Annotated in this window: 48 protein-coding genes (1 of these 48 running past the window's edge); 23 read left to right on the plus strand and 25 right to left on the minus strand. The window is 71.2% G+C overall.

Annotated features, from left to right (window positions below; all coding sequences use genetic code 11):
- Positions 1-61: 61 nt before the first annotated feature.
- The 5 genes from ACFWGZ_RS04625 to ACFWGZ_RS04645 are packed head-to-tail and all read right to left on the minus strand — an operon-like array spanning position 62 to position 4286.
- Positions 62-1012, minus strand: coding sequence for a TIGR03557 family F420-dependent LLM class oxidoreductase (locus tag ACFWGZ_RS04625; RefSeq protein ID WP_382450081.1), 951 nt, complete (start codon positions 1010-1012; stop codon positions 62-64).
- Positions 1009-2766 carry a thiamine pyrophosphate-requiring protein gene (locus ACFWGZ_RS04630; protein WP_382450082.1) on the minus strand — a complete coding sequence of 586 codons (1758 nt, stop codon included), beginning with the start codon at positions 2764-2766 and terminating at the stop codon, positions 1009-1011. Before ACFWGZ_RS04630 ends, ACFWGZ_RS04625 begins: the two co-directional genes overlap by 4 nt.
- A complete protein-coding gene (locus ACFWGZ_RS04635) occupies positions 2763-3485 on the minus strand; it encodes a metallophosphoesterase (protein WP_382450083.1) in 723 nt (240 codons plus the stop codon). Before ACFWGZ_RS04635 ends, ACFWGZ_RS04630 begins: the two co-directional genes overlap by 4 nt.
- Positions 3482-3730, minus strand: a complete 249-nt coding sequence (locus tag ACFWGZ_RS04640; RefSeq protein WP_382450084.1) for a BON domain-containing protein — start codon at positions 3728-3730, stop codon at positions 3482-3484. The genes ACFWGZ_RS04635 and ACFWGZ_RS04640 overlap by 4 nt, the downstream gene beginning before the upstream one ends.
- Positions 3693-4286: a nucleotidyltransferase family protein gene (locus ACFWGZ_RS04645; protein ID WP_382450085.1), complete on the minus strand. Its 594-nt coding sequence runs from the start codon at positions 4284-4286 to the stop codon at positions 3693-3695. Before ACFWGZ_RS04645 ends, ACFWGZ_RS04640 begins: the two co-directional genes overlap by 38 nt.
- Before the next feature lie 834 nt (positions 4287-5120).
- Here ACFWGZ_RS04645 and ACFWGZ_RS04650 point away from each other — a divergent pair.
- The 3 genes from ACFWGZ_RS04650 to ACFWGZ_RS04660 all read left to right on the plus strand — a co-directional run bounded on the left by ACFWGZ_RS04650 (position 5121) and on the right by ACFWGZ_RS04660 (position 7201).
- Positions 5121-5348, plus strand: a complete 228-nt coding sequence (locus ACFWGZ_RS04650) for a zinc-ribbon domain-containing protein (protein WP_382450086.1) — start codon at positions 5121-5123, stop codon at positions 5346-5348.
- A gap of 351 nt (positions 5349-5699) precedes the next feature.
- Positions 5700-6383: an SRPBCC domain-containing protein gene (locus tag ACFWGZ_RS04655; RefSeq protein WP_382450087.1), complete on the plus strand. Its 684-nt coding sequence runs from the start codon at positions 5700-5702 to the stop codon at positions 6381-6383.
- Positions 6380-7201, plus strand: coding sequence for an alpha/beta fold hydrolase (locus tag ACFWGZ_RS04660; protein ID WP_382450088.1), 822 nt, complete (start codon positions 6380-6382; stop codon positions 7199-7201). Before ACFWGZ_RS04655 ends, ACFWGZ_RS04660 begins: the two co-directional genes overlap by 4 nt.
- Here the strand turns inward: ACFWGZ_RS04660 and ACFWGZ_RS04665 are convergent.
- Positions 7111-8316: an MFS transporter gene (locus ACFWGZ_RS04665; protein ID WP_382450089.1), complete on the minus strand. Its 1206-nt coding sequence runs from the start codon at positions 8314-8316 to the stop codon at positions 7111-7113. The genes ACFWGZ_RS04660 and ACFWGZ_RS04665 overlap by 91 nt on opposite strands.
- 105 nt (positions 8317-8421) lie before the next feature.
- Entirely contained in the window at positions 8422-8820 is a 399-nt protein-coding gene (locus ACFWGZ_RS04670) for a DUF2000 family protein (protein ID WP_382450090.1), read from the minus strand.
- A gap of 49 nt (positions 8821-8869) precedes the next feature.
- On the opposite strand from ACFWGZ_RS04670, the gene ACFWGZ_RS04675 reads away from it, so the two are divergent.
- Both ACFWGZ_RS04675 and ACFWGZ_RS04680 read left to right on the plus strand, forming a co-directional pair.
- Entirely contained in the window at positions 8870-9631 is a 762-nt protein-coding gene (locus ACFWGZ_RS04675; RefSeq protein ID WP_382450091.1) for an AraC family transcriptional regulator, read from the plus strand.
- Between the two features lie 4 nt (positions 9632-9635).
- Positions 9636-12233 carry a BTAD domain-containing putative transcriptional regulator gene (locus ACFWGZ_RS04680; RefSeq protein WP_382450092.1) on the plus strand — a complete coding sequence of 866 codons (2598 nt, stop codon included), beginning with the start codon at positions 9636-9638 and terminating at the stop codon, positions 12231-12233.
- Here the strand turns inward: ACFWGZ_RS04680 and ACFWGZ_RS04685 are convergent.
- Genes ACFWGZ_RS04685 through ACFWGZ_RS04695 form a run of 3 tightly spaced genes read right to left on the minus strand, consistent with a single transcriptional unit; the run spans position 12202 to position 14625 of the window.
- A complete protein-coding gene (locus tag ACFWGZ_RS04685) occupies positions 12202-13224 on the minus strand; it encodes an FAD-dependent monooxygenase (RefSeq protein ID WP_382450093.1) in 1023 nt (340 codons plus the stop codon). The genes ACFWGZ_RS04680 and ACFWGZ_RS04685 overlap by 32 nt on opposite strands.
- A gap of 35 nt (positions 13225-13259) precedes the next feature.
- Positions 13260-13862, minus strand: coding sequence for a DUF305 domain-containing protein (locus ACFWGZ_RS04690; protein WP_382450094.1), 603 nt, complete (start codon positions 13860-13862; stop codon positions 13260-13262).
- A 4-nt stretch (positions 13863-13866) separates the two neighbouring features.
- On the minus strand, positions 13867-14625 hold the full coding sequence (locus ACFWGZ_RS04695; protein WP_382450095.1) for a lytic polysaccharide monooxygenase: 759 nt from the start codon (positions 14623-14625) through the stop codon (positions 13867-13869).
- A gap of 361 nt (positions 14626-14986) precedes the next feature.
- Here ACFWGZ_RS04695 and ACFWGZ_RS04700 point away from each other — a divergent pair, with 361 nt between their 5' ends.
- The 3 genes from ACFWGZ_RS04700 to pip all read left to right on the plus strand — a co-directional run bounded on the left by ACFWGZ_RS04700 (position 14987) and on the right by pip (position 17047).
- Positions 14987-15388 carry a hypothetical protein gene (locus tag ACFWGZ_RS04700; RefSeq protein WP_382450096.1) on the plus strand — a complete coding sequence of 134 codons (402 nt, stop codon included), beginning with the start codon at positions 14987-14989 and terminating at the stop codon, positions 15386-15388.
- A gap of 90 nt (positions 15389-15478) precedes the next feature.
- A complete protein-coding gene (locus ACFWGZ_RS04705; RefSeq protein WP_382450097.1) occupies positions 15479-16024 on the plus strand; it encodes a DUF305 domain-containing protein in 546 nt (181 codons plus the stop codon).
- A gap of 75 nt (positions 16025-16099) precedes the next feature.
- Positions 16100-17047 (plus strand): prolyl aminopeptidase, encoded by a 948-nt coding sequence (pip, locus tag ACFWGZ_RS04710; protein WP_382450098.1) that lies wholly within the window; start codon positions 16100-16102, stop codon positions 17045-17047.
- Here pip and ACFWGZ_RS04715 read toward each other — a convergent pair.
- The 3 genes from ACFWGZ_RS04715 to ACFWGZ_RS04725 all read right to left on the minus strand — a co-directional run bounded on the left by ACFWGZ_RS04715 (position 17044) and on the right by ACFWGZ_RS04725 (position 22776).
- Positions 17044-18573 (minus strand): tannase/feruloyl esterase family alpha/beta hydrolase, encoded by a 1530-nt coding sequence (locus tag ACFWGZ_RS04715; RefSeq protein ID WP_382450099.1) that lies wholly within the window; start codon positions 18571-18573, stop codon positions 17044-17046. The two genes, pip and ACFWGZ_RS04715, sit on opposite strands and share 4 nt — an antisense overlap.
- Positions 18574-18645: 72 nt before the next feature.
- Entirely contained in the window at positions 18646-20619 is a 1974-nt protein-coding gene (locus tag ACFWGZ_RS04720; protein ID WP_382450100.1) for an amino acid transporter, read from the minus strand.
- Between the two features lie 27 nt (positions 20620-20646).
- On the minus strand, positions 20647-22776 hold the full coding sequence (locus ACFWGZ_RS04725; protein WP_382450101.1) for a diguanylate cyclase: 2130 nt from the start codon (positions 22774-22776) through the stop codon (positions 20647-20649).
- Between the two features lie 366 nt (positions 22777-23142).
- On the opposite strand from ACFWGZ_RS04725, the gene ACFWGZ_RS04730 reads away from it, so the two are divergent.
- From ACFWGZ_RS04730 to cobF, 3 genes are read left to right on the plus strand one after another with little or no spacing between them, the layout of a single operon-like run.
- Positions 23143-23805 (plus strand): DUF2306 domain-containing protein, encoded by a 663-nt coding sequence (locus ACFWGZ_RS04730; protein ID WP_382450102.1) that lies wholly within the window; start codon positions 23143-23145, stop codon positions 23803-23805.
- 26 nt (positions 23806-23831) lie between these two features.
- Positions 23832-24470, plus strand: coding sequence for a peptidylprolyl isomerase (locus tag ACFWGZ_RS04735; RefSeq protein WP_382450103.1), 639 nt, complete (start codon positions 23832-23834; stop codon positions 24468-24470).
- Between the two features lie 8 nt (positions 24471-24478).
- The gene (gene cobF, locus ACFWGZ_RS04740; RefSeq protein ID WP_382450104.1) at positions 24479-25222 is read left to right on the plus strand and encodes a precorrin-6A synthase (deacetylating); all 744 of its coding nucleotides are present in this window, start codon (positions 24479-24481) and stop codon (positions 25220-25222) included.
- Positions 25223-25225: 3 nt separating this feature from the next.
- On the opposite strand, the gene ACFWGZ_RS04745 is transcribed toward cobF, so the two are convergent.
- Positions 25226-25750 carry a TetR family transcriptional regulator gene (locus ACFWGZ_RS04745; protein ID WP_382450105.1) on the minus strand — a complete coding sequence of 175 codons (525 nt, stop codon included), beginning with the start codon at positions 25748-25750 and terminating at the stop codon, positions 25226-25228.
- Positions 25751-25874: 124 nt separating this feature from the next.
- Between ACFWGZ_RS04745 and ACFWGZ_RS04750 the strand changes: the two genes are divergently transcribed.
- The 3 genes from ACFWGZ_RS04750 to ACFWGZ_RS04760 all read left to right on the plus strand — a co-directional run bounded on the left by ACFWGZ_RS04750 (position 25875) and on the right by ACFWGZ_RS04760 (position 29576).
- A complete protein-coding gene (locus tag ACFWGZ_RS04750) occupies positions 25875-26690 on the plus strand; it encodes an oxidoreductase (protein ID WP_382450106.1) in 816 nt (271 codons plus the stop codon).
- Positions 26691-26737: 47 nt separating this feature from the next.
- Complete coding sequence (locus ACFWGZ_RS04755; protein ID WP_382450107.1) at positions 26738-27628, plus strand: helix-turn-helix domain-containing protein; 891 nt, start codon at positions 26738-26740, stop codon at positions 27626-27628.
- A 175-nt stretch (positions 27629-27803) separates the two neighbouring features.
- On the plus strand, positions 27804-29576 hold the full coding sequence (locus tag ACFWGZ_RS04760) for an alpha/beta hydrolase (protein WP_382450108.1): 1773 nt from the start codon (positions 27804-27806) through the stop codon (positions 29574-29576).
- A 67-nt stretch (positions 29577-29643) separates the two neighbouring features.
- Here ACFWGZ_RS04760 and ACFWGZ_RS04765 read toward each other — a convergent pair whose 3' ends face one another.
- Positions 29644-30339, minus strand: coding sequence for a PP2C family protein-serine/threonine phosphatase (locus tag ACFWGZ_RS04765; protein ID WP_382450109.1), 696 nt, complete (start codon positions 30337-30339; stop codon positions 29644-29646).
- 52 nt (positions 30340-30391) lie between these two features.
- On the opposite strand from ACFWGZ_RS04765, the gene ACFWGZ_RS04770 reads away from it, so the two are divergent.
- Together ACFWGZ_RS04770 and ACFWGZ_RS04775 are read left to right on the plus strand one after the other, a co-directional pair.
- Entirely contained in the window at positions 30392-31774 is a 1383-nt protein-coding gene (locus ACFWGZ_RS04770) for an N-6 DNA methylase (protein ID WP_382450110.1), read from the plus strand.
- Positions 31775-31818: 44 nt separating this feature from the next.
- Positions 31819-32769 carry a serine/threonine-protein kinase gene (locus ACFWGZ_RS04775; protein WP_382450111.1) on the plus strand — a complete coding sequence of 317 codons (951 nt, stop codon included), beginning with the start codon at positions 31819-31821 and terminating at the stop codon, positions 32767-32769.
- Here ACFWGZ_RS04775 and ACFWGZ_RS04780 read toward each other — a convergent pair.
- Positions 32675-33490: a DNA-3-methyladenine glycosylase family protein gene (locus ACFWGZ_RS04780; RefSeq protein ID WP_382450112.1), complete on the minus strand. Its 816-nt coding sequence runs from the start codon at positions 33488-33490 to the stop codon at positions 32675-32677. The two genes, ACFWGZ_RS04775 and ACFWGZ_RS04780, sit on opposite strands and share 95 nt — an antisense overlap.
- Positions 33491-33678: 188 nt before the next feature.
- Positions 33679-34392 (minus strand): response regulator, encoded by a 714-nt coding sequence (locus ACFWGZ_RS04785; RefSeq protein ID WP_382450113.1) that lies wholly within the window; start codon positions 34390-34392, stop codon positions 33679-33681.
- 204 nt (positions 34393-34596) lie between these two features.
- Here ACFWGZ_RS04785 and ACFWGZ_RS04790 point away from each other — a divergent pair, with 204 nt between their 5' ends.
- Entirely contained in the window at positions 34597-36987 is a 2391-nt protein-coding gene (locus tag ACFWGZ_RS04790) for an ATP-binding protein (protein ID WP_382450114.1), read from the plus strand.
- Positions 36988-37144: 157 nt separating this feature from the next.
- Positions 37145-38767 carry a glycosyl hydrolase family 18 protein gene (locus tag ACFWGZ_RS04795; protein ID WP_382450115.1) on the plus strand — a complete coding sequence of 541 codons (1623 nt, stop codon included), beginning with the start codon at positions 37145-37147 and terminating at the stop codon, positions 38765-38767.
- Between the two features lie 60 nt (positions 38768-38827).
- On the opposite strand, the gene ACFWGZ_RS04800 is transcribed toward ACFWGZ_RS04795, so the two are convergent.
- The 4 genes from ACFWGZ_RS04800 to ACFWGZ_RS04815 all read right to left on the minus strand — a co-directional run bounded on the left by ACFWGZ_RS04800 (position 38828) and on the right by ACFWGZ_RS04815 (position 44936).
- The gene (locus tag ACFWGZ_RS04800; RefSeq protein ID WP_382450116.1) at positions 38828-39919 is read right to left on the minus strand and encodes a serine hydrolase domain-containing protein; all 1092 of its coding nucleotides are present in this window, start codon (positions 39917-39919) and stop codon (positions 38828-38830) included.
- 125 nt (positions 39920-40044) lie between these two features.
- Positions 40045-41124 (minus strand): serine hydrolase domain-containing protein, encoded by a 1080-nt coding sequence (locus tag ACFWGZ_RS04805; protein ID WP_382450117.1) that lies wholly within the window; start codon positions 41122-41124, stop codon positions 40045-40047.
- A gap of 14 nt (positions 41125-41138) precedes the next feature.
- Positions 41139-42416 (minus strand): M14 family zinc carboxypeptidase, encoded by a 1278-nt coding sequence (locus ACFWGZ_RS04810; protein WP_382450118.1) that lies wholly within the window; start codon positions 42414-42416, stop codon positions 41139-41141.
- Positions 42417-42764: 348 nt separating this feature from the next.
- Positions 42765-44936 carry an ATP-dependent RecD-like DNA helicase gene (locus tag ACFWGZ_RS04815; RefSeq protein WP_382450119.1) on the minus strand — a complete coding sequence of 724 codons (2172 nt, stop codon included), beginning with the start codon at positions 44934-44936 and terminating at the stop codon, positions 42765-42767.
- An 84-nt stretch (positions 44937-45020) separates the two neighbouring features.
- Here ACFWGZ_RS04815 and ACFWGZ_RS04820 point away from each other — a divergent pair, with 84 nt between their 5' ends.
- From ACFWGZ_RS04820 to ACFWGZ_RS04840, 5 genes are all read left to right on the plus strand, one after another.
- Positions 45021-45695 (plus strand): response regulator transcription factor, encoded by a 675-nt coding sequence (locus tag ACFWGZ_RS04820; protein ID WP_382450120.1) that lies wholly within the window; start codon positions 45021-45023, stop codon positions 45693-45695.
- Positions 45692-46714: an ATP-binding protein gene (locus ACFWGZ_RS04825; protein WP_382450121.1), complete on the plus strand. Its 1023-nt coding sequence runs from the start codon at positions 45692-45694 to the stop codon at positions 46712-46714. The genes ACFWGZ_RS04820 and ACFWGZ_RS04825 overlap by 4 nt, the downstream gene beginning before the upstream one ends.
- A gap of 396 nt (positions 46715-47110) precedes the next feature.
- On the plus strand, positions 47111-48865 hold the full coding sequence (locus ACFWGZ_RS04830; protein WP_382450122.1) for a DUF4153 domain-containing protein: 1755 nt from the start codon (positions 47111-47113) through the stop codon (positions 48863-48865).
- Between the two features lie 101 nt (positions 48866-48966).
- A complete protein-coding gene (locus ACFWGZ_RS04835) occupies positions 48967-52704 on the plus strand; it encodes a Pls/PosA family non-ribosomal peptide synthetase (RefSeq protein WP_382450123.1) in 3738 nt (1245 codons plus the stop codon).
- The gene (locus ACFWGZ_RS04840; protein WP_382450124.1) at positions 52701-53900 is read left to right on the plus strand and encodes a M1 family metallopeptidase; all 1200 of its coding nucleotides are present in this window, start codon (positions 52701-52703) and stop codon (positions 53898-53900) included. Before ACFWGZ_RS04835 ends, ACFWGZ_RS04840 begins: the two co-directional genes overlap by 4 nt.
- Here ACFWGZ_RS04840 and ACFWGZ_RS04845 read toward each other — a convergent pair.
- The 4 genes in view from ACFWGZ_RS04845 to ACFWGZ_RS04860 are tightly spaced (at most 1 nt apart) and all read right to left on the minus strand, a layout consistent with a single transcriptional unit that may run on beyond the window.
- Complete coding sequence (locus ACFWGZ_RS04845) at positions 53878-54522, minus strand: NUDIX hydrolase (protein WP_382450125.1); 645 nt, start codon at positions 54520-54522, stop codon at positions 53878-53880. The genes ACFWGZ_RS04840 and ACFWGZ_RS04845 overlap by 23 nt on opposite strands.
- Positions 54467-55696 carry an adenylosuccinate synthetase gene (locus ACFWGZ_RS04850; protein WP_382450126.1) on the minus strand — a complete coding sequence of 410 codons (1230 nt, stop codon included), beginning with the start codon at positions 55694-55696 and terminating at the stop codon, positions 54467-54469. Before ACFWGZ_RS04850 ends, ACFWGZ_RS04845 begins: the two co-directional genes overlap by 56 nt.
- Before the next feature lies 1 nt (position 55697).
- Complete coding sequence (locus ACFWGZ_RS04855; RefSeq protein ID WP_382450127.1) at positions 55698-56684, minus strand: hypothetical protein; 987 nt, start codon at positions 56682-56684, stop codon at positions 55698-55700.
- Positions 56681-56774, minus strand: partial view of an adenylate cyclase gene (locus ACFWGZ_RS04860; RefSeq protein WP_382450128.1) — the end only. The gene runs 914 nt beyond the window's last position; 94 of the gene's 1008 nt are visible here — the last part of the coding sequence; the start codon falls outside the window, past its right edge; the stop codon is at positions 56681-56683. Before ACFWGZ_RS04860 ends, ACFWGZ_RS04855 begins: the two co-directional genes overlap by 4 nt.

A 56774-nucleotide genomic window follows, 5' to 3' on the forward strand; every position in this document is an offset into this window, starting at 1 on the left:
CTCCGGTTCCGCCGCGCCTTCCCGATCGGCCCTCAGCCGATCGGCCGCCCCGCGCACAGTGCTAGACGTCCAGCAGCGGCGCCACTTCCTTGGCCCAGAACTCGAAGAACTCCCGCTGGTTCTTGCCGATCTGCTGCACGTGGACCTCGTCGAAGCCGGCGTCCGCGAACTCCCTGATCTTCTTCGCGTACTGCTCGGGATCCGGGCCGCACGGCATCGCGTCGCGGATCATCTCCGGCGTGACGAGCTCGGAGGCCTGCTCGAAGTGCCTGGGCGTCGGCAGCACCTGGGCGAGCTCGCCGGGCAGGGCGTCGTTGGGCCACAACCGGTGCGCGGTCTTCACCGCGGCCTCCTCGGTCCGGTCGTAGCAGACCTTGAGGCCGCTCTGCGCCGGTCCGCGGCCGCCCTCCGCGCGGTACTTCTCCACCAGCTCGCCGGCCGGGCCGACGCTCACGTAGCCGTCGCCGCAGCGGGCCGCGAGCTTGACCGCCTTCGGGCCGAACGCGGAGACGTAGATCGGCACCGGGCGTTCCGGCACGGTGTAGATGCGGGCGTTCTCCACGGTGTAGTGCTTGCCGTGGTGGGTGACCTCGTCGCCCTGGTGCAGCGTGCGGATGAGACCGATCGCCTCCTCCAGCATCTCCAGCCGCACGTCCGCGGACGGCCAGTGGTCGCCGAAGACGTGCTCGTTCAACGCCTCCCCGCTGCCGACGCCGAGCACGAACCGGCCCTCGGTCTGCACGGCCGCGGTCGCCGCCGCCTGCGCGATGACCGCCGGGTGGATGCGCACCGTCGGGCAGGTGACCGCCGTGGTGATCGGCAGCGTCACGGCCTCGGACAGTGCGCCGATCGTGCCCCACACGAACGGCGACTGGCCCTGCTCGTCGTTCCACGGGTGGTAGTGGTCGGAGATCCACAGCGACTCGAACCCGGTGTCCTGCGCCATCTTGGCGTGCCGGACGAGCTCGCGCGGACCGTGTTCTTCCGACGAGAGGAAGTAGCCGATTTTCACGGGAGGAACTCCTGGATCTTGGTCTTCACACCGCGGCGCAGCAGGTCCCACGCGTCGGGATCACCCCGCAGCACCGCTTCGGTCATGTCCTTGATCTGGTCGAACGTCGCGTGCGGCGGGATCGGCGGCACGTTCGGGTCGCACCGCACGTCGAGCACCGTCGAGCCGTCGAACGCGAGCGCGGTCTCCCACGCCGTGCCGAGCTGGTTCGGGTCGTTGACCTCGATGCCCTGCATGCCGATCGAGCGCGCCCAGGACGCGTACGACACGTCCGGGAGCGTCTGCGACTCCTCGAACTTGGGCGCGCCGCCCATCGCGCGCAGCTCCCACGTGACCTGGTTCAGGTCGTTGTTGTGGAAGACGCACACCACGCAGCGGATGCCGTAACGCCGCAGCGTCAGCAGTTCCGCCATGCCGTTCATCTGCATCGCGCCGTCGCCGACCAGCGCGATCAGCGGCCGGTCCGGCTGGGCGAACGCGGCGCCCAGCGCGTACGGGACGGCGCAGCCCATCGTCGCCAGCGTGCCGGACAACGACGACCGCACACCGCCGCGGATCTTGAGCAGCCGCGCGTACCAGTTCGTCGCCGAACCGGAGTCGGCGGTGACGATCGCGTTGGCGGGCAGCCGTTTCGACAGCTCGGCGACGATCCGCATCGGGTTGACGGGGTCGGCGGGCACCTGCGCCTGCCGTTCCATCACCTCCCACCAGCGCTCGACGTTCGACTCGATCGTCTCCCGCCACGAGCGGTCGTCCTTGCGCCGCAGCAACGGGATCAGCGACCGCAACGTCCCGGCCGCGTCGCCGACGAGGTTGACCTCCGTCGGGTAGCGCATGCCGATCGCACGGCCGTCGACGTCGATCTGCACGCCGCGCGCGGCGCCGAACTTGGGCAGGAACTGCGAGTACGGGAAGTTGGAGCCGACGATCAGCAGCCGGTCGCAGTCGCGCATCATCTCGTACGACGGCCGGGTGCCGAGGATGCCGATCGACCCCGTCACGTACGGCAGGTCGTCGGGCAGCACGTCCTTGCCCAGCAACGCCTTCGCGACACCCGCGCCGAGCAGGTCCGCGACCTCCCGCACCTCGGCCGCGGCCTCCCGGGCGCCCTGCCCGATGAGGATCGCGACCTTCTCGCCGGAGTTCAAGACCTCGGCCGCCCGCTCGATCTCGTCGGCGGACGGCACGACCGTCGAGGACGGGCGGGACGGCGGGCTGGACGGGATGTACTTGAACTCGTGCTTGGGCGGCTCGTACTCCTGCTCCTGCACGTCGTTCGGGATGATCAGCACGGCCGGCGCGCGGTCGGCCAGCGCCGTGCGCATCGCCCGGTCCAGCGCGTTCGGCAGCTGCTCCGGCACCGTCACGTCGACCAGGTAGGAGGCGACGTCGCGGAACAGCGAGTGCAGGTCGACCTCCTGCTGGTAGCTGCCGCCGAGCGCGGTGCGGGCGGTCTGGCCGACGATCGCGACGACCGGCACGTGGTCGAGCTTCGCGTCGTAGAGCCCGTTGAGCAGGTGGATCGCACCCGGACCGCTGGTGGCCAGGCACACGCCCACGTCACCGCTGAACTTCGCGAACCCGACGGCGGCGAACGCGGCCATCTCCTCGTGCCGCGTCTGGATGAACCTGGGGTCGTTGTCCGCCTTGCCGAACGCGGCCACGATCCCGTTGATGCCGTCGCCGGGGTAGGCGAAGACCTGTTCAACACCCCAGTCGCGCAGCCGGCCGACCAGGAAGTCGCCGACGGTCATGAGGCGTTCCCCTCCAGCACGTAGACCGTGTAGGCGGACCGGATGATGGGCTGCGCGACGTTGCGGACCCGCACGCCGCCGGGCGTCATGCCCTGCTCGGTGCCGAAGTGCGCGTGGCCGTGCACCGCGAGGTGCACACCGGTCTCGTCGATGGCCTCGCCGAGCAGGTAAGACCCGAGGAACGGGTAGATCTCCGGCGGCTCGCCGCGCAACGTGTCGGGCACCGGCGCGTAGTGCGTCAGCGCGACCTTGACGTCGGTGTCCAGTTCGGACAGCGCGCCCTTGAGGTTCTCGGCGATGTCGCAGGTGTGCTGGATGAACGCCTTCATCTCGCGCTCGCCGAACGCGCTGCCGCACTTGCCGGCGAACCCGCCGCCGAACCCCTTGACCCCGCCGATGCCGATGGAGCGACCGTTGACCCGGTGGGTGAACGTCGTGCCCTCCAGCACGTGGATGCCCTTGTCCTCCAAGGTCTTCGTGACCTCGGCAGGCTTGTCGTCCTGGTGGTCGTGGTTGCCCAGCACGGCGACGACGGGCACCGGCAGGTCGGCGAACTCGTCCGCGACGACCTCGGCCTCGACGACCGTGCCGTGCCGGGTCAGGTCGCCCGCCAGCAACAGGATGTCGGCGTGCTCGCCGACCTTCTCCAACGCCGGCCGCAGATGCCCGCGCATGTCCTCGCCGAGGTGGATGTCCCCGACCGCAGCGACTCGGATCATCGCAGGTCCTCCTCACCCTCCGGCTCGCCCGCAGGTGTCACGCGCACGTCGTTGAGGATCTTCAGCTCGGGGGCGGCCTCGTGCAGGACCTCCTCCAGAGCGGCCCGGCGGTCGGCGCACGCCACGTCGCCGGAGAGCATCACGTGGTCGCCGCGCACCGTGACCCGCACACCGAGCTCGGCGGTCCGCGGGTCCTCCGCCACCGCCCTACGCAGATTTGCCGCCAGGTACTGCTCGGATTCCATTGCTGCCCCTCCCGATGATGTCCAGGCGTTCGATGAGCAACAGGAACGCCTCGGCGTACGGGGAGTGCCGTGTCTCCTCGCGCACCTCGTCCCAGTCGATCTGCTCGCGCAGAGCACGGGCGAACGGCAACAGCTCGCTGAAGTCGCAGCGGTGCCCGTCCAGCACCAGCAGCTTGCTCGCCAGCACGAACGTCGCCGGCATGACCGGCAGCATCACCGAGCCGACGGGCATCTCCTCGGCCATCGCGAGGATCTCGTCGGTCACCGGGCGCTCGTTGGGCCGGAAGAGCAGGTCCACCAGCGAGTCGCCGTCGAAGACCTTCAGCAGCCAGTCCTCCGGCGGCTCGGCGGCGCGCAACCCGCGCTGCACGAGCACCCGCACGGCCTCCCTGGCGTCCTGCTCGCGCACGAGCAGGTCGACATCATGTTCACTCGTCGGGCCACCCCGTGCATAACCAGCACAGCCACCCGTCAGCGCGAAGGGGATCTCCGCGCTGCGCAAGGCGTTGGCGACTTTGGTCAACGTCCGCAGCAGCTCGTCCTGCACGTCGCTCATGCACTCGCGGTTACCCGGCGTGGGGCGGGGTGAACCTCACGCGGGTGGGGGATGCGGTGCGGCGTGTGGGTGACGGGGTGGGTGGGTCGGCGGGGTGAGGCGCGGCGAGGGGGCGCGGCGAGGGGGCGGGGTGGCGGGGTGGCGGGGTGGCGGAGGCGAGCTTGGCGGTTGGGCGGCAGGTCGGCGGTCGGGCAGCGGGTTGGCAGTCGGGCAGCGGGTTGGCGGGTCCGGTGTTGAGGTGGCCAACGTCGGGTGGGGACCGGCAGGAACGTGGCGGGGGTGGAGGCTGGGCAATTGAGGCCGAGGCTGAGCCGGGGGCGGTTGATGGGGTGGAGTAGCCGCTGCGGCGAGGCGCGAGACAGAGGCGGCGCCTCTCGCGCACAACGTGCCGTGCGCGAGAGGCCGAGCGTGCGCGCACGGGCGGGCGTACGCGCGAGGGCCAGCCGTGCGCGAGAGGCGCAGGCGTGCGCGAGAGGACGGGCCTGTGGGCACGGCCGGGCATTTGTGCGAGGTCCAGCCGTGCGCGAGGGGACGGGTCGTGGGCGCACAGGGTGGGCGTATGCGCGAGGGCCAGCTATGCGCGAGAGGCCGGGCGTGCGCGAGAGGCCGGGCGTGCGCGAGAGGCCGGGCGTGCGCGAGAGGCCGGGCGTGCGCGAGAGGCCGGGCGTGCGCGAGAGGCAAGGTAATGCACCGAGGCCACCCCCGCCGCTCCCCACTTCACCCTCGCCGCTCCCCTCCCGAGAGCAGCCGCGGAGCGACCCCCGTCACCCCGTTCGGCGCAACGAGACCCCCGACCCGTGCGTCAAAGAGACAAACCGACCCCTGGGAGCACACATGGTCATCTTCGGCTGGCGCACCACGATCCAGCAGCTGCGGATGGTGCAGCTGGTGTGCGGGCACTGCCACCACCAGTCGGCGCACAACCTCTTCCGGCGCTACACGAAGCCGACCATCTTCTTCATCCCGCTGTTCACCATCAGCAGCAAGTACGGGTTGCAGTGCACGTTCTGCGGCGCCTCCTACGACATCAGCAAGATGCACGCCCACCAGCTCGCCGGCTGACAGCGCCCCTCACCGGCAGGCGGCGCAGCCGGGCGCGTCCGCGTCGGTCGTCACGCGCCCGCACTCCGGGCAGACCAGCTCGAGCAAGCAGGCCGGTTCGGCCTCGGGGACGCGGCCGAGGTCCACCCGATCGTGGCCACCGCGCACAGCACCGCCACGCACAGCATCGCCGCACACAGCCTCACCGCACACAGCTTCACCATGCACAGCCTCACCATCAGCCATCCCCCGAGCCTACGACCCCACACCCAACCGACAAGTTTTTTTGTCAAGAATACGCGCACTGTCTTGACGAAGAGAATTGTCGGGAGCAGGATGAGACCATCCACCGCGGCACGAAGAGGAGAGCTGATGGGCCACGCGTTCGAGAGCACCGACGAGATCGAGGTCCCGGCCTCGGTCGAGGACGTCTGGACGGCCATCGCGACGGGGCCCGGCATCGACTCGTGGTTCATGGGCCGCAACGAGGTCGCGGACGGCCAGGTCAAGATGTCGTTCGGCGGGTACGGGCCGACGTGCGGGATCACGGCGTCGCAGGAGCCGACCCACTTCGCCTACGACACCGGCAAGGCGCCCGACGGGCGGTTCGTCGCCTACGAGTTCCTCGTCGAGGGGCGGGAGAACGCCTCCACCGTGCTGCGGATGGTCACCAGCGGCTTCCTGCCCGGTGACGACTGGGCCGACGAGTTCGAGGCCATGACGCTGGGCGGTGCGCTCTTCCACGGCACGCTGGCCGAGTACCTCACGCACTTCGCCGGGCGCACCGCGCGGCCGCTCACGGTTTTCGGGCCGGTGGTCGGCGACTGGGACGTGGCCTGGAAGAAGCTCGACGCGGCGATCGCCGCGAGGCTGCCCGACGCCGTCGAGTACCACCGCAACGCCCACACGCTCGGCCTGCGCACGCGCACTGGTCTCTACCGCTTCATGCGCGGGTTCACCGGGCCGATGATCGCCGCGCACCACGTCTTCGAGGGCGACGAGTCCGAGCAGGACTGGCAGAGCTTCCTCGACACCACCCTGGGAGAGCAGAAATGACCCGCTTCGCCACCTCCGCCGACGGCACGGAGATCGCGTACTCGACCACCGGTTCCGGGCCCGCGCTGGTGCTCGTGGACGGCGCGATGTGCCACCGGATGTTCGGGCCGTCCACCGAGCTCGCCTCGGTGCTGGACAAGGACTTCACCGTCCACACCTACGACCGGCGCGGGCGCGGGGAGACCGGGGACGGTGCGTCGCCGTGGTCGGTCGAGCGCGAGGTCGAGGACGTCGACGCGGTCATCAAGGCGGCCGGGGGCAGCGCGTTCGTCTTCGGCGTGTCGTCGGGCGCCGTGCTCGCGATGGAGGCGGCCTCGCGGCTGGCGGGCATCAGCGCGCTCGCGCTGTACGAGGCGCCGTTCGTCGTGGACGGCACCTACCGGCCGCGGCCGGCGGACATCGTGCAGCAGATGAACGCCATGCTCGCCCGCGGCGACCGGTCCGGGATGATCTCGACGTTCATGAAGATGGTCGGCGTGCCGGCCTTCGGCCTCGCGATCATGAAGCTGACGCCGGTGTGGAAGAAGCTGAAGCCGGTCGCGCACACGCTGCCGTGGGACCTCGCGATCCTCGGCGACGACGGCCGGGGCGAGAAGCTGCCGGCCGGCCGCTGGGCGGTGAAGGTGCCGACGCTCGCGATGGACGGCGGCAAGTCGCCGGAGTACCTCCGCAACGCCATGCGCAACGTCGCGGAGGTGCTGGGCGCGGACCACAAGACGCTGCCGGGTCAGACGCACATGTACAAGTCGTCGGTCGTGGCGCCGGAACTGGTGGAGTTCTTCTCGCGGGCCCAGCGCACCGCGGGTCCCATCGCGTAGCCGGCCACGACGAACAGTCCGCCGACCACGAGCCACCCGGCCGGGCCCCACCCCAGGACGACCGTGGTGAGCAGGGCGGGGCCGACCATCCGGGCGACGGCGGTTCCGGTCGCGAAGAAGCCCTGGTACTGGCCCTGCCGGTCGGCGGGCGCGAGGGAGAAGCTGATCTCCCACGCGCCGGAGGCGAGCATCATCTCGCCGAGCACCTGCAGCGCGGCGGCCGCGACCAGCAGCGCCGCCGCGGGCCAGGCGCCGAAGCGGAACGCCGTCACTGCGAACACCGCGCAGGACGCGAGCAGGACCAGTCCGGCGTGCCGCACGAGCCGGGAGGCGGACCCCAGACCGGTCGCGCGCCGGGCGATCCGCACCTGGAACAGCACGACGGCCGCGGTGTTGAGCACCAGCAACGCGGCCGCGAGCCACGTCGGCGCCTCGGTGCGCTGCACGATCCACAGCGGGATGATCAGGCTCAGCAGCGGCATGTAGAGCAGCATCACGGCGTTGATGAGCGTGATCAGCGCGTACGGCTTGTCCTTGAGCACGTCGAACTTGCCCTTGGCCCTGGTCATCACGGTCTCCGGCAACGTCATGAGGACGCCCGCCGCCGCGAGGAAGCAGAGCGCGTCGAGCACGAACACGGCCGTGTACGCGACCTCGGTGCCGAGGTGCAGCGCGAACCCGCCCGCAGCCGCGCCGATCGCGATGCCCGCGTTCGCCGTCGACTGGATGCGCGCACGGGCCTGCGTGCGTTCCTCCGGTGTGGTGAGGCCGGCGAGCAGGGCCTGCCGCGAGGCCTGCAGCCCGCTCTGGAAGCTCGCGTAGAGGCACATGACCACCACGAACGCCGCGAAGCTCCTGGTGCACAGCAGCACGCCGATGCTCGCGGCGGTCGCGGCCGCGAGCACGACGGCGGTGGTGCGCGGGCCCCAGCGGTCGGCGAGGTGCCCCAGCGCGACCCCGGCGACCGCGCCGACGCCCCACGCGAGGGTCAGCGCGAGACCGACCCGTGCGGCGCTCAGCCCGACGACCTGGGTGAAGTACAACGCCGAGACGACGAGGAAGCCGCCGTCGCCGATCGAGTTCGTGAGCTGCGCGTACGCGAGTCGCCTGGTCATGGCTACGACCGTAGGACGGCGATTGGCCCTGGTCGTGGGACAAGAACGCGCTCATTCTCTGGGCCAATTTCGTGCCGGCCCGATGAACACGTCGACAGGACTTCGTCACGGGTGCATGCGGGCGCCCTTGAGGATCTTGTCGACGGCGTTCTTCTGGCCGTGGACGGCGATGCCGACCAGGTCGAGGTCCCGGGTGTGCACCTTGCGGACGGCGGCGCGGTTGTCCTCGTCGTTGCCGGTGGCGAAGAGGTCGGCGGTGAAGACCGTCATCGGCTGGTCGCGGTTCAGCGCCCGCTCGTGGGCCTTCTTGAGCAGCTCCGCGTCGCCCTGCAGGACCACGACGGGCTGGCCGAACATGGCGAGGTACCGCACGTCGTCGGCGTCGATGTAGGGCTCGCCGCGCAGCGTCTCCGGGAGGCCGCTGACGAGGAAGGCGGTCACGTTCAGCGCCTGCCAGCCGGCCAGGTCGTCCCGCAGCAGCACAGCGATCTTGGTGTCGAACATGGACCCACGATCGCTGCGGGGCCGTGGTCGCGTCTTGTACGTTCCTGACATGTCCGTCGCGGCCTGGAAGCCGGCGGTGGAAGGCATCAAGGAGGTCTTCCACGCCTCCTTCACCACGCACGTCTACCCCGCGCACACGCACGACGCGTGGACGTTGATGCTGCTCGACACGGGTGCGGTGCGCTACGAGCTGGACCGGCACGAGCACGGCGCGCTGGTCGACGGCGTCACGCTGCTGCCGCCGCACGTCCCGCACGACGGCCGGTCCGCGCACCCCGCCGGGTTCCACAAGCGGGTGCTGTACCTGGACGACTCGGTGCTGCCGCCGGACCTGGTCGGCAGGGCCGTGGACACGCCGATGCTCGTCGACCCGCTGCTGCGCGGGCGGGTGCACCAGCTGCACCTGGCGCTGGACGAGCCGTTCGAGGCGGCGAGCCGGCTGGCGTTGATCACCGAGCGCCTCACGCACCACCTCGCGGGCACCGAGGCGGCCCGGCACGCCGACCCGACGCTCGCCGACCGGCTGCGCCAGCTCCTGGACGCGTCGCTGCCGGACGGGATCACGCTGTCCGCGGCCGCGCAGGAGCTCCAGACCAGCCCGACGCACCTGGTGCGGGCGTTCAGCCGCCGGTTCGGGCTGCCGCCGCACCGGTACCTGACCGGGCGCCGGGTCGACCTCGCGCGCGGGTTCCTCGTGCAGGGGCGGTCGGCGGCCGAGGCGGCGGTGCTGGCCGGGTTCCACGACCAGTCGCACCTCACGCGCCATTTTCGCCGTGTGCTGGGTACGAGTCCCGGCAGGTTCGTACGCTGACAGCGTGCACGTCGGCATCCTCGGGCCCGTTGAGGCGCATTCCCCGGACGGCAAGATCGCGATCGGCGGTCCGCGTCCGCGCACGCTGCTGGCGCTGCTCGCGCTGCGGGTCGGCGAGATCGTCCCGCTCGACCGGCTGGTCGACGAGCTCTACGGCGACGACCCGCCCGCCGACGCCGCGAACGCGTTGCAGGGCCAGGTGTCGCGGCTGCGCCGGGCGCTCGGCGGCGCCGGCCTGGTCGAGTTCCACCCCGCCGGGTACCGCCTGGCGCTGGCCCCGGAGCAGGTCGACGCGCACCGGTTCGCCGCGCTCGCGGCCGACGGGCAGCAGGCGCTGGAACGGGGTGACGCGCAGACCGCGGAATCCCTGCTGTCCGAAGCGCTCGGGCTCTGGCGGGGCCCGGCGCTCGCCGACGTTCCCGCGGCGGGCCACGCGACGCGGCTCGAACAGCAGCGGTCCGCCGCCACGAACTCGTTGGTGGCGGCCAGGACCCGGCTCGGCAAGGCCGACGTGCGGGAAGTCCAGGAGCTCGTACGGCAGCACCCGCTGGACGAACGGCTGCGTGGCTACCTCATGCAGGCGCTGCACCAGGACGGCCGCCAGGCCGAGGCGTTGCAGGCGTTCGAGGACGCCCGCGCGCTGCTCGCCGACGAGCTCGGCGTCGACCCGTCCCCCGAGCTGCGGGCGATCCACGTCCGCATCCTGCGCGGGCAGACCCACCGCGAACTGCCCGCCCAGCTCACGAGTTTCGTCGGCAGGCAGGAGGAGCTCGCGCGGATCAAGGCGCTCGAGTCGCGGCTCGTCACGCTCACCGGTCCCGGTGGCGCCGGGAAGACCCGGCTCGCGCTGCAGGCCGCTCCCCCGACCGCGGTCTTCGTGGACCTGGCGCCGGTCAGGGACGTCGCGGCCGCGACGCTGCAGGCGTTGGGGCTCAAGGAGACCGTGCTCGAACCGGAGGACCGGCTCACGCTCGCGCTGCGCGAACGGGACGCGACGCTGATCCTCGACAACTGCGAGCACGTGGTCGTCCAGGCCGCGCGGCTGGCCCAGCACCTGCTCAGCACGTGCCCGTCGCTGCGCATCCTCGCCACGAGCCGCGAACCGCTGGGCATCACCGGCGAGACGCTGTGCCCGGTGCCGCCGCTGGAGCCCGAGCAGAGCGCGGCGCTGTTCACCGACCGCGCGCGGCTGGTGAACCCGAACTTCGTGCGGGACGAGCAGACCGCCGACATCTGCCGCGAGCTCGACGGCCTGCCGCTCGCGATCGAGCTCGCCGCCGCCCGCACGCGGTCGTTGACGACGAAGGAGATCGCGGACCGGCTCAGCGACCGCTTCCGGTTGCTCACCAAGGGAAACCGCGCCGCGGCGCCGCGCCACCAGACGCTGCGCGCGGTCGTGGAGTGGAGCTGGGACCTGCTCTCCGACGAGGAGCGCGACCTCGCCGCCTGCCTCGCCACGTTCAGCGGCGGCGCGACGCTGGAGGCCGTGGAACAGGTCTGCGGCCACGACCTCGAGGTGCTGGACGCGCTGGTGGACAAGTCGCTGGTCGAGGCGGTCGACGGCCGCTACCGGATGCTGGAGACCATCCGCGAGTTCTGCTCGCGGCACAAGCGCGTCGACGCCGAGCACGCCGCATACTTCCACGAGCTGGCCCGGCTCGCGGACCCCGAGCTGCGCCGGCGCGACCAGGTCGAGTGGTTCGCGCGGATGACCGCCGAGCACGCGAACCTGCTGCAGGCCGTCGAGTGGACCACCGCTCACGAACCGGATCGCGCGCTGCGGCTGGTCCGCGACCTCGCGTGGTACTGGTACATCAAGGGCAGCCGCACGGAGGTCCGCGGGCTGGCGCGGACGCTGCTCGACCGGGTGCCGGAGGAGTCCACCGAGGAGTACACCGTCCTGGTGGCGCTGGCCGCCCCGGAACGCGTGCGGGAGCGGTTCGTCGAGCTGCGCGGCCCGATCACCCAGCCGTTCGTGCTCATCGCGTGGGCGATGATGTCCGGCCCGCCCGACCCGTCCGCACCGCGCACGCCGTTGCAGGAGGAGGTCGAGAGCAGCGACGACCCGTGGGTCCAGGGCTTGATCGCCTTCAGCAACTCCTACACCGGCTGGACCGTGCGCGGCGACCGCGAGCTCGCGATCGAGCAGTCGCGCGCGGCGCTGCGGCAGTTCCAGGACCTCGGCGAGCGGTGGGGCGCGGCCCAGGTCCTCGACGTGCTCGCCACGCTGACCGAGGACCCGCACGAGGCCCTGGCGCTCACCGACGAGGCCCTGCGGGTCGTGGCCGAGCTGGGGGCGCGGGAGGAGCTCGCCGAGCTGCGCGGCCGGCGCGCCGACCGGTTGCTCGACCTCGACCCCGTCCAGGCCGAACGCGAGTACCACCAGGCGCTGGACCTGGCGACGCACGCGGGTCTCGCCGCCACCAGGGCGCTCGCGAAGACCGGTCTGGCGAGGCTCGCCCAGCGCCGGGGCGATCCGGCGCGCGCCGAGCTCCTGCTGCGCGAGGCACAGCGGGAGCTCGGGCACGGGTGGATGCACGCGGCGGCGCTGCGGCAGGTGGACGAGGTGCTCAGCGAGCTGGGGCGTAGTCGGGGAGCTTGATCGCGGTCGCCGCCTTCAGGTCCATCCGCGCGGCCGGCGGCATCTTCGGCAGCAGCCCGAACAACCGGTCCCGCGCCCACATGCCGAGCCGGGTGCCGGGCGCGAGGAACCGCCCCGGGTTGCCCTGGCCGCCCCGCGCGTACGGGCCGATCAGGGCCTCGTAGCGGGCGAACGCGTCCCCGCCCGCCGCCATCTCGCCCGCGAGCACGTAGGCGGAGACGACCGCGAGGCCGGTGCCCATGCCGCCGAGGGTGGACCCGAACCCGGCGTCGCCGATCAGCGTGACGCGGCCGGAGCTGACCGTCGGCATGCGGACCTGGCTGATCGAGTCGAAGTAGACGCCCGGCGCGAAGAGCGACTCCGGCACGAGCTCCGGCGGCACCGCCGACCTGAACATCAGCCAGCCGGGAGCGGAGAGCACACCGGGCGAGCACGTCAGGTCGTGGTCGTCGCCCTCGGTGTCCCAGATCGCGAAGTAGTAGCCCTGGAACCGCGGCCGGTATCCGGGGAAGACCAGGCGCCGCACGCCGGACCGCATCCCGTCGGCGCCGACGACGAAGTCGAACCGCCGCGAGGGGCCGCGCGCGAACGTGACGTCCACGCCGTCGCCGTCGTCGTGCAGGGAGGTGATCCAGTCGCCGAACACGTACTCGGTCTCGCCGGCGGTCCGTTCGTACAGCAACCGCGAGAGGTCGCCGCGGCGGATCTCCACCTCGCCCGCGGTGAACGAGCCGGGCAGCCGCGCGCGTTCGCGGCCGTCGAGACCGCGGAACACCATGTCCCGCGGTGTCGTCCGCGCGGCTTTCACCGCGTCGAGGACACCCATCCGCCTCAGCACGGACAGGTGCGCCTCGCCGCGGAAGTCCACGGCCTGGCCGCCGGCGCGCAGCGACGGCGCCCGTTCCACCACGACGGGTGAGAAGCCGAAGTGCCGCAACCAGTGCGCGAGCGCGGGGCCGGCGATCCCCGCGCCCGAGATCAGAACGTCCATGCGGGACAGGGTCCGCGTGGCCGCTGACCACACGCCTACGACTGGCTGATGATCTTCAACATCTGCTGGATCTGGCCCTGGCGGGAGTTGGTCACGCGCTCGGCGTAGGCCGTCGCCTCCGGGTTCATGCCGTCCTTCTTCTCGGTCAGCGACATCTCCACGGCAGCGCCCTGGTGTCCCGTCATGAGGTTGAGGAAGGAGGCGTCGAACTCGGCGCCGCTCTTGTTCTTGGTCTCGTCGATGACCTTCGCGTCGAGCAACGGCTCACCGCCGTGGGCGGTGTGCAGGCTCGCGCCGTCACCCTCCGGCTTGTCCCAGAGCTTGAGCCACGACTTGAGCGTCGAGAGCTCCTCGCGCTGGGTCGCGTCGATCGCGCTCGCGAGGTCCTTGGCCTCCTGCCGCGTGGCCTTCGCCATCCCCAGCTGGGAGAGGCTGATGCCGAGCTGCAGGTGGTCCACCATCATCTGGACGTACATCACGTCCGCGTCGTTGAACCTCGCGCTGCCGGCGGGTGCAGGTGGTGCAGTGGGGGACGCACCGTGTCCGTGGGCCTCCTGGCCCGCCGGAACGACCGCCTCCCCACCGCACCCCGCCAGCGCCAGGACCGCGACTACGGCCACGACCACAAGGCGCTTCATCGGATCAGACCCGCTCCCAAAGAGCCGGCACGTTCGGCGGCTCCCACCCGGTCAGCGAGGTGTGGCCCTGGCGGCACCGGTAGTTGGCGCCGCCGTAGCTGACCTGCGCACCCGTCGCGTACGAGACGTTCGCGGACCACGAGCCGCCGGCCGGGGGCTGCGTCGGCTGGTTGGTCGTGGTGGTCGGCGGGTTGGTGGTGGTCGTCGTCGGGGGCTTCGGCGTCGTGGTGGTGGGAGGAGGCGTGGCACCGCCGCCGTTGATGTTGACGTCGATGCAGGAGTAGAACGCGTTGCCCGTGTCGGCGATGTTCCAGATCGCGAAGATCTTCTGCCGGCCGGAGAACCCGCTCAGGTTGATGGTGTGCCGCGTCCCGTCGACCGGGGCGGCGTTGCCGCCGTCGACGAAGCCGACGCGCGTGCCGTTGATGAAGTACTCGTAGTTGCTCGTCTTGTGGCGGGCCGTGAAGGTCCAGCCGATGCTCAGGCTGGTGCCGGTGTTGGTGGCCTGCCAGGCCTTGTTGTCGTCGTTCAGCTCGTCGAAGTCGCCGCGAGCGCCGTTGCAGTTCATCATGCCCTTGGGGCCTTCGGAGCTCTGCGGCTCCCAGGTGGGCGCACCGCAGGGAACGGTCTTGAGCGCGCACTGGGCCGACCGGCTCGGCGGCGAGGACACGTAGCCGTGCGCACTCGCGGACCCGACGGGCGTGATGAGGACGATGGCAGGGACAGCGGCCATGACCAGCGCCGCTTTACGGGTGAATTTCATTATTCCGAACTCCTCGGATCGTTCCCGGACAGGGGGGATCCCGTAGGCAGGGGGCGGGAACCGGGAGCGTGCTCTGCACCGCTCGCCGATCCAGTGTCGGTTTGGTCTAGACCATAAACCGGTGCCGGGAAAGTGGTCAAGTGACCACTTCCGCGGACAAAATCATTGTGCAACACCAAGTCCACTGCGAACACTGGTACTACCCGTGCCCCGTTCGGCCTACCGGTGCAGCCCGGTCGGCCCACCGGTAGGACCACCGCGAAGTGGGTAACCCAGGGCCATGCGCGATTTCGACGAGCCCAGCAGGGCAGCCGGTCCGGGCGTCGTGGCGGACGGACCCGCAGGTGCGCCAACGGTCCTCGTGATCGATCCAGCGGGAGGCGCCCCGCACGACGGGATCCCCGCGACCTGGCGCGACCTGACCGACCGGCTGCGCGTGGTGTGGCTGCGCGTTCCCGCGGCGCCGGGCTGGCAGTCCACAGTGGATGCCGTGCTGACCAAGCACAGCCACGAGGAACACCCGGTCCTCGACGTGGTCTCGAGCGGCCCGATCGCGGCGGACGTCCTGGAGCTGGTCCGCCGGCACGAGGACCTGGTCCGCTCGGTCCTGCTGGTCGACCCCGAGGTGCCGGTGGACGCCCCCTTCGCCCGCGCGGTGGTCCGCAGCGACGGCTCCGCGGACGACCGCGTCCCGCCACCACTCCCGCTGGGCCACCCGGACGTGGTGTTCCACGTGGTCGAGGCGCTGAACGCCTTCGAGTGAGCACCACTCCGCGCCGGTCCGGGAACTTTCGCTGAACCGGACACATCGGCCACCCGTATCCCTCGTCAGGGAACCGAGACGGGAGGCATCATGCGTGCGCGTCTGCTCATGATCGTGCTAGGCGGCCTGCTGGCACTGACGGGCTGCTCGACGACGAGCGGGGGCAACGGCGGCGAACCCGCGGCCAACGAGGCGGACGCGACGTTCTCGTTGCGGATGATCCCGCACCACCGCCAGACGATCGAGATCTCGAAGGTCGCGATGGAACGGTCGAAGGACGAGTTCGTCGTGAACGTGGCCGACAAGATCGCCACGGCCGAGGCGGGCGAGATCGAGCAGATGTCGACCTACCTGCGCAGCTGGGACATCCAGATCCCCGGCGACGACCCCGGCGCGACCCACAAGATGGCGGGCATGATGACCGCCAAGGACGTGGAGACCCTGAAGGCGTCGCAGGGCAAGCAGTTCGACGACCTCTTCCTGGCCACCCTCTCCCGCCACCTCCGCAGCGGCGTGGACATGGCCAAGGACGCGCAGGCGAAGGGCGAGCACATCGGCTCGAAGGCCCTGGCGGGCAAGATCGTCGTGAGCCAGAGCGAGGTCCTGGACCAGATCGCCGCCAAGCAGAAGTCCTGACGCACCAGCACACGCGCACCGGCGAGCCGTTAATCCGCGAGCCAAAGCCCACCACTCCCAATAACCTCACACACCATGTACGAACAGGTGGAGCCCTACGCCCAGGGCATGCTCGCGGTGGGCGACGACCAGGAGATCCACTGGGAAGCCAGCGGCAACCCGGACGGCAAGCCGGCGGTGGTCTTCCACGGCGGCCCGGGAGCGAGCCTGAGCCCCCGGTGGCGCGAGGACTTCGACCCGGAGCACTGGAACCTGGTCCTGTGGGACCAGCGGGGCTGCGGCAAGAGCACCCCGAGGGCGAGCGACCCCGCCACCAGCATGGAGCACAACACCACCCAGCACCTGATCGACGACGCGGAGAAGCTCCGGGAACACCTGAACATCGAGAAGTGGCTGCTGGCGGGCGGTTCCTGGGGTTCCACCCTGGTGCTCGCCTACGCCATCCAGCACCCGGACCGGGTCAGCGAGATCATCATCCCGGCGGTGACCACCTCCCGCCCGCAGGAGCACGCCTGGATCACCAGGGGCCTCGCGATGTTCTACCCGGACCACTTCGAGGCGTTCCAGAACGGCGTCCCGGAGCAGGACCGCGACGGCAACCTCGCCCAGGCCTACAACAGGCTTCTCAACTCCCCGGACCCCGAAACGCGCGAGAAGGCGGCTTGGGACTGGAACAAGTGGGACCTCGCCACCATGACCGGCGGCGACAACGACTTCACGGGCACCCGGTACGAGGACCCCGCCGAGCGCTACCAGCTGGCGCGGGTGGTCACCCACTACTGGGGCAACGAGGCCTTCCTGGAGCCGAACCACGTCATGGACAACCTGGGCGCGCTCGCCGGCATCCCCGGCGTCCTGATCCACGGCCGCAACGACTTCGGCGGCCCCCTGCACACCGCGTGGGAGGTCGCGAAGAGGTGGCCGGACGCCGAACTGGTCATCCTGAACGACGCCGGCCACCAGGCCAAGGACGGCAACAGCATGGACAGGGCCATCACCGCCGCAGTCGAGAAGTTCCGCTAGGGCGCCACAGGTCCGGGCCGGTGGTACAGGTCCTCGCCGGCCCAGCGGATCCGGTCGTCGAACCCGAAGCCCGCGGCCGCGACGAAGTTCGCCGCGTCGTCCACGGACCCCGACCCGGTGTAGCGGGCGCGCAGCGGGTACGGGAACACCGGCCGCGTGCGCACGACCGCGCCCTCCTGGTCACGCCCGGTGGCCACCACCCGGAACGGCGCGGTCCCGCCCTCGACCCACGACACCAGCTGCCCCAGCGGGTCGAACTCGGTGAGGGCGTCTCCCCCTTCGCAGTGCCACATCGACGGCACGACGAACAGCCGCGCCCAGTCCGGGGTGCGCCCGCCGGTCAGCCGCTGCCAGTAGTCCAGCGTGCCCTCGAACGGGATCCCCTGGTCACCGGCGCCGTGCCAGAGGACGAGCTTGCCGCCCGCCCGCCGGAACTCGCGGTAGTCGAGCGACAGCGCGTCGGCCTTGCCCGCCTCCACCGCGACCCGGTGCAGCTCCCGCGCCGTGAACTCGAACGACTCCAGCGACGAGCCGGGCTGCCCGATCGGGTAGACCAGGTTCTTCAACGCGTTGTCCGCGAGCCCCGCCGAGATCGCCTGCCCGATCTCGGGTGACGGGTTGAGCCAGAACGTCCACGCGAGCTCCGACCCGTGGGGCTGACGGCCGGGGTAGAGCCGCACGCCGCGGTCCGCCGGCCCGGCGTACAACCGGCGGACGCGGTCGATCTCGTCGGGCGTCAGCCGCGGGGCGAGCGTGCCGGGGTCGAACGAGCACAGCCGCGGGTCGTCGAGCTGCCCGTCCACCAGGCCGTCGAGCCCGTCGCAGGCGGCCATCACCGCGTCGTGCAGCACGAAGATCTTGTCGTTCGGGATGGTGTTGCGCGCGATCCACGCCTGGTAGCCGATCAGCGCGGAGTAGTGGTTCCCCGGTGCCGCGACGACGATCCCGTCGAAGTCGTGCGGATACCGTTGCGCCAGCAGCAGTCCCTCGCGACCGCCGTTGGAGCACCCGCTGAAGTACGAGCGGGCGGGCGCCTTGCCGTAGAACACCGAGATGATGTGCTTGGAGACCTTCGACAACGCGTGCGGTGCGCGGAAGAAGTAGTCGTCACGGGCCTTCTGGTCGCCGATGGCCCACGTGGTGTCGAAACCGTTGCCCGGCGGCGTGACCCCGTGCCCGTCGTCGGTCGCGGCCACCGCGGCGTCGCCGAACGCCGGCCCGCACCCGGACGGGAAGCCCGGGTCGTCGATGATCCCGCAGAACCCGCCGCACCCGTACTGGACGTACCGGCCCGCGTACGACCGGGTCGGCAGCTTGAGCTGGAACCCGATGCCCGGCTCGATCGTGCCGCGGACGTCGCAGAACTCGGGCGTGCCGGCCACGACCACGGCGGAGGCCACGCGGGTGCGGGCGTCCGGGACGTCGAACGACCGCACCAGATCGGCGCACGACCGCACCGGACGAGATCCGGGAGCGGCACCGGCGGGCGCGGTCCCCGCCACGACGATCCCCAGTGCTGCCAACAAGATGCACAGCCGACGAAACATGTGGAGCGTCCTTTCCCCCTGCGATCAGGACGTGCGGGGGAAGTCTCGCAGCTAGCCGACGTGCACGCGTGGGCGCCGAGTCGGATCCTCCTCAGCCGAGCGGATGATCTCGCGTACGACCGGAGGTGTATCCCCGCGCCCGAGGATGAGGTACCGGAAGAGGTGCCCGAGCGGGTTGCCCTCCGACCACTCGAAGTGCGCGTGCGGGATGACGCCGGTGGAGTCGCGCAACGCCAGCAGGATCGCCGCGATCGCGTTCGGCGAGGCCGGCGCGGACGCGCGCAGGACGCGGTGGCCCTCCACCTCGACGCCGCGCACGCACAGCACGTGGCTGAACGCCGACGGGTCGACGATGTCGATCTCCAGGAAGATCACGTCCGCCGTGCCGGGCACCGGGTTGATGCCGCGCTGCTCGACCTCCTTCTCGTCGTACTCCGCCTTGTCCCCGGCCTGGCGGCGGTTCGCGATCAGCGTGATGCGGCCGTCGTTGGAGATGGTGTCGGTGATGAACCGGCGCGCCTCGTCGTCGAACTTGATCTTGTCGACGCGCAGCTCCGTCGTGCGGGAGATGCGCGACACCAGCGAGATCACGACGATGCCGAGGATGAAGCCGAACGAGATCGTGATGCCGTCCGGCTTCTCGACGACGTTCTCCACCAGCGCGTAGACCAGCACCAGCGTCAGCACGGCGAAGCCGGCGGTCTGGCCGCGCTGCTTCTTGCGCAACGCCGAGACCGTGACCGCGAACGAGCCCGACACCATCATCGCGAGGATGCCCGTGGCGTAGGCACCGGCCTGCGCGTTCACGTCGGCGTCGAAGATCATCGTGATGATGATGCAGATGACCGTGTAGACGAGCACCACCGGCCGCACCGCGCGGCCCCACTCCGGCGCCATGCCGTAGGACGGCAGGTAGCGCGGCACGATGTTGATGAGGCCGGCCATCGCGGACGCGCCCGCGAACCACAGGATCAGGATGCTGCTGATGTCGTAGACCGTGCCGAACACCTCGCCGAGCAGTTCGTGCGCGAGGTAGGCGAGGGCGCGGCCGTTCGCCGGTCCGCCTGCCGCGAACTTCTCCTGCGGCACCAGGACGGTCGTGATGAACGACGTCGCGATCAGGTAGACGGACATGATCAGCGCGGCCGTGGTCAGGAGCTTGCGCGTGTTGCGCACGCGGCTCTCCATGCGCTCCTGCGCCGTCTTCCCGCCGGCGGCGACCAGCGGCATCATGCTCACGCCGGTCTCGAAGCCGGACAGGCCGAGCACCAGCAGCGGGAACGCGAGGACCGCCGGCCCGACCACCCCGAAGAAGCCGTCACCGTGCGCGCCGAGCGCCGCGATCCAGCGGTCGAGGGCGTCCGGCGTCGCGAAGACGTCCACGAGCCCCACCACGGCCACGACGGCGTTCAGCGCGAGGAACACCGCCACCAGCGGGATCGCGACGCCCACGGCCTCGCTGAAGCCCATCAGGAACACGCCGCCGAGGACCAGCAGCAGGACGATCGTCACCCAGAGCTCGCTGCCGTGCAGCGCCTCGGGCACGTACGGGTTCTCCAGCGCGTGCACCGACGCGTCGGCCGCGGACAGCGTGATCGTGATGATCCACGACGTCGCCACGAACCCGAGCAGCACCAGCACGAAGATCTTGCCGCGCCAGAACGGCAGCAGGTGCTCCAGCATGGCGACGGAGCCCTGGCCGTTCGGGCTCTCCCGCGCCACCCGCCGGTACATCGGCAGCATGCCGAGCAGCGTCAGCGCCACGATCAGCAGCGTCGCGAGCGGTGAGAGCGCGCCGGCGGCCAGCGCGGCGATGCCCGGGAGGTACGACAGGGTGGAGAAGTAGTCGACGCCCGTCAGCGTCATGACCTTCCACCACGGGTGCGGCTTCGCGTGTGACTCGTGGCTCTCCGGACCCGACGGTGCGACGCGATCGGCGAGCAGCCACCGCCCCAGCGGCCCGCCCGGCGGCGACGGCCGTTCCGGGCTCGGCACCTCGGCGGGAACGGCGTACTCCGTGGTCATGGCGCAGAGCATGCCACCACGAGGTGATCAAGGCCGGAAGTCGGCCGGAAAACCCGCTTCCTGCACGGACAAACCGGACGGACGCAACATTCCGATGCTGCCCTGCGTGTGCAGGTCGAGGAACATGTCCACGACGTCCGGATCGAACTGTTCGCCCCGTCCCGCCCAGAGTTCCCGCCTTGCCCGGTTCTCGTCGAGCGCGGTCTGGTGTGGACGGTTGGAGCGCATCGCGGCCCACGCCACGCAGACGGACAGGATGCGCGCCTCCGCGCGGATGTCCGCGCCCCGCAACCCGTCCGGGTAGCCGGTGCCGTCGTAGCGCTCGTGCTGCTGCCGGATCACGTACGCGACGCCCGCGAACCCCGGCACCATCCTGGCGAGCCGGAAGCCGAAGTCGGGGTGCTGGCGCAGCAGGCGCCACTCCTCTTCGGACAGTGCGCCGGGCTTGGTGAGCACCACCTCGGGAATGATGATCTTGCCGATGTCGTGCAGGCGCCCGGCCAGCTGCGCGATCCTGGTCGTCGGCGCGTCGAGGCCGAACTCGCCCGCCGCCACGCCCGCCCAGCGCGACACCGACCGGCTGTGGTCGTAGCGGTGCAGCCAGCCGTCCACCCGGTCCGCGACCTGGCAGAGGAACTCCGCCATCGCGCCGTCGGTGTCCGGGTCGACCGCGGGCAGCGGCTCGGGGCCGACCGCGATCCTGTTGCGCCCCGCGGCCTTGGCCGCGTACAGCGCGCGGTCCGCGATCACCACGATGTCGTCGGGACCGTCGCCGTGCGTCGGGAAGCTCGCCGACCCGACGGACACGGTGACGGACAACGGGATGTCGTCGTTGCCCGCGTTCACCGGAATGGGCTTCTCCGCCACCCGTTCGCGCAGCCGGTTGGCGATGACCGACAGCCTGCCGGGACCCGCCTCCGGGACGAGCAGCGCGAACTCCTCGCCGCCGTAGCGCGCGAGCACCTCGCCGGCGCGGGAGGCCGCGCGCAACCGGGCGGCCACCTCCATCAGCACGTCGTCGCCCGCGGGGTGGCCGTAGTTGTCGTTGATGGACTTGAAGCGGTCGACGTCGATGATGAACACCGCGACGAAGCTGTCGTTGCGGCGCGCGCGGGCTATCTCGAGCGGCAACTGCGCCTCGAAGAACCGCCGCGTGTGCAGGCCGGTGAGGCTGTCGGTGATCGCGAGCTTGCGCTGGTCGGCCACGAGGCCCGCGAGCCGCGCGATGATCAGCAGCGACAGCACGGCGCTGCCCACGGCGATCACCAGGACGTCCTGCGGCGACTCGCCGACGTCGTGCACCAGCATCAGGACCGGGGCGGCGAGCACCGCCGAGCACAGCGCCACGATCCGGCCGCGGCTCAGGCCGACGTCCTTGACGTGCGCCCGGTCGCCGAGCCGCGCCATCGTCGGGTGCAGCGCGGCCGCGCCCATGCACAGGTTGGCCGACAGCCAGATGGCGTCGAGGAAGTTGCCCGCGTGGTAGCTGCCGTCGAGGCGTTGCAGCACGTAGAGCGTGTCCGCCGTGAGGATGCCCAGCAGGTTGCACGTCAGCAGGATGAACGCGCGCGGGCGCGGCCCGGCGCCGAAGATCAGGCGCAGCGCGACGACGAAGAGCGCGAGGTCCATCATCGGGAACCCGAGCGAGGCGATCTTCACCAGGACCGGTGACGTGAGCCGCGCCTGCGGGCCGATCACGTAGAGCCACGACGCCATGCCCGCGACGACCGCGAGCACCGCGGCGTCGAGCAGGCTCGGCAGGTCGAGCCCCGGCGTGCGGCGGCGGATCAGCAGGATCACGCCCGCCACCATCAACGGGTAATGCCCCAGGTAGAAGATGTCCGCATAGGACGGGTAAACCGTGTGCTCGAAGATGTAGTGCGATGCGTAGAACGTCAGGTCGGCGATCGCGTAAACGACCTGGCTCAGTGCGAGGAACACCCAGGGCCGCCGCCATTGGGGGCGGTTGCGCTTCACACCCGCGAAAGTCGCGATCGCGGCGGAGGCGCTGATCGTGCAGTAGAGCACCACTCGTACCGTTTGACCCGTTGTCCCGGCAGGGCTCACCGGAATCAGGTAGTAGACGCCCAGCAGCAGGTGACCTGCCACCAGGTACATCCACCACGCTCCGGTGCGGCCGGCACGGAAGATGGTCACACGAGACCCCTCGTTCTACGACTTGGTCGAGCCAGGTGATGATGCCCGACTTGGGATGTTCGCGGCACCGCCGTTACTCCAATGAGGTGACCCCCTAATACGGACGCTACCGCAGACCGCTGTTCTGTTTTCCACGCGAAACAAATCCGAGTGCCGCAGTGGCAACCGGGTGCGCGTGACCCGCGGTGGTCCCCCGAACGATTTTGGCACGACTTTTCGCTGCTCGACGCGGATTCACACCACTCGGTGTGAAACCACGCGTTCACACCGCTCTCTGGTGAAGGTTTGCGCGCACGGGCGACGGCCGGTCGCGGGACGTCAGCGAGAGGTGCGCGAGCGGTCAGCGGACCTTGCGACCGTCACCGCATGACGTGGTTGCGCAAGCCTTGGGTGGGCCCGTTGGCCTTCGTGGTGGTGGCGTTCGTGGCGTTCTCGCTGCCGCCGTACCTGACCGGTGACCGGCTGCAGTCGCGCGTGCAGTCGGACTGGGGACCGCACTACCCCCTGCTCGTGGTGCACGTGGTGTGCGCTTCGGTCGCGATCCTGACGTGCGTGGTGCAGGTCTGGCCGTGGTTCCGCACGCGGTTCCCCGCGTGGCACCGCCGGATCGGCCGCGTGTACGTGTGGGCCGGTGTGCTGCCGTCGGGGCTGGCGGGTCTGGTGATCGGCTGGACGACGCCGTTCGGCCCGGTGGCCGCCGTCAGCAACGTGCTGCTCGCCGTGCTGTGGCTGGTGTTCACGTGGCTGGCCTGGCGCGCGGCCCGGCAGCGGCAGTTCCGCGACCACCGCAAGTGGATGGTCCGCAGCTTCGCGCTGACCGTCTCGATCATCACGAACCGGATCTGGGGCGTGGTCGCGTTCCTGCTGCTCGCGGGCAGCGTGCCCGAGGAGGACCTGCCGCGGACGATCGCGGGGATCTCCACGTGGACGGGGTGGACGGTGTCGCTGCTGATCGCGCAGTGGTGGCTGGAGCGCAGGCCGGCGCGGCGGCGTGCCACCGCCGAACGGCGCGAGGCCGTTCCCGTCTGACGGCCCGGCGACTACGGTCGGCTCGCATGAGGCTACTGCTCGCGGTTCTGATGATGGTCGTCCTCGCCCCGGTCGCGTCCGCGTCCCCGGTCACCCCGGTCGCGCGCTGCGAGTTCATCCCGACGCCGGAGAACCCGGCCGCCCGCCCGGTCCAGCCGCCCCGGTCCGTCGTGCCCGCCCGCGGCACCGTCAGGGTCACCATCGTGACGAACTACGGCGTGGTGGTCGCGGACCTCGACCGCGCCAACGCGCCGTGCGGGGTGGAGAACTTCGCGCACCTCGCGCGGAGCTGGTTCTACACGATGTCCCAGTGCTGGCGGCTGACGGACACCACGCGCCTGGGCGTGCTGCAGTGCGGTGACATCTACCGCGCCGAGGAGGGCGGCCCGGGTTACCGGTTCGCCGACGAGGTGACGGGCAAGGAGACCTACTCGCGCGGCACGATCGCGTACGGCAACCAGGGGCCCGGCACGAACGGCAGCGAATTCTTCATCGTGCACTCGTTCGCCAACATCAGCCCCGTCTACACCGTGATGGGTCATGTCACCCACGGCATGGACACGCTCGACAGGATCGTGAAGGCCGGCATCGTGCCGAACCCGGACGGCCTGCTCGACGGTGCGCCGAAGAAGCCCGTGAGGATCCTCCACGTGCTCGCTGGTTAGTGTGTGGCGTGCGAAAGATCCTGGTCATCGGTATCGGCGCGGGCAACCCCGACCACCTGACGGTGCAGGCCGTCAAGGCGTTGCAGACGGTCGACGTGTTCTTCGTGCTGGACAAGGGATCGGTGAAGCAGGAGCTCGTCGACCTGCGCGCGTCGATCCTGGCCGAGCACGTCACGCGGCCGCACCGCTGGGTCGAGGGCCGGGACCCGGAGCGCGACCGCGACCCCGCCGACTACGCGGCGACGATCGACGCCTGGCGCCGCGACCGCGCCGACGTCGTCCTGGGGCTGCTGGCGGAGCTGGGTGACGACGAGACCGGCGCGTTCCTGGTGTGGGGTGACCCGTCGCTGTACGACTCGACCCTCGCGATCCTCGACGACCTGCTGGAGCGCGGCGCGGAGTTCGCGGTCGAGGTGATCCCCGGCGTGACGTCGGTGGCGGCGCTGACGGCCGGCCACCGCGTCTCGCTGAACCGGGTCGGCAGGCCGGTGCAGATCACGACCGGCCGCCGCCTGGCGGAGGGCTGGCCGTCCGATGTGGACGACGTCGCCGTGATGCTGGACGCCAGGCACTCGTTCGAGGGCGTCGACCCGGACACGTGGATCTACTGGGGCGCCTACCTCGGGATGCCGGACGAGATCCTGGTGTCCGGCCGGGTCGGCGACGTGGCGGCGCAGATCCGCGAGGTGCGCACGGAGGCTCGCGAGCGCAAGGGCTGGATCATGGACACCTACCTGCTGCGCCGGCCCTGAGTCCTACTCGGCGATCAGCCGCCGGACCGACCGCTCGACGAGCTCGCGGGTCGCGTTCGGCGTGCTGAACGCGAGGATCGACATGTGCACGACGAGGTCGAGAAGGTCGGCCGCGTCGAACTCCGCCGGCACCACGCCCTCCCGCTGCGCCCGCGCGACGGCGTCGACCTTCTGCCGGTGCGCCTCGGCCTCCGCCTCGGGAACGGCGTCGAAGCCGTTCTCCAGGCGGTGGTAGGCCATCAGCCTGAGCAGGCGCGGCTGGGCGACGTAGGAGTCGAAGAGCCTGCCCGCGTAGCCGGGGAGGTCCTCCGGCGTGATGGGCGTCGACGCGATCATGCGGTCGACGTGGATCTTCAGCAGCTCGTCGAACAGCCCCTCCTTGCTGCCGAAGTAGGCGTAGATCATCGCCTTGTTGCACCCGGCCTTGGCCGCGATGCGGTCGACCCTCCCGCCGGCGATGCCGTGCTCGGCGAACTCGTCCGCCGCCGCCTCGAGCAGCTTCGCCTTGGTCGCTTCCCTGTCCCTCACCACGCCTCCCATCCTAACCGACCGGTTGGTCTTAGCAACTAACCAGTTGGTTGACAGCAGCCCGCTCCCGTGGTTGCCTGGATTTAGCAACCAAACGTTTAGTTAGTTCAGGCAGGAGCGGATCATGAAGGTCGCACTGGTCACGGGAGCGTCGTCGGGCATCGGCGAGTCCACCGCCGTCGAGCTGCAGAAGGCCGGCTACACCGTCTACGCCGCGGCACGCCGCGTGCGGCGGATGGAGGGCCTGGCGGCGCGGGGCATCCGGACGTTGCTCATGGACGTCACCGACGACGAGTCGATGGCGGGCGGCGTCGGGAAGATCATCGCGGAGACCGGCCGGATCGACCTGCTGGTGAACAACGCGGGCTACGGCTCGTACGGCGCGGTCGAGGACGTGCCGCTGGACGAGGCCCGGTACCAGTTCGAGGTCAACGTGTTCGGCCTGGCGCGGCTGATCCAGCTCGTCGCACCGCACATGCGGGCGGCCGGGAGCGGCCGGATCGTCAACATCTCGTCGATCGGCGGGAGGATCTACGAACCGCTCGGCGCCTGGTACCACTCGACGAAGTTCGCGGTGGAGGGGCTGAGCGACTCGGTGCGGCTGGAGCTCAAGCCGTTCGGGATCGACGTCGTGGTCGTCCAGCCCGGTGGCATCAAGACCGAGTGGGGCGGCATCGCGGTCGGGAACCTGGAGAAGACCTCGGGCGGCGGCGCGTACGAGGGGCAGGTCAGGCAGCTGGCCGGGTTCCACGCGCAGATGGGCCGCGCGAGCGAGCCGAAGGTCATCGCGGACGTCGTGGTGAAGGCGGCCCGGGCGAGGCGTCCCCGCACGCGGTACGCGGCCGGGTTCGGGGCGAAGCCGATGCTGTTCGCCCGCGGGGTGCTGCCGGACAGGGCGTTCGACGCGATGTTCCTCGGGTTGATGCGCCGGTTCGGCTGAACCGAACCCGAAGGTATTTTCGGTTCAGAACCACCGAAGGGAGTCGTGTGCACGAGGGGCTGTCGCCGGACGCCGAGAAGCTGTACCTGGCGATGCTGCGCGGGGGGCACGTGGAGCGCGGCGCGGCGTACGACGAGCTCGAACGACTCGGGCTGATCCGCGACGACGAGGTGCGGCCGCCCCGGTCGGCGCTGGCGGCCATCGCGTCCGGCCACGAGGTCGCGGCCGTGCGGGCGCGGGAGACCGCCGAGGTCCTGGCGGCCGCCTACGCCGAGCACGGCGCGAAGGAGGTCGACTTCGTCGAGGTGCTCACGGACGCCCGCGAGGTGATCAGCACCTTCGAGGAGATGCAGAGCCAGGCCGAGCGCGAGATCCGGGCGCTCGACCCCGGCTCGTACCTGAGCCCCCAGCCCGAGGCGAGTCCCGCGCAGCCGCCGGCGCTCGCCCGCGGGATCGGGTACCGGGTCGTGTACGACTCCGAGCTGTTGCAGACCGAGCTCGGGTTCGCGTCGGTGCAGGAGAGCATCGCGGCGGGCGAGCAGGCGCGGACGTTCCCCGGGGTGCCGCTGAAGCTCGTCATCGCCGACTCGGACCGGGCGCTGATCGCGGTGCCGACGGTCACCGGCGGGAACGTGGTCGCGCTGCTCATTCACCCGTCCGTGCTACTCAGCGCGTTGATCGAGCTGTTCGAGGCGTTCTGGCGGATGTCCGTGTCGATCACGCCGGGCGGCCACGCGGACGCGCAGGAGGAGCCGACGACGGCCACCCGGCGGCTGATGGCGCTGCTCAGCGCCGGTCTGACCGACGAGTCGATCGCGCGCGAGCTCGGCGTCAGCGAACGGACCGTGCACCGGCGGGTGAGCCGCCTGCAGCAGCTGCTGGGGGCGCAGACCCGGTTCCAGCTCGGCGTGCAGGCGTCACGGCGAGGATGGCTTTAGTCACCTAACGTCACGAAGGCGCGAGCGCTCATCACTCCGTGCTCATCTTTCGTGACGGTTTTCAGACATGGCGACTTTCTGCCACCACCCAGGAGTGTTAATCGACCGGTTTCCCCTTTCTCCTCTGTTGCATGCGCGGCCTCACCGGGCCGGGCGGGGGCAGGAAGGGATCCACGTGAGGAAGTACTTCAGAGGCGGCATGGCCGCGGTGGCCGGGGTGTTGGTCGCCACCAGCGTCGTGCTCACTCCGGCGGCGAGCGCCGCCGCCAAGGCGGACCCGGACACGCAGGCACTCGCGGGCGCACTGGCCACCCAGAAGATCACCTGGGAGGAGTGCGAGTTCCCCGGCGTCGCCGAGGAGACCGTCAAGCAGTTCAAGACCGTCAAGGGCCTCGCCTGCGCGACCGTCCAGGTCCCGCGCGACTGGCACAACCCGGCCGACGGCAACACGATCGGCGTCCGGGTCTCGAAGACCCAGACCGCGTTCAAGGGCACCGCGCGCCAGGGCATCGCGCTGGTCAACCCCGGTGGCCCCGGCGGCTCCGGCCTGCCGTGGGGTGCCGCGATGGCCCTGCGCGCCCCGGTGCTCGCGAGCCAGTACGACTTCATCGGCTTCGACCCGCGCGGCGTCGGCCTCTCCACGCCGCTCACGTGCAGCTACACCGTCCCGAACAGCACCGACGTCACCGTGCTGAACAAGGCGAAGGTCGACGGCTGCCTCGAGAACCCGCTGACCAAGTTCATCACCACCGAGCAGACCGCTTACGACATGGACTTCATCCGTGTCCTGCTCGGTGAGAAGAAGACGAGCTACATCGGCTACTCCTACGGCACGTGGCTCGGCACCTGGTACGCCTCGACGTTCCCGTCGAAGGTCCACCGCATGCTGCTCGACTCGGCCGTCGACGCCTCGCAGTCGACGCTCGAGAACACCTGGGACCTGCAGCCGCGCACCCGCGACCGCCAGTTCCAGGAGGCGCTGCTGCCGTTCATGGCGCGCCACGACGACAAGTACGGCCAGGGCACCGACCCGATGGAGATCCGCCGCAAGTGGGAGAAGGGCGGCGGCACGCGCGAGTTCGTCGGCCAGCTCTTCGTCGCGTGGTTCGTGATCCCGGCGATGTACGACACCTCGCAGTACCACGCCGCCGCCTCCGCGGTCGCCTCGGTGATCGACGCGACGAACCCCGCCGGCACGGACTCGGAGAAGGTCGAGCAGATCGTCGGGAAGATGCTCACCTACCCCGGCCTCACCGACGAGAACAAGGCGTTCATCGCCAAGGGCAAGCAGAACGCGCTCGCCGCGGTCGCGAAGAAGGAGCGCGTGGCGGTCAAGGCCACGACCGCCGCCGCCGAGGTCGAGACCTGGGACGCGACGTTCGAGGCGATCCGCTGCCAGGACGGCCAGTGGAACCAGAACCTGCACTACTGGAACTACTGGCTGGCCGACCTGACCGTGAACGCGCCGTTCATCGCGCCGTTCATGGAGACGCCGCTCTGCGCGTACTGGCCGACGACGAACTCGATGCCGAAGCCGGACAAGAAGACGTTCCCGCGCCTGCTGGTCGCGCAGGCCGAGCTCGACGCCGCCACCGCCTACGAGGGTGGTCTGGCCACGGCCAAGGCCCTGCCGAACGCGAAGATGATCAGCGTCGACAACGAGGGCACGCACGGCCTGTTCCCGTACAACACGGACTGCGTCGACGACCCGATCACGTTCTACTTCCAGACCGGTGCGACCCCACGCAAGCAGTTCACCGGCTGCCAGGGCGTGCCGCTGCCCGGTGAGGACACGACGTTCGAGGTCGGCGGCAAGATGACCAACGGCAAGGTGAAGATCAAGATGATCACGCCCGCGGTCAAGCAGGCCAACAAGATCGTCAAGGACCTGCTGAGCGGGTCCACGACGGCGGCGGCCGACGAGTCGGGCATGCCGGCGAACCTGTAACACCTCGCAGAGCCGCGGCCCCTGCCACTGCGGTGGTGGGGGCCGCTCCCGTTCCGGGAGCGCTTTCCTAGCGCTGCCACCACTTCTTCTTCACCACGTCGGTGATCACGCACGTGATGTTGTCCGGGCCGCCGTTGCCGTTCGCCAGCGCGACCAGCTGCCAGGCCGCGTCCGTTCCGTCCTGTGTGGACAGCAGGATCTCGTGGACGTCGCCCAGGTCGGTGTAGTCGGTCAGGCCGTCGCTGCACAGCAGGTAGCGGTCGCCGAGGAACGCCTGGTGCCACGTCAGGTCCGGCTCGTGCGAGTTGCCGGACTGCAGGGCGCGCAGCACGTACGCGCGGCGCGGGTGCACGAGCGCCTCCGCCGGCGTCATGCGGCCCGCGTCCACCAGGGCCTGGACCATCGTGTGGTCGTGGGAGAGCTGGCGGAGGTTGCCGTCCCTGACCACGTAGGCGCGGGAGTCGCCGACGTGCGCGAGCTCGAACTCCAGGCCCTCCCAGCGCATCGCGGTGAGCGTGGTGCCGGCGCCCTGGGGCACCTCGGCGTCGAGCCTGCGCGCGATCTCCGCCACCGCGGGGCCGAGGTCGTCGCGCCACTCCGCGAGGACGTTCACCGCCAGGGCGCTCGCGAGCTCGCCGTGCTCGTGGCCGCCCATGCCGTCCGCCACCGCCTGGAGGTCGGCGCGGACGTAGACCGAATCCTCGTTGTGCTCGCGAACGAGCCCGGGATCGGTCGCCACGGCGATGCGCAGCTCGTGTGTCATCTCTCCAGTAGATCAGTTGTGAAGTGAGTTCACAAGCAATACGGTTGTGAACATGGATGAGACGGTCAACGCCGGCGACATCGCGCGCCTCGCCGAGGTGGGGCGGGCGGCGGTGTCGAACTGGCGGCGGCGGTTCGAGGACTTCCCGTCGCCGGTCGGCGGGACGGCCTCCAGTCCGTTGTACCTGCTGCGCGACGTGGAGTCATGGCTTCGGCGAAACGGGAAGCCGTTCCAGGTCTCCCCCGCCGAACGGTTGTGGACGCAGCTGCGCGCCACCGACGACCTGAAGCTCGGCGAGGCGCTGGCCGCCGTGGACGCCGACGCGGCGACGTTCGAGTTCCTCCACGCGCGGTACGCGGAAGCGCACTCACGGCTGCTCAACCCCACTCCGCCCGAGGTCGTCGAGGTCGTGCTCGCCACGACGGACGGCGCCACGGTGATCGACCCGGCGTGCGGCACGGGGTCGTTGCTGATGGCGTCGAAGGGGCGCGAGAAGATCGGGCAGGAGCTCGACCCGGTGTCCGCGGTCATCGCGCGGCGGCGGCTGCCGGATGCGCAGATCATCACCGGCGACTCGTTGCGGCGGAACGGGATCGCGCACCTCGCGGACGCCGTCGTGTGCGACCCGCCGTGGCACGACCGGGCGTGGGGGCACGAGGAGCTCGTCGGTGACGCCCGGTGGACCTACGGGCTGCCCCCGCGCGGCGAGCCGGAGCTGGCCTGGTTGCAGCACTGCCTGTCGCTCGCCAAGCCGGGTGGGCTGGTCGCGGTGCTGATGCCGTCGGCGGCCGCGTCGCGCCGGCCGGGCAAGCGGATCCGCGGCAACCTGCTGCGCGCCGGTGCCGTACGCGGGGTGATGACGGTGCAGCCGGGCCGCGATCTGTGGCTGCTGCGCAACCCCGTCGGCCGCGCTCCCGAGCACATCGCGCTGCTGGAGGCCCCCGGCCCGGTCGAGCCGAACACGCGCGTCATCGACCTGCTCGACGACGACGTCGACCTGAGCCCGGCCCGGCGCAGCGGCACCGACGTGTCCGCCTACCTGGCGGCGCAGCCGGTGTTCGCGGTCCCGCGCCTGCCCGAGCTGCGCGAGCAGCCCGCGCCGGGCATGACGACGATCGGTGAACTGGTCCGCGCCGCACCCGGCGGCCACGTCGTCACGTCGCCGACCGGCGCGACGTACGAGATCGACCCGGCGAAGCTCGACCCCGACTTCCTCGAGGGCGTGCTGCGCGCGGCGTTCGCCCGCACCCCGACCGGCTCGACGCGGCTCGACGTCCGGCGGACGCAGGTCCCGTCGCTGCCGGTCGAGGAGCAGCAGCGGTACGGCGAGGCGTTCGCGCGGCTCAAGGCGTTGGAGGCGGGCCTGGAGAACGCGGCGGACCTGGTCCGCCTGGGCTACTCCGGGCTCCTGAGCGGGCAGGTCCGGCCGGCGTGAGCGCGCGAGGCCGGCGGACCGGGCGTGGCGGTTAGGCTGCTCCGGTGCTGATCGCCGACCGCTACGAGATCGACGACCTGCCGCTGGGGCGGGGTGGCATGGGTGCCGTGCACGAGGGGCGGGACCTGCGCCTGGATCGACGGGTGGCGGTGAAGCTGCTGCGGCTCCCCGGCAGCGACGACGAGGTGCAGCAGCGGTTCGCGCGCGAGGCGCGGATCGTGGCCAGGCTCGAGCACCCCGGCGTGCCGGTGCTCTACGACTTCGGGACCTACGAGCAGCGCCTGTTCCAGGTGATGCAGTTCGTCGACGGCGTCACGGTGGCGGACCTGGTGGGCGAGTTCGGCCCGCTGCCCCAGGGGTGGGCCGCGGCCATCGCCGCGCAGACCGCCGCGGTGCTCGCGGCGGCGCACGAGCAGGGCATCTGCCACCGGGACCTCAAGCCCACCAACCTGATGCTGGCCCCGGACGGCGCGGTCAAGGTGCTGGACTTCGGGCTGGCGCTGTTGCGGGAGAGCGACGTCGCGCCGTTCAGCCGGGCCGGCCAGATCCTCGGCACGCCGAGCTACATGGCGCCCGAGCAGATCCAGCGCGGGATCGCCGAGCCGCGCAGCGACCTGTACGCGCTGGGGTGCGTGCTGCACGAGATGCTGACGGGCGAGCAGCTCTTCACCGGGCCGACGGCGTACGCGGTGTTCGACAAGCACGTCCGGGAGACGCCACCGCGGGTGGCGGGCGCGCTGGACCCGGTGGTGCAGCGGTTGCTGGCCAAGGACCCCGGCGGGCGGCCCGCCACGGCGGTCGAGGTTTTCGGGGACCTGCAGGGGTTCGCGCAGGACCCCCCGCCGCTGCCCGGTTTCGTGCGGGGCGGGTCGACGGGGGCGATGTACGCGAGCGTGCAGCTCAGGCCGGGATCCGGTTCACCTCGTGGTCACCGGTCGCCCACAGGTGCTGCACCGCGTAGGAACGCCACGGCCGCCACGCCTCCGAACGCCTGAGCAGGGCCGCGGGCGTCGTCGGCAGGCCCAGGCCCTCGGCGGCCAGGCGGATGCCCAGGTCGGTCGGCAGGAACGAGTCCGGGTCGCCCAGGGCGCGCATCAGGATCGTCTCCACCGTCCACGGGCCGAACCCGGGCAGCGCCAGCAGCTGCGCCCGCGTCCGCTCCCGGTCCGCGCCGGGCGAGAGGTCCACACCGGACTGCAGCGCGTCGAGCAGCGCGGCCATCGTCCGGCGGCGCGACTTGGGCACCGCGAGCTGGTCCGGGTCGAACTCCAGCGGGAACAGCACGAGGTCGCCGACCGGCGTCCCGTGGGCCGCCGCCAGACGCGCGGCGTGCGTGCGCGCCGCCTTCGTCGACACCTGCTGGCCCAGCACCGCGCGGACGGCGAACTCCGCGCCGTCGACCGTGCGCGGCACACGGCGTCCGGGTGCGGCGGCCACCAGAGGGGCCAGCACGGGGTCCTCCGCCAGATCGGAGTCGACCTCCTCCGGGTCCGCGTCGAGGTCGAGCAGGAACCGGCAGAGACCGAAGGCACTCTCCACATCGCGCGCGTCCGTCAACTCCACAGTGCACGCGACGTGGTCGGGCATCGGCCGCAAAGACGCGATGCCGCAACCGAAAGGCAACCGCAGGGTGCGGCGGTAGACGCCGTCGCGCCACTCCTCCACACCGGGCACCGCGGTGGCGATGAGGTGGCCGAACAGGTTGTCGGGGAACAAAGGTGCTTGAAACGGCAACCTTTTCGAGAACGTTTCCAGCTGCACAACACCCGAGCATGCCCTGTTTCCCGGTCGCACGCTGGCGGGAAGCGGACCTCACATTGGACGGGGCCAACCGGGTGACCTGCTTCGCGGCGCGAAAATCCGTGGCTAGTCTGACCGGTGCGCCGTTGCAACGAGAACAGGTTTCAGCAGGGAAGGGCGGCGTCGCGTGCGATGAGAGCGGCTTGGACGCGGTTGTCGCACCGCAGCTTCGTCAGCAGTCGGCTGACGTGGGCCTTGATGGCCCCCTCCGAGAGGTACATGAGCCGAGCGATGCGCGCGTTCGCCATGCCCTGTGCCAGGTACACCAGCACTTCCTGCTCCCGCCGGGTGAGCAGGCCGATGCGGTTGCGCGCGGCGTCACGGCGTTCCGAGTCGGCGCCGGTGAAGTGGTCGACCAGCGCGCGCGTCGCGGACGGCGAGAGCATCGCCTCCCCCGCGGCCACCGCGCGCACCGCGCCGACCAGCGCGTCCGGTTCGGAGTTCTTGAACAGGAATCCCGCCGCACCGGCCCGCAGCGCGGGGAAGAGCACCTCCTCGGTGTGCTGCGTGCACAGCACGACCACCTCCGTGCCGGGCACGTGCCGGCGGATCATCCGCACGGCCGCGAGGCCCTCCATGCCGGGCATCGCCGCGTCCATCAGCAGCACCTGCGGGCGCTGCCGGCGCGCGAGCTCGAGGGCGCCGCTGCCGTCGCCCGCCTCGCCGACGACCGCGACGCCGCCGGACCGCTCCAGCACTCCGCGGACTCCCGCGCGGACCAGGACCTCGTCGTCGGCGATGCCGACGGTGATCGTGCGCGGCTTGTCCACCAGCTGCAGACCCCCGGTCGCCCACGAGGTGCTCGGTGTCAACGTCATGCGTGCTCCCTGTCAGACCGGACCAGTCACCAGTTTGTTCCCGAACGAGGACCGCGGGAAGGCAGGCATAACGACGAGGTCGCGCACCGTCTCGCGCACATCGGGGCGTAACGGGTCGCACCACCCGGCACACCGCCGGCGACCAGCGCGTTCGCCGGGCCGAGACGTGAACGCCCTGCCGTTACGGCTGGAGGAGAAGGACTCATGACCAGCACCGGACGTTGCGCGCTGTGCGCCGGCGAGCTGCCTGAATCCGAGCAGCGCAGGTCGTACTGCTCCAACGCGTGCCGGCAACGCGCCTACCGCCGCCGCGCGACCGTTCCCGCGCCCGCCACCAGGCAGAACCTGCGCGTGCTGTCGAACCTGCCCGCGGCGCGCGACACGTTCGTCGGCCGGCAGCAGGAGCTGTCGAAGCTCGACCAGCTGCTGCGCCGGCACCGGCTCGTCACGCTGGTCGGCGGTGCGGGGGCGGGCAAGACGCGGCTCGCGCTCGAGACGGCGGGCCGGTTGCGGCGCGGGCGCACGGACCGGGTGCTGCTCGTCGAGCTCGGCGAGGTCACCGACGCCCGGGAGGTGCTGCCGGTGCTGGCCCAGGCCCTCGGCGTGCTCGCGCAGCCCGACGAACCGTTGCGCGACACCGTGGTCGAGACGCTGGTCAACATGAGGGTCGTCGTGGTGCTCGACAACTGCGAGCACCTCCTCGACACGTGCGCCGAGCTCGCCGACATGCTGCTGAACCGCTGCCCCGGTGTGCGGGTGCTCGCGACCTCCCGCGAGGCCCTGTGGATCACCGGCGAGGTCAGCTTCCACGTCGAGGGGCTGGCCGTGCCCTCGACGGACCGCGACCTGGTCACGACGGCGGCGCCGCGGTCGGAGGCCGTGAAGCTCTTCGTGGAACGGGCCCGCGAGCGCAAGCCCGACTTCCGGCTGACACCCGAGAACACCGCCGCGGTCGCGCTGCTGTGCGCGCGGCTGGAGGGCATGCCCCTCGCGATCGAACTGGCGGCGCGCTGGGTGCAACTGCTGCCGGTGGCGGACATCTGCGACCGCATGGACGAGCCGCTGGAGCTGCTGACGCTGGGCTGCCGCAAGTCGCCGGCACGCCAGCGGTCGCTGCGCGAGGCGATCGACTGGAGCTACCGGCTGCTGGCGCCGGACGAGCAGTTCGCGCTGCGCCGGCTCTCGGTGTTCGACGGCGGCTTCGACCTGGCCGCGGCGACGGAGGTCTGCTCGTCGGAGCGGTCGGCGGAACCCGTTCTCGACGTCCTCTCGCGGCTGCAGGCCAAGTCGTTGCTCACGGCGGTCGACGGCGCGACCCGGTTCCGGCAGCTCGAGTCGATCCGGGTGCACGCCAGGGAGAAGCTGATCGCGGCCGGCGAGCTCGACATCGCCTACGAGGCGCTGGCCCGCTGGTTCACCGACCTCTCGGACGTGCTGCTCACGGCGCCGCTGTCGGTGCCGGCCGACGTCCAGCACCGGCTCGACCACCACGTCGACAGCCTGCTCGGCACCGTCGAGTGGGCGGCCGACCGCGCCGACGAGCGGCTGCTGCTGCTCACCACGGCGCTGGCGGACTGCGCGGCCCGCAGCGGACGGCTCGGGCAGGCGCGGGTGATGCTGCGCGACGCGTTGCGGCGACCGTCCACTCGCGACGACCACCGCTGCGTGGCGCTGAACCACGCCGCCCGGTTCGCCGCCGAGCAGGGTGACCACGCCGAGGCCGCCGAGCTGTCCGCCGAGGCGTCCCGGCTGGTCCGCGCGCTCGGGCAGCCGGCCCTGCTGATGAGCTCCCGCAGCACGCTGGCGGCGGTGCAGCGGTCCTCGGGCGAGTGGGAGGCGTCGGCCGAGAACAACACCGAGTGCCTGCGGGTCGCCGAACTGCTGGGGGAGCCGCTGGCGCGGGCGAAGTGCCTGGTGGACCTCGCGCGCACGTCCCTTTCGCTCGGCAAGCACGAACGCGCCGAGAAGGACGTCATGAAGGCGTTGCCCCTCTCGCGTGCGTCGGGCATGCCCGCACGGATCGCGTCGGCCCTCGCCACGCGTGGTGCGGTGGCGTTGGTGCAGAGCGAGCTGGACGAGGCCGAGCACGCTTTCCAGGAGGCGTTGCGGATGGACGGGATGAACCCGCTGACCGCCCCGGACGCCTTGGAGGGCCTGGCCGTCGTGGCGTTGACGCGCGGGCAGGCGGAACGCGCGCTGCGGCTCGAGGCGACCGGGCGTGCGCTCAGACGCTCGGTGGGGGTCGTGCCGGACCCGTTCTGGGCGGAGAAGGTCGCCGGGGCGATGCGCACGGCACGCCTGATGGTGCCCGTCGCGCGCGCGGAAGCCGCTGCCACACCGCTGACCGCCGCGGAGACCGAGGCGTTCATCCAGGACGACGTGTGGCTCGACCGCACGGCCGGTGAGGCGCTGGACGACCACGAACGACGGGTGATCGCACTGCTCGCGTCCGGCCTGACGAACCAGCAGATCGCGAACCGCCTGAACGTTTCCGTTCGCACGGTCGCGGCGCGGTTGCAGCGACTGCGGGACAAGCTGGGGTTGCGCAGCCGCGAGGACATCGCGGCCTGGGGTGCCGAGCGCGCAATAGGCTGATTGCATTTTGCAGCGACATCTTTGGCACGGAACGACATTCGCGGTTTCCGATACCGGTTTCGGACTACTCCATTCGAGTGACGGCAGAGGTCTAGACCTTGACCTTCAAGTGGTCTAAACCACAAGGTTCCGTTAACCCCCTGCGACTAGGAGTCCGATGTCCAAGTTCCGATGGCATCTAGCTGCACTCTTCGCGGCGGTCGCCGCGATGGTCCTCGGCATCGTCGTCGTGCCCGCCGCGAGCGGTGCCGGCGGCGTGTCCGCCACGTTCTCCAAGGGTTCGGACTGGGGAACGGGGTTCGAGGGCAAGTACACGATCACCAACAACGGCACGACGGCCCTGACGTCGTGGACCGTCGAGTTCACGCTCCCCGCCAACCACCGCGTGACTTCGCTGTGGGACGGCTCGTACACCACGAGCGGTCAGAACGTCACCGTCAAGAACACCTGGAACGGCAGCGTCGGTGTCGGCGCCTCGGTGAGCTTCGGCTTCAACGGCGCGTACACCGGCACGTTCGGCGCGCCGGCCAACTGCAAGCTCAACGGCGCGTCGTGCGAGGCGGGCGGGACCAACCCGACCACCACGACCACGACGTCGACCACCACCTCGACCACTACCACCACCACGACGACGACCACGACGACCGGCAACCCGCCGCCGGCCGGGAAGATCAACCTCGGCTACTTCGCGGAGTGGGGCGTCTACCCGGCTCGCAACTACCAGGTGAAGAACATCGACACCTCGGGTTCGGCGAGCAAGCTGACGCACATCAACTACTCCTTCGGCAACGTGACCAACGGTCAGTGCACGATCGGTGAGTCGTACCCGGCGCTCGAGAAGGCCATGACGGCCGCCGAGAGCGTGGACGGCGTCGCCGACACGTGGGACCAGCCGGTGCGCGGCAACTTCAACCAGCTGCTCAAGCTGAAGAAGAAGTACCCGCACATCAAGGTCCTGTACTCGTTCGGTGGCTGGACCTGGTCCGGCGGCTTCGGCCAGGCCGCGCAGAACCCGGCGGCGTTCGCCGAGTCCTGCTACAAGCTGCTCGAGGACCCGCGCTGGGCGAACCTCTTCGACGGCATCGACATCGACTGGGAGTACCCGAACGCCTGCGGTCTCTCGTGCGACACGAGCGGCCCGGCCGCCTACAAGAACCTGATGCAGGCGCTGCGCGCCCGCTTCGGCCAGAACTACCTCGTCACCTCGGCGATCACCGCCGACGGCTCGAACGGCGGCAAGATCGACGCCGCCGACTACGGCCCCGCGGCGCAGTACCTCGACTGGTACAACGTCATGACGTACGACTACTTCGGTGCGTGGGCGGCGCAGGGCCCGACGGCTCCGCACTCCCCGCTCACGTCGTACAGCGGCATCCCGACCGCCGGCTTCAACAGCGAGGCCGCGATCTCGAAGCTGCGCAGCAAGGGCGTTCCCGCCAGCAAGCTCCTGCTCGGCATCGGCTTCTACGGCCGCGGCTGGCAGGGCGTGACCCAGGCGGCGCCCGGCGGCACCGCGACCGGCCCGGCTCCCGGCACGTTCGAGCAGGGCATCGAGGACTACAAGGTCCTCAAGACGAAGTGCCCCGCCACGGGCACGATCGCCGGTACGGCCTACGCGTTCTGCAACGGCCAGTGGTGGAGCTACGACACCCCGCAGACGATCACCAGCAAGATCCAGTGGGCCCGCAGCCAGGGTCTCGGTGGAGCGTTCTTCTGGGAGCTCACGGGTGACACCGCGAACGGAGAGCTGATCACCGCGATGAAGAACGCCCTCGGGTAGTTCTTCGACAACGCCGGGAGGGGAGCTGGTCAGCCCAGCTCCCCTTTCGTGTGCCCGGAATCAGCAGAAGACCGCCGACAGCAGCTTGTCGAAGGCGTCACCGGGGTCGCCCGGGACCGGCGCGCTGGTGGCGTTGAGCTCCAGCCGCTTCTTCGTGTCCGGCGTCGTCAGCAGCTGCGACGAGTAGCCGGGGATGCCACCGCCGTGGCCCCACACCTTGGTGCCGCACGGCAACGTCTCGACCTGCAGGCCCAGGCCGTACCCCGGGCTCACGGCCGTGGTCCTGCTCAGTTCCGCCTGCTGCGCGGGCGCGAGCAGCTTCCCGCTCACCAGCGCTGTGACGAACGTGTCCAGGTCCTGCGTCGTCGAGATCATCTCGCCGGCCGCCCAGGCGATCGACGGGTTCAGGCGGGTGATCTCGGACGGCTGCCCGCCGACGGTCCAGTAGGCGCGGGCGTGCGGACCCCTGATGTCGAGCCCGGTCCCGGGGACCTCGGTGTCCTTCAGCCGCAACGGCTTCAGGATCCGCTGCTCGACGGACGTCGCGTAGGGCTTGCCGGTCAGCTCCTCGACCAGCAGGCCCGCGACGACGTAGTTGGTGTTGGAGTAGCTCCACTTCGTGCCGGGCTCGAAGTCGAGCGGCTTGCTCGTGGACAGCGCGAGCAGCTCCCGCGGCGTCCAGGTCCGGTAGCGGATCCGGTCGAACTCGTCCGGGTTGCCGGGCAGGTCGTCGGTGTAGTTGTGGAGCCCGCTCGTGTGCTGCAGCACCTGGCGGACGGTGATGCGACCGTCGACCAGGTCCGGCAGGTACCGGGCGACGGGCGCGTCCAGGTCGACCCGGCCCTCGCCGCTGAGCTGCAGCAGCACGGTCGAGACGAACGTCTTGGTGATGCTGCCGACGCGGAACCGGCCGTCGAGCGGCACCGGCCGGTGGCCGTCGAGCTCCGCCCTGCCGGACCGGGCGGCGAAGCGCTGCCGCCCGTCCGTCACGCGGGCCTGCACGCCGAGCGCTCCCCCGCTCCGCGTGACCTGGTCGAGAGCCTGCTGCACGCCCGCGCCGCCGGCGCCCGCCGGGTCGGCCGTGGCGACGCCCGCGGTGGTCAGTGCCAGCAGGCTCGTCGCGGTCACTGTTGCTACCAGTCGAATCCCCATGCGTCCCACCTTGGCGAGGCGCACGGGAGCGCCGCGTCCCCCTCCAGCAGCACCGCATCCCGGAGTTCTCCCCGAGGCAGGACGCATCCGGCGGGCCGCGGGTTCGGGGACGTCCCCTGCTCCGTTCAGCAGAAGATCTCCTCGATCACCTTCAGGTAGGCCTGCGTCGGGTCACCGGTGCCGGTGCTCGCCGTCGCGGAGAACTCCGCTCGGGTCCGCAGGTCCGGGCTCGCGTAGGCGAAGCTCGCGAAGCCGGGGACGTTGCCGGTGTGGCCGATGATGGTCGCGCCGCACGGGGCCCGGTCCACGAACACGCCGAGGCCGTAGCCGGGGCTCACGGCCGTGGTCCGGGTGAGCTCCCGCTGCTGCTCGGGCTTCAGCAGGCCGCCGCCGAGGAACGCGGTGTAGAAGGTGTCGAGGTCCCTGGTGGTCGAGATGACGTCGCCGGCCGCCCAGAACACGCTGGTGTGCCAGCGGGTCGTGTCGATCGGCCTGCCGTCGACCAGGCCGTACGAGTGGGCGTGCGGCCCGCGGACGTCCAGGTCGTCGCCGGGGAACGTCGTGTCGCCGAGCCGCAGCGGCTTCAGGACCCGCTGGGCGACGACGTCGGCGTAGTCGCGGCCGGTCACCTCCTCGACGAGCAGGCCGAGGAGCACGTACCCGGTGTTGTTGTACTCCCACCTCGTGCCCGGCTCCGACCGGAGCGGCTGACCGGTGGACAGCGCGACCAGCTCCTGCGGCGCCCAGCGCCGGTACCGGATCGGCTCGAAGCCCTGCGGGTCGAACGCCAGCGCGTCCGTGTGGCTGACCAGGCCGCTCGTGTGCTGGAGCAGCTGCCGGACGGTGATGCGGCGGTCGACCAGGCCGGGCAGGTACCGGTCGACCGGTGCGTCCAGCTCGACCACGCCCTCGCCGGCGAGCTGCAGCACGACGGCCGAGGTGAACGACTTGGTGATGCTGCCCGCGCGGAACCTCCCGTTCACCGGCACCGGGCGCGGGTCGCCCCGCTCGGCGGTGCCGGACCGCGCGGTGAAGCGGTCCCGGCCGTCGGTGACGCGCAGCTGCACGCCCTGCGCGGCGGTGCGGTTGAGGTCGTCCAGGCCCTGCTGGACGACCTCGCGGTCGATCCGGTGCTCCTGCGCGACGGCGGTGCCGGTGAAGAGCAGCGTGAATGCGGCGGTGGTGGCCAGTAGGCGTGTCCCCATGACCCCCCAACGCGTCAATACGGGCGTTTTGCTGCTTTCATGGCCGAAACGAGCATGGGCCGCACTTTCGGCCAGTGCACGTCCCGCTGGCACGAGAACGGCGGCACGAACCCGCCGCACCGGCCGGACTGCGCGCCGATCTCCCACACGAAGCTCGGCACGCCCAGGTCGTCGTACACCCAGTCGTCCGTGGCGCCGGAGGCGTTGTAGAGCAGTTCGCCGGGCTGGCCCGCGGTGAACCCGCCGAGCGCGGCCATGTCCTGGGCGATCCTGCGCAGCGCGGCGTCGTTGCCGGTCTTCTGCGTGCTCCAGCCCCACGGGAAGAGCACGTAGTCGCCGTAGCTGTGCATGGAGACCACCGCGCCGGTGGTGTCCGGTGCGGCGGCCGCGGTGTCGCCGGGTGCGCGGGTGTCGCGGTAGAGCTTGCGCCACAACGACTCCAGCGCGCGCACCTCGACCTCGGAGTCGGCGCGCGTGCCCTGGTAGGTCTCGCTGCACCTGTTCTGCGACGAGCCGGCCTCGCCCCAGTGCGAGCCGGCGTTGCGGTTGAGGTCGACGCCGCGCGGGCCGCTGGAGCAGAAGCCGTTGGCGTTCTTGCGGTGCAGGACCGGGACGTCGCCGCCGGACTCGACGATCTCGACGCCGTCGGGGTTCGCGATCGGCACCACCCAGACCTCCAGCTCGCCGAGCAGCGCGGTGAGCTCGGAGCCGACCAGGTCGTCGACGAACCGCCACGCCAGGTCGCCGGTGGTGATCTCGCGGGCGTGCAGCTGGCCCATGACGAACAGGCGCGGTTTCGGCGCGGTGGGCGTCAGGGCGCAGTCGCCGGGCCTCTTCCTGGTGATGCAGACGGCTTTCAGGTCGTACCCGCCCTTGCCCTGGGTCTTGCGCCAGGAGTCGCCGTAGTCGACGACGGTCGCGAGGTCCGGGTGGACCGCGGCGGTCTGGTCGAGGTGCGCGAGGTGCGCGGTGACGGTCCGGTAGCCGCCGTAGTAGGTCGCGTCGCCGAGCGAGCGCGGGGTCCACTGCGCCGGAGGCCGCACCGTCTCGACCGACGAGCTGAACCCGTCGGCGCCGAGCGCGTCGGCGGTGTGCGCGTCGCCGACGACGAACAGGTCCTCGCCGTCGCGCCGTTCGAGCACGTCGTAGCCCAGGCCCAGCAACCGCTGGGCGGACTCGCCCTTCGGCGCGGGCACGCGCAGCACGTACGTCGCTTGTGGACCGCCGGCCGGCGCCGGAGCGGGGCCGAGGAGGAGGGCGAGGCAGGCGAACAGGGCGAGAGCAGACCGCATGATCACCGATGATCGGCCGTTCGGCCCAACGGCGCCACCCCGTTCGACCGACCGGATGATTACCGTCCGGTGCTTGGGACGGCGAAACCGGCCACTTGGCGCGCTGTGACGAAAATCAATATGATCTCCTCCAGCAGCGGTTATTGAGCGACGAGCCGAAACCGACTTGACGAACTGCGAGGTCCACACCCCCACCACACGCGGGAAGAAACGGGAGAGCGAGCCATGGACCACCTCTACGACGACGGTGCCGCCGAGATCTCCTTCCCGTGGCGGGGCTCGCTCACGGACGACGACGAGGGCCTGGAGCCCACCATCGTGCGCAGCATGGACTGACGAAACGCGCGCTCACGACGCGGAGTCGGTCCGGAGGCGGTGGGCCAGCGCCGTGTGGCGGCGGCCCGCCCCGACCGTGCGGACGGCCTGGCCGATGGCGCGTTTGCTGCCCACCAGCACGACGAGCTTCTTCGCGCGCGTGACGGCGGTGTAGAGCAGGTTGCGCTGCAACATCATCCACGCGCTGGTCGTGATGGGGATGACCACGCACGGGTACTCGCTGCCCTGCGAGCGGTGGATGGTCATCGCGTACGCGTGGCTGAGCTCGTCCAGCTCGGAGAACTCGTAGTCGACCTCTTCGTCCTCGTCCGTGCGGATCGTGAGCTTCTGCTCGACGGTGTCGAGCGCGATGACGACGCCGAGGGTGCCGTTGAAGACGCCGTTGCGGCCCTTGTCGTAGTTGTTGCGGATCTGGGTGACCTTGTCGCCGAGCTTGAACACCCTGCCGCCGAAGCGCTTCTCGGGCAGGTCGTCCCGCGACGGCGTCAGCGCCTCCTGGAGCACGGTGTTGAGCGCTCCGGCACCGGCCGGGCCGCGGTGCATGGGAGCGAGGACCTGGATGTCCTTGCGCGGGTCGAGCCGGAACTTGCGCGGGATGCGGTTTGCGACCACGTCGACCGTCGTGGTCGCCGCGTCCTCGGCCTCGTCCGCGCTGAACAGGAAGAAGTCCGGCAGGCCTTGCACGATCGGGTAGTCGCCGCTGTTGATGCGGTGGGCGTTCGTGACGACGCCGGACTCCTGGGCCTGGCGGAAGATGTGCGTGAGCCGGACGTTCGGGATCGGGCTGCCCTGCGCGAGCACGTCCCGCAGCACCTCGCCCGCGCCGACGGACGGCAGCTGGTCGACGTCGCCGACGAGCAACAGGTGCGCGCCGGGCGGGACGGCCTTCACGAGCTTGTTGGCCAGCAGCAGGTCGAGCATCGAGGCCTCGTCGACGACCACCAGGTCGGCGTCGAGCGGGTGGTCGCGGTCGTACGCCGCGTCGCCGCCGGGCTTGAGCTCCAGCAGGCGGTGCACGGTGCGGGCCTCGTGGCCGGTCAGCTCGGTGAGGCGCTTCGCGGCCCGGCCGGTGGGCGCGGCGAGGACGATCTTGGCGCGCTTGGCCTGCGCGAGCCGGACGATCGAGCGCACGGTGAAGCTCTTGCCGCAGCCCGGCCCGCCGGTCAGCACCGCGACCTTCTGCGTGAGCGCGAGCTTGACCGCGGCTTCCTGGTGCGCTTCGAGGTCGGTGCCGAGCCAGGCCAGCGCCTTGGTCCAGTCGACGGTCTGGAAGCTCGGCATGCGGTCGGTGTCGTGGCGCAGCAGGCGCTTGAGCTGGGCGGCCATCGAGATCTCGGCGCGGTGGAACGGAACGAGGTAGATGGCGATCTCGTCGTCCGGCAGCTCCTCGCGGACGACGCCCTCCTCCCCGACGAGCTCGGCGAGGCAGTCGATGACGAGGCCCGCGTCGACCTGGAGGATCTTGACGGCCTCCGCGATGAGGGCCTGTTCCGGCAGGTAGCAGTTGCCGTCGCCGGTGGCCTCCGACAGCGTGAACTGCAGGCCGGCCTTCACCCGCTGCGGGCTGTCGTGCGGGATGCCGACGGCCTTCGCGATCACGTCGGCGGTCTTGAAGCCGATCCCCCAGACGTCGCTCGCGAGCCGGTACGGCTCCTCCTTCACGACGTCGATGGCCTTGTCCGTGTACTGCTTGTAGATCCGGACGGCGAGGCTCGTGGAGACGCCGACGCCCTGCAGGAAGACCATGACCTCCTTGATGGCCTTCTGCTCCTCCCAGGCGTCCGCGATGAGCTTGGTGCGCTTGGGGCCGAGCTTCGGCACCTCGACGAGCCGTTCGGGGCTGTGCTCGATCACGTCGAGGGCCTGCACGCCGAAGTGGGTGACGATCTTGTCCGCCAGCACCGGACCGATGCCCTTGATGAGGCCGGAGCCGAGGTAGCGGCGGATGCCCTGGATCGTCGCGGGCAGGATCGTCGTGTAGTCGTCGACGTGGAACTGCTTGCCGTACTGCGGGTGCGAGCCCCAGTGGCCGCGCATGCGGATCGACTCGCCGGGCTGCGCGCCGAGCAGCGCCCCGACCACCGTGACCAGGTCACCCCTGCCCGTGTCGACCTTCGCGACGGTGTAGCCGTTGTCCTCGTTGGCGTAGGTGATCCTCTCCAGGACCGCTTCGAGGACGTTCATACCGCGAACCTACCCGCATCTTCTGCACACGATCTTCACAACTCGTCCCGGCGTCCTCCACGTCCTGCCCATAAAGTCGCCGCCATGACGGGTCAGCGCCGGGTCCTCGTGGTCGAGGACGACATCACGATCGCCGAGTCCGTGGCCGCGCGGCTGCGGGCCGAGGGGTTCGTGGTGGCGGTGGCCCACGACGGGCCGTCGGGGGTCGCCCAGGCGGCGTCGTTCGCGCCCGACCTGGTGGTGCTGGACGTGATGCTGCCGGGGTTCGACGGCCTCGAGGTGTGCCGGCGGATCCAGGCGTCGCGGTCGGTGCCGGTGCTGATGCTGACCGCGCGGGGGGACGAGACCGACCTGCTGGTCGGGCTCGCCGTGGGGGCCGACGACTACCTGACGAAGCCGTTCTCGATGCGCGAGCTGGCCGCACGGGTGCACGTGCTGCTGCGCCGCGTCTCGCGGGCGGTGTCGTCGCGGTCGCTGGAGCTCGGCGACCTGGTGATCGACCTGGCCGCGCGCCGCGTGCGCAGGGCCGGCGTCGAGGCGCACCTGACGCCGACGGAGTACGACCTGCTGGTGTTCCTCGCGGAACGCCCCTCCGCCGTGCAGGCACGGGAGCGCCTGCTGGCGGAGGCCTGCGGGTGGCACGAGGGGGCGTCGTCGCGGACGGTCGACAGCCACGTGAAGGCCCTGCGGCGCAAGCTCGGGGCCGACCTGATCCGGACCGTGCACGGCGTGGGGTACGCGCTGGAGGTGCCCCGGTGACGAGGGAGGTGCCGGTGGTGAAGCGCGTGCTGGACCTGCTCGACCTGCTGCCGCGTCCGCTGGACTCGGTGCGGTCGATCAAGCTCAAGCTGGGCATCGTGATCGTGGTGTCGGGGTGCGTGTCGTTCGCGTACTTCCGCTACTCGACGGGCTGGCTGCCGCCGCGCACGACGTTGATGGCCCTGGTCCTGGGGCTGCTGACCTCGCAGCTGCTCGCGCACGGCATGACCTCGCCGCTGCGGCAGATGACGGCCGCGGCCCGCTCGATGGCCTCCGGCGACTACTCGCGCTCGGTGCGGGCGACGTCGTCGGACGAGGTGGGCCAGCTCGCCGAGGCCTTCACGGTGATGGCGGCCGACCTGGCCGCCGCCGACCAGCAGCGCCGTGAGCTGATCGCGAACGTGTCGCACGAGCTGCGCACCCCGATCTCGGCGTTGCAGGCCGTGCTGGAGAACGTGGTGGACGGGGTGGCCACTGCCGACGCCGCGACCATGAAGACCGCGCTGGCCCAGACCGAGCGGCTCGGGCGGCTCGTGACCGAGCTGCTGGACCTGTCGAAGATCGACGCCGGGGTCCTGTCGCTCAACCGCGAGACGCTGTCGGTGTCGTCGCTGGTCGCCGACGTGGTGGCCGAGGCAGCGGTGGCGGCTCCCGCGGCCACGTTCTCGATCGACGTCGCCGGGGACCTCGCGGTCCTCGCCGACGGGGAGCGCCTCCACCAGGTGCTGGTGAACCTGGTGGACAACGCCGCCCGGCACGGACCCACCGGGGGGAAGGTGTCCGTGACCGGGTTCTCCTCCGGCACGTCGGTGGTGCTGGAGGTCCGCGACGAGGGTCCGGGCATCGCCCTGGCCGACCGCTCGCGGATCTTCGAGAGGTTCACCCGCGGGGAGAGGGCGGGCGGCGGCGGGACCGGACTCGGTCTCGCCATCGCCCGGTGGGTGGTGGACCTGCACGGCGGCACGATCGCCGTGGTGGACCCCGGCTCGTGCATCCGGGTGACCCTGCCCCGCTTCTAGCTGACTTTTCACGGATCTCGGTTCGCACCGGCCCGGCCGGTGCGACGGTGACGCGCGCCCGTTTCCGGGCTTGGGAGAGATGACATGACTGACTCTGGGACTGGTTCGGCTCCGGACTCCCCTCGGGGGAAGGCGGGACGGCGGAAGTACCGGCCGGTGCGCAGGGCCGGGGACCGGCCGGTGGCGGGTGGGGGGAACTCGCCGGGGGGCGAGCCGTCGCGGGAGGCGGTGGAGACGGGTCCGGGCGTGAAGCCGGCGGCGGACACGGGTCCGGGCGTGAAGCCGGTGGCGGACACGGGTCCGGGCGTGAAGCCCGCGGCGGACACGGGTCCAAGCGTGAAGCCCGCGGCGGACACGGGTCCAAGCGTGAAGCCCGCGGCGGACACGGGTCCAAGCGTGAAGCCCGCGGCGGAGAAGGCAGCGGGCAAGGGCGCGCAGGAGGCCGTGGAGAACGCGGCCGACGAGGCGGCGCGGGAGGCGGCGGACAAGGCCGCAGGCGTGAAGCCGGCTGTGAGCGCAGGCTCGCGCAGGGGTACCCCCGAACCGGGAACCCCTGCGACTCAACCTGCTCAGCAGGTCCGACAAGATCCGTCGGCCGACGAGCCGCAGCGGAAGCCCGCCTCGAAGGCGGAGCCCGCCGCCACCCTCCCCCAGCCGTCGCCGTGGCAGGGCCCCGCCCGCCACCCCGGCCCGGCGGTGGTCGTGACCGCCCCCGGCGTCCCCTTCATGCCCTGGTGGAAGCCGCCCACGACCGGCGCCCCCGCCCAGGTCCTGGTGGTGGGGCTGGTCGCGGGTCTCGCCGGCGCGTTCCTCGTCCCGCCGGCCAACGGCATCGGGTGGTTCCTGGCTGGTCTGTGCGCGGTCGGCGCCGTCCTGTTCTTCGCGGGCAGGCCGACGGTCGAGCGGGCGCTCTGGCTCGCGGCGGCGCTCGCGTTCCTCGCCATGGGGTTCCTGCGGGCCGCCGAGTGGGTCTTCCCGCTCAGCGTGCTGGCGTCGATGGTCTGCGGTTCCCTCGCGATGGCGGGCGGGAAGACCGTCAAGGGGCTCGTCTTCGGCGGTGTCGGGCTCGGGCTCGCGGCGCTGCGGTCGATCCCCTGGGTCGCCAAGGGGCTCAGCCGGCGCGGGCCGATCGGGATCCGGCCGTTCGTGTCCGTCGGCGTGGCCGGGGTGCTGCTGGTGGTCTTCGGGTCGTTGCTCGCGGGAGCGGACAAGGGGTTCAACGACTTCCTCGAGGGGCTCGTGCCCGATCTCGAGGTCGGCGTGTACGTGCGCATGGGGTTCTTCGGGGTCGTCGCGGCCCTCGGGGCGCTGGGCGCGTGCTACCTCGTGGTGGCGCCGCCCGCGATCAACGAGGACGCCGAGGCGAAGCCGGGGACGTTGCGGCTCAAGGACTACGGGTTGCCGGTCGGGGTGCTCGTGGTGCTGTTCACCGGGTTCGTGGGCACGCAGCTCGCGGTTCTGTTCGGTGGTGAGGCCTACGTGATGAAGACGGCGGGCGTCACGTTCGCCGAGTACGCGCGGTCCGGCTTCTGGCAGCTGCTGTGGGTGACGATCCTGACGCTCGGCGTCATCGCGGGCGTGGCGCGGTTCGCGGTCAAGAAGACCGCGCGGGAACAGTTGTGGCTTCGGGTTCTTCTCGGTTCACTGGCCGTTCTCACGCTCGTCATCGTCGCGAGTGCCTTGAGCCGCATGTGGTTCTACCAGCAGGCGTACGGGTGGACGGTGCTGCGGCTGCTCGTCGCGTCGTGCGAGGTGTGGCTGGCCGTCGTCTACGTGATGGTCATCGCGGGCGGAATCACGTTGCGCGCCAACTGGTTGCCCAAGGCGATCGTCGCAACCGGGACCGCGGCCTTCCTCGCCGTGGTGGTGATGAACCCCGAACGGGTGGTCGCCGACTACAACGTGTCGCGGTTCGAGGCCACGCAGAAGATCGACGTGGAGTACCTCTCGGGGCTGTCGGAGGACGCGGCGCCCGCGCTCGTCCGGTTGCCGGAGCCGCAACGCTCGTGTGCCTTGCGGTGGTTGAAGGATCGCTACTTCGAACAGGACTGGCGGGAGTTCAACCTGGCGCGGTACAACGCCCGGAAATCACTCGAAAGTGTTGCGGTGACTGAGGTCACCTGTGAGTCGTCGTACTCGGCGGAGCGGTAGTCCGTTAAGCGCAGGTAAAGTAGCAGGTCTGCAAGTTTGCCGAGAGGGTGAGAAGTGACGCTCCAGTGACCATTGCGGCCGAACCCGTTGTCCTTCGATCGATGTTCACGGCAGGCGAGGCGCCCACCCCGCGCACGCTCCTGGACATCCTGCGCACGAGTGCCGACCGGCACCCGGAAGCGCTGGCCGTCGACGACGGCACCACCGCGCTGAGTTACCGCGCGTTGCTCGCCGAAGTGCTGGAACTCAAGGAGAAGCTCGCCGCCGACGGTGTCGGGGTCGGCGACCGGGTCGGCATCCGCGTGCCGTCCGGGACCGCCGACCTCTACGTCTCGATCCTCGCGGCGCTCGCCGCCGGCGCGGCCTACGTGCCCGTCGACTTCGAGGACCCCGACGAACGGGCGGAGCTCGTGTTCGGCGAGGCGCAGGTGAGCGCCGTGCTCGGCGAGGGCCGGTCGCTCACGCTGCACGGCACCACGCTCGGCCTCCCCGGCGAACCCGGTCTCGACAACGACGCGTGGATCATCTTCACGTCCGGGTCGACCGGCAGGCCCAAGGGCGTCGCGGTCACCCACCGCAGCGCCGCCGCCTTCGTCGACGCCGAGGCGGGGCTGTTCCTGCGCGACGAGCCGATCGGGCCGGAAGATCGAGTGCTCGCAGGGCTTTCCGTCGCGTTCGACGCCTCCTGCGAGGAGATGTGGCTTGCCTGGCGGCACGGCGCCTGCCTGGTGCCCGCGCCGAGGTCGCTGGTGCGCACCGGGATGGACCTCGGCCCGTGGCTGGTCGAGCAGGAGATCACGGTCGTCTCCACGGTCCCGACGCTGGCCGCGCTGTGGCCGGTCGAGGCGCTGGACGACGTGCGGCTGCTGATCTTCGGCGGCGAGGCCTGCCCGCCGGAGCTCGCCGAACGGCTCGCCGTGCCCGGCCGCGAGGTCTGGAACACCTACGGCCCTACGGAGGCGACCGTCGTCGCCTGCGCCGCGCGGATGACCGGCGAGGGCCCCGTCCGCATCGGCCTGCCGCTCGACGGCTGGGAGCTCGTCGTCGTCGACCCGCGGGGCGAGGTCGTGCCCATGGGCGAGTCCGGCGAGCTGGTCATCGGCGGTGTCGGCCTGGCCCGCTACCTCGACGAGGCCAAGGACGCCGAGAAGTACGCGCCGCTGCCCTCGATGGGCTGGGACCGCGCCTACCGCAGCGGCGACGTGGTCCGCGCCGAGCCGGAGGGCCTCGTCTTCCTCGGCCGCGCGGACGAGCAGATCAAGCTCGGCGGCCGGCGCATCGAGCTGGGCGAGGTCGACGCGGCCCTGCTCGCGCTCGACGGCGTGGCCGGTGCCGCGGCCGCCGTGCGCACGACACGGGGCGGCAACCAGATCCTCGTCGGCTACGTGGTGGCCGACGGCGGGTTCGACCAGGAAGCGGCCGTCGAGCACCTGCGGGCCGAGCTGCCCGCCGCACTCGTCCCGCTGATCGCGGTGGTCGAGACGCTGCCCACCCGCACGTCCGGCAAGGTCGACCGCGCCGCCCTGCCGTGGCCGCTCGAGTCGATGGACACCGCGGGCGTGGTGTTCTCGGGTCTCGAGGGCTGGCTCGCGGAGCAGTGGGCCGCCGTGCTCGGGTCCGGGCCCGCGTCCGAGGACGCGAACTTCTTCTCGTCCGGCGGCAGCTCGCTGTGCGCCGCGCAGCTCGTGTCGATGGTCCGCACGCGGTACCCGAGCACGTCCGTGTCGGACGTCTACCAGAACCCGACGCTGCACGGGCTGGCTCGCCGCCTGGAGTCGTACGGCTCCGCCGCCGAGGTGCACGAGGTCGCGCCGACGCCGCGCTGGACCGGCCTGGTCCAGACGCTGCTGATGATCCCGCTGCTCACCATCGCCGGTGCGCGGTGGGTCGTCGCGCTGACGGCCCTGTCGAACGTGCTGGGCTGGACCTCCGTGTCGTGGTGGTGGGTCGCCGCCGGTGCCGTGGTGTTCCTCAGCCCCGCCGGCCGGCTCGCGATCTCCGCCGGCGGCGCGCGGCTGCTGCTGCGCGGCGTGAGGCCCGGCGAGTACCCGCGCGGCGGCTCGGTGCACCTGCGGCTGTGGACGGCCGAGATGCTGGCGCAGCTGTCGCGCGCCACCGAGCTGTCCGGTTCGTGGGTCACGCACTACGCGCGGGCGCTGGGCGCCAAGATCGGCCCCGGCGTCGACCTGCACTCGTTGCCGCCGGTCACGGGCATGCTGAAGGTCGGGCGCGGCGCCGCCGTCGAACCCGAGGTCGACCTGTCCGGCTGGTGGCTCGACGGCGACCGGCTGCGCATCGGCCGCATCCGGATCGGCGCGGGCGCGACCGTCGGGGCGCGCAGCACGCTGTTCCCCGGCGCCAAGATCGGCAAGAAGGCCGAGGGGGCGCCCGGTTCCGGGGTCGTCGGCTCGGTACCGACCGGGCAGCGCTGGGCGGGCGTCCCGGCGATCCGCGAGGGCAAGTCGGCGCGCTCGTTCCCCTCGCGCCGCCCGGAGCGGTCGCGGTTCTGGAACCTCATGTACGGCGTCTCGTCCGGTCTGCTGGCCGCGCTGCCGCTGCTCGCGGCGGCTCCGGCCGTGCTGTACGTGCTGAGGCGCCCGGTGACGCTCACGAGCGCGCTGTGGGACGTCCCGGTCGCCTCGGTGATCTGGTTCGGCTCCTACGCGCTGCTGGTCCTGGCGTTCGTGCGGGTGCTGGGCATCGGCATGCGCGAGGGCCACCATCCCGTGCACAGCCGCGTGGCGTGGCAGGCGTGGACGACCGAGCGGCTGATGAACAACGCGCGCTCGGCGCTGTTCCCGCTGTACGCGTCGCTGTTCACGCCGGTGTGGCTGCGGCTGCTCGGCATGAAGGTCGGCCGCGGCGTCGAGGCGTCCACAGTGGTCGCGCTGCCGAAGATGACCCGCGTGGGCGACGGCGCGTTCCTGGCCGACGACACGATGGTCGCCTCCTACGAGCTGGGCGGCGGCTGGCTGCGCATCGCCACCGCCCGCGTGGGCAAGCGGGCGTTCCTGGGCAACTCGGGCATGACCGCGCCCGGCCGCACCGTCCCCAAGGGCGGGCTCGTCGGCGTGCTGTCGGCGGCCCCCAAGCGCGCCAAGGCCGGGTCGTCGTACCTGGGCATGCCGCCGATGAAGCTGCCGCGCGCGGCCGAGGTGTCGGACCAGTCGCGCACGTTCGACCCGCCGAAGCACCTGATGTGGGCGCGGGCGCTGGTCGAGCTGTGCCGGTTCGTGCCGGTGATGCTGAACGTGGCCCTGGTCGTGGGCGTGCTGTTCGCGCTGAAGGAGTTCGGGCTCTGGTGGTCCGGCGTCGTGCTGCTGGGCGCGGGCGTCGCCGCGTGCCTGGTGGCGGTGGTCGCCAAGTGGGTGCTGGTGGGCCGGTTCAAGACCCGCGAGTACCCGCTGTGGTCGGCGTTCGTGTGGCGCAACGAGCTGGCGGACACGTTCGTCGAGGTGCTCGCGGTGCCGTGGCTGATCGGGTTCTCCGGCGGCACGCCGATCATGAACGTGTGGCTGCGCTCGCTGGGCGCGTCCGTCGGGCGCGGCGTGTGGTGCGAGTCGTACTGGCTGCCCGAGGCCGACCTGGTGTCGCTCGGCGCCGGCGCGACGGTCAACCGCGGCTGCGTCGTGCAGACGCACCTGTTCCACGACCGCATCCTGCGGATGGACCGGGTGGCGCTGGCCGCCGGTTCCACCCTGGGCCCGCACGGAATCGTGCTGCCGGGCGCGTCCGTCGGTGCCAACACGACCATCGGACCCGCCTCGCTGGTCATGCGCGGAGAGGATGTACCGTCGGGAACCCGTTGGCTGGGCAACCCGATCTCCGCGTGGACATGACCTTCTCCGTACACCATTACGCGCTAGAGCTGGACTACAAGCCGTACTCCGCACGCCTGTCCGGGCGTGCGGTGCTGCAGGCTTCCTGCCCCGCGCCGCTGTCGTCGTTCTCGCTGTCCTTCGGCTCCCTGCGGATCTCGAAGGTGCTCGTCAACGGCAGACCGGCCCGCTACGGGCACGCGGGCGGCGTGCTGAACGTCCGGGCCGCCGTGCGGGGGGCGTTCTCGGTCGAGGTGCGCTACTCGGGCACGCCCCGGCCGATCTCGACGCCGGAGTGGGGCGACCTCGGCTGGGACGAGCTGACGGACGGCTCGATCGTCGCCTCGCAGCCGATCGGCGCGCCGTCGTGGTTCCCGTGCCTCGACGAGCCGTCGTCCAAGGCGTCCTACCACCTGGAGGTGACGGCGCCCTCGCCGTACACCGTGGTGTGCAACGGGGTCCTGGTCGACGGCAAGGTCTCCGGCAGCACCACGCGCTGGACGTACTCGATGGCGTCCCCGATGGCCACCTACCTCGCGACCGTCCAGATCGGGCAGTACGTCGAGGCGTTGCCGGGGATCTGGGCGCCGTCGCGGCTCAAGCGGCTGGTGGCGCACGACTTCGCGCGGCAGAACCAGATGATCTCGCTGTTCTCGTCGCTGTTCGGGCCCTACCCGTTCGCCACCTACTCGGTCGTGGTGACCGACGACGCGCTCGACGTCCCCGTCGAGGCGCAGGGGCTTTCGACGTTCGGCTCGAACCACGTCGACGGCCGCCGCGGGTCCGAACGGCTGGTGGCGCACGAGCTGGCGCACCAGTGGTTCGGCAACTCCGTAGGGCTCGCCGCGTGGGAGCACATCTGGCTCAACGAGGGCTTCGCCTGCTACTCGGAATGGCTGTGGTCCGAGGCCTCCGGCGGCCGGTCGGCGGACGCGTGCGCGGCCGGGGCGCGGGACCTGCTGCGGCGCCTGCCCCAGGACGTCGTGATCGGCCGGCCCGAGCGGGCCGACTGGTTCGACGACCGGGTCTACCAGCGCGGCGCGCTGACGCTGCACACCCTGCGGCGCGAGATGGGCGACGACTCGTTCTTCGCGCTGCTGCGGGAGTGGTGCGCGCGCCACCGGCACGGCGTCGTGACGACCGAGGACTTCCTGGCGCTGGCAGGCCACCGCGACCTGCTCACGCGCTGGCTGTTCAATCCCGAGCTGCCCCGCTAGCCCACTTCCAGACCAGCGGCGGCCGTCCCCCCTTGGGCAGCGCCGCGGCGTGCTCGCTGGTGCGTTCGAGGCCGGGCACGCGGTCCATCGTGCGGCCCAGGTTGGCCGGGTAGGGGCGGTCGCCGGTCAGCGACTCGGTCACGTCGAGCGCCTGCGCCGTCGTGAACTCCGGCCCGAGCAGGCCCGCGGTGAACGCGACGTCGCGCCAGAGCTTGTCCGCGAGCAACGGCTTGCAGTCGGCGACGATCCGGTCGTGGTCGAAGGCCAGCGGCGGCACGGCGCCGATCCTGTTCCACACGGCCACGTCGCCGGTCGGGCGGGCGACCGTGGCCCACAGCGCGATCGACAGCGTCGGGCCGCGCGGGTCGCGCGACGGCTCGTCGAACATGATGAGCTGGCCGGTCGCCGTCACCGACTCCCCGGCCAGCCCGAGCTTGCCCGTGACGGCCCTCGTGGTCGCCTCGCGCAGCCGTTCCCCCTTGCCCAGCAACACGCCGGGCAGCGCCAGTTCGCCCGCGAACGGCTCGTGCGCGCGCGGTGCCACCCCCAGGAGCACCGCGCGCGCGTCAGGGTCGAACCGCAGCGCGATCACGTCCACCGACACCAGCGTCGACTCGATCATGACGTCGATTCTCCCGCACCTCGTAGTCCGCCCTGGACGGGCCCGCCCCCGTGACGAGCACCTCGACGCCCAGCAGTTCTTCCAGGTACGCCAGGGGATCGGGCATGTCCAGCAGCTCCTCGCCCGCCGCGACCCGCAGGCCGCCGGCGTCCAGGTGCGTCACGGCCAGCCCGTCCACGCCGCCGCAGCACCGCACCGAGTAGCGCAGCAGGCCGGCGTCCAGGTGCCCGGCCCGCCACGCGCCCTGGTACTGCCCCGTGCCGTTGTGCGCCTCGGGGAACCGGGCGAGCACCGCCGGGTCCTCCGTCGGCAGCGGACCCGCGCCGTGCCGGGTCTGGTAGGTCCTGGTCACGCCGATCACGCGGGCGTTCCGGCCGCCGAGCAGCTCCCGCGCGTTGCGCGGCGTGACCGTCGACCAGGTCGTGTGCGGGTGGAAGCCGTACGTCTCGTCCAGCAGCACGCCCTGCGCGCCCTCGAAGACGAGCCGCCCGGCGTCGGCGAGCCGGCCCGCCTCGTCGCCCGTCGTGATCCGGACGGCGTCGGCGAACGAGCGGTACAGCTCGACCAGGTCGTCCACGCCCGGCCCGGCGCCGATCAGCGGCTCGTAGAACCGGGCGAGCGCGTCGAGCTTGCGCCGCAGCGCCCGCGGGTCGAGGCAGTCGCCGACCCGCGGCGCGGGGCCGGGGTCGCCGAGCACCACCTGCTCCTCGACCACCTCCCCGGCCGTCCGCCCCTCCAGCAGGCCGTACCAGACGGTCTCGCCGATCCCCTTGCCGCACGAGCCGTGCCGGCCGTCGCCCCTGGCGTCCTCCCTGGCCCGGTTCGCGGCGACGTGGAACGGCGTGGTGAGCAGCGCGCCGGCGTCGGCCGACAGCAGCGAGAGCGGGTCGGCGACCCCGATGGCCTCCAGTTCGCGCGACTCGGTGGCCAGCGCGATCGGTTCGACGAGCACGTACCGGGAGAGCCAGGTCGGCACGCCCGCGAGCGTGCCCGACCCGAACTGGCTGAACGTGTGGTGCCGGTCGTCGACGACCACGTTGTGCGCGGCCTGCGCTCCCCCGTTGAACCGCACGACGGCCGACACCGGCCCGGCCGCGCACAGCGCGTCGACGACGGCTCCCTTGCCCTCGTCGCCGAAGCCGAGGCCGACGACGATGACGTGCTCCCGGTCCACGTCAGCTCAGCTCCACGTCGTCGGGACCGTCGATGCCCAGCGGTGCGGCGACGACCGCCTTGCCGGTGCCGCCCACGGTGGCCAGCGCCTTGCCGACGGCCCTGCTCTCGGCGACCGACCCGATCTCGGCGAGGTCCACGAGGGCCTGGTCGAGGTCGACGACGCTCTCCTCCAGCCCGATGGTCGCGGCGATCAGCTCGCACACCGCGCCGGGGTCGTCGAGCTTGAGGAAGTTCTGGCCGAGGATCGCCCGCCAGTGCTCACCGATGCTGTCGTCGTGGAAGTACGACGACTGGTTGGGCAGGATGAAGTAGACGTGCCACTTCTTGGCGAGCTCCCGGTACACCGACACGGGGTCGATGTCCTGGCCGACCTCGTCACCGATGACGCGGCGGATGTGCCGGGCCTCCAGCCTGGGCTTGTTCAGCTCGTCGCCGATGATGAACAGGTAGCCCTTGCGGCCGCGCTTCTGCCAGGCGTCGGTGACGACGTGCCGCGCGACGAAGTAGGCGGCCAGCTCGTACGACTCGCTCTTCTGCCCGCCGCCGTTGCCCTCGAGGAAGATGTCGCGCAGCTGCTCGTCCATCCGGTTGTCCGACTCGAACTGCCCCACCTGCAGCGGCACCCGGTCGCTGTCGGCGTCCCCGATGCCGCCGAACATCAGCTGCGGGTCGGCGAGATATCCCTTGCGCTGCAACAACCCGTGCAGCTTGCCGAGCTTGCCCTGCATGATCCGCGGCACCGCGCCCATCGACCCGGTGACGTCGAACAGCACGGCGATCGGTGTCGAGTCGGCGTGGTCGGGCGAGTCGCGGCACTCGCGGTACCGCACGTTCAGCGGGTCGAGCGCCGGCGCGGCCTTCCAGCTCGCCGCGGGCGTCGACTTGACCGAGGCGGTGTAGCCGAAGTCCGCGATCCCCTTGGCCGCGCGGAAGGTCTTGGCCGCCGCGTAGGCGTTGTCGTCCCACTTGCCGTGTCCCATGGTCATTCTCCCGTCTTCGGAAGGGCGAACGGGCGGAACACCCGTGGCCCGTAGAGGTCTTCGAGCAGGTCGTCGTACTCCCCGAGCAGGTCCGCG

This window comes from Lentzea sp. NPDC060358 (assembly GCF_042725365.1).
Lineage (GTDB): Bacteria > Actinomycetota > Actinomycetes > Mycobacteriales > Pseudonocardiaceae > Lentzea.

What these genes read in the sequence shown, in the direction of transcription:
- ACFWGZ_RS04640 (WP_382450084.1), bottom strand. Translation starts at nt 3,730, where the DNA reads ATGGAATCCGAGCAGTACCTGGCGGCAAATCTGCGTAGGGCGGTGGCG.
- ACFWGZ_RS04705 (WP_382450097.1), top strand. Translation starts at nt 15,479, where the DNA reads ATGCGTGCGCGTCTGCTCATGATCGTGCTAGGCGGCCTGCTGGCACTG.
- ACFWGZ_RS04720 (WP_382450100.1), bottom strand. Translation starts at nt 20,619, where the DNA reads ATGACCACGGAGTACGCCGTTCCCGCCGAGGTGCCGAGCCCGGAACGG.
- ACFWGZ_RS04795 (WP_382450115.1), top strand. Translation starts at nt 37,145, where the DNA reads ATGTCCAAGTTCCGATGGCATCTAGCTGCACTCTTCGCGGCGGTCGCC.
- ACFWGZ_RS04785 (WP_382450113.1), bottom strand. Translation starts at nt 34,392, where the DNA reads ATGACGTTGACACCGAGCACCTCGTGGGCGACCGGGGGTCTGCAGCTG.
- ACFWGZ_RS04810 (WP_382450118.1), bottom strand. Translation starts at nt 42,416, where the DNA reads ATGCGGTCTGCTCTCGCCCTGTTCGCCTGCCTCGCCCTCCTCCTCGGC.
- ACFWGZ_RS04730 (WP_382450102.1), top strand. Translation starts at nt 23,143, where the DNA reads ATGACGTGGTTGCGCAAGCCTTGGGTGGGCCCGTTGGCCTTCGTGGTG.
- ACFWGZ_RS04695 (WP_382450095.1), bottom strand. Translation starts at nt 14,625, where the DNA reads ATGAAATTCACCCGTAAAGCGGCGCTGGTCATGGCCGCTGTCCCTGCC.
- ACFWGZ_RS04675 (WP_382450091.1), top strand. Translation starts at nt 8,870, where the DNA reads ATGTCCGTCGCGGCCTGGAAGCCGGCGGTGGAAGGCATCAAGGAGGTC.
- ACFWGZ_RS04685 (WP_382450093.1), bottom strand. Translation starts at nt 13,224, where the DNA reads ATGGACGTTCTGATCTCGGGCGCGGGGATCGCCGGCCCCGCGCTCGCG.
- ACFWGZ_RS04645 (WP_382450085.1), bottom strand. Translation starts at nt 4,286, where the DNA reads ATGAGCGACGTGCAGGACGAGCTGCTGCGGACGTTGACCAAAGTCGCC.
- ACFWGZ_RS04820 (WP_382450120.1), top strand. Translation starts at nt 45,021, where the DNA reads ATGACGGGTCAGCGCCGGGTCCTCGTGGTCGAGGACGACATCACGATC.
- ACFWGZ_RS04670 (WP_382450090.1), bottom strand. Translation starts at nt 8,820, where the DNA reads ATGTTCGACACCAAGATCGCTGTGCTGCTGCGGGACGACCTGGCCGGC.
- pip (WP_382450098.1), top strand. Translation starts at nt 16,100, where the DNA reads ATGTACGAACAGGTGGAGCCCTACGCCCAGGGCATGCTCGCGGTGGGC.
- ACFWGZ_RS04690 (WP_382450094.1), bottom strand. Translation starts at nt 13,862, where the DNA reads ATGAAGCGCCTTGTGGTCGTGGCCGTAGTCGCGGTCCTGGCGCTGGCG.
- ACFWGZ_RS04660 (WP_382450088.1), top strand. Translation starts at nt 6,380, where the DNA reads ATGACCCGCTTCGCCACCTCCGCCGACGGCACGGAGATCGCGTACTCG.
- ACFWGZ_RS04815 (WP_382450119.1), bottom strand. Translation starts at nt 44,936, where the DNA reads ATGAACGTCCTCGAAGCGGTCCTGGAGAGGATCACCTACGCCAACGAG.
- ACFWGZ_RS04650 (WP_382450086.1), top strand. Translation starts at nt 5,121, where the DNA reads ATGGTCATCTTCGGCTGGCGCACCACGATCCAGCAGCTGCGGATGGTG.
- ACFWGZ_RS04665 (WP_382450089.1), bottom strand. Translation starts at nt 8,316, where the DNA reads ATGACCAGGCGACTCGCGTACGCGCAGCTCACGAACTCGATCGGCGAC.
- ACFWGZ_RS04835 (WP_382450123.1), top strand. Translation starts at nt 48,967, where the DNA reads ATGTTCACGGCAGGCGAGGCGCCCACCCCGCGCACGCTCCTGGACATC.
- ACFWGZ_RS04750 (WP_382450106.1), top strand. Translation starts at nt 25,875, where the DNA reads ATGAAGGTCGCACTGGTCACGGGAGCGTCGTCGGGCATCGGCGAGTCC.
- ACFWGZ_RS04855 (WP_382450127.1), bottom strand. Translation starts at nt 56,684, where the DNA reads ATGACCATGGGACACGGCAAGTGGGACGACAACGCCTACGCGGCGGCC.
- ACFWGZ_RS04630 (WP_382450082.1), bottom strand. Translation starts at nt 2,766, where the DNA reads ATGACCGTCGGCGACTTCCTGGTCGGCCGGCTGCGCGACTGGGGTGTT.
- ACFWGZ_RS04805 (WP_382450117.1), bottom strand. Translation starts at nt 41,124, where the DNA reads ATGGGGACACGCCTACTGGCCACCACCGCCGCATTCACGCTGCTCTTC.
- ACFWGZ_RS04635 (WP_382450083.1), bottom strand. Translation starts at nt 3,485, where the DNA reads ATGATCCGAGTCGCTGCGGTCGGGGACATCCACCTCGGCGAGGACATG.
- ACFWGZ_RS04800 (WP_382450116.1), bottom strand. Translation starts at nt 39,919, where the DNA reads ATGGGGATTCGACTGGTAGCAACAGTGACCGCGACGAGCCTGCTGGCA.
- ACFWGZ_RS04735 (WP_382450103.1), top strand. Translation starts at nt 23,832, where the DNA reads ATGAGGCTACTGCTCGCGGTTCTGATGATGGTCGTCCTCGCCCCGGTC.
- ACFWGZ_RS04840 (WP_382450124.1), top strand. Translation starts at nt 52,701, where the DNA reads ATGACCTTCTCCGTACACCATTACGCGCTAGAGCTGGACTACAAGCCG.
- ACFWGZ_RS04845 (WP_382450125.1), bottom strand. Translation starts at nt 54,522, where the DNA reads ATGATCGAGTCGACGCTGGTGTCGGTGGACGTGATCGCGCTGCGGTTC.
- ACFWGZ_RS04765 (WP_382450109.1), bottom strand. Translation starts at nt 30,339, where the DNA reads ATGACACACGAGCTGCGCATCGCCGTGGCGACCGATCCCGGGCTCGTT.
- ACFWGZ_RS04790 (WP_382450114.1), top strand. Translation starts at nt 34,597, where the DNA reads ATGACCAGCACCGGACGTTGCGCGCTGTGCGCCGGCGAGCTGCCTGAA.
- ACFWGZ_RS04770 (WP_382450110.1), top strand. Translation starts at nt 30,392, where the DNA reads ATGGATGAGACGGTCAACGCCGGCGACATCGCGCGCCTCGCCGAGGTG.
- ACFWGZ_RS04655 (WP_382450087.1), top strand. Translation starts at nt 5,700, where the DNA reads ATGGGCCACGCGTTCGAGAGCACCGACGAGATCGAGGTCCCGGCCTCG.